Genomic DNA, 57,671 nt, shown 5'->3' on the forward strand with positions numbered 1-57,671 from the left:
CAGAGAAGGATGCTATAGCCGGTATCCTTAGCGACGTGACCTACCCGTGGGACGTTCCCCTTATGGTCTCCAAGGGCTTCGCATCAATTAGCTATTTGTATGGCGCTGCGGAAGCCATGCGAGCGACTGGCAAGCCAGCCTATCTGTACTACTTCGGCGATCATGACCCTAGTGGTTTGATAATCACGAAAAGCATAGAGAAAAATCTACGCGAACTTGCTCCGGATGTTGAGCTTCATTTTGAGCGCGTGGCCGTGACTCCTGAGCAGATCAAAGAATACGATCTGCCAACGCGACCGACAAAACGAACTAGCAAGGCAGGGAGAGACTTCGAGGGCGATAGTGTCGAGGTCGATGCTATTGATCCTGGCACGCTACGTGATTTGTGTCGCAAGTGCATCACGCAACATGTCGACGCGACGGCTTATCGCCAACTTAAAGCGGTCGAAGCTGCGGAGCGTGCAACGCTTGCCAGCATGATCGAGGACATGGGAGGCGATTTGGCGTGAAGGATTCACGGTCCCGTATTGGCGATCACCTGAAGGATGATTTCCTCATGCTGTCAAAAGCTGCGGTCAATCAAGTCGGTCAAGCTGCGCAAACACTCGCCGGGCTATACCTTGCCGTCGACGATAAGAAAGGGCAGACATTTGCGAGACGGTCGATCATCGCGGAAAAGTCGTGTCGACCAGCACGAAGCCTTGATCGTGATTTGGAAAAGCTGGAGCGGCACAAGTGGCTCATCAATCTCGGTCGTAAAAAGTTCAATCCAGGTATCCCCAAGGTTAGACGCACAAACACCCTGGAACTCACAGAACAGGCCTACAGCCGCCGTAAGCCATTCCTACGGCTTCCGAGATGGGCCTGCGAATTCTGTCCAACGTGGGGCGAGCGTGTTGTGTTCGCGGCCATTGTGACTCGGCACTTAATGATTCTGGATCTCGGCATCGAGGCGAATCATGGTCGTGAGGGCTATTCGGTCAAAAAGTTGTCCGAAGATACCGGCCTCACCGAGAAGTCGGTTATTGAAGCCAAACGCAGGTTGATCGAAAGCGGCCTCATCGAGATAGATCGCAGCGATACTTTCCGCAACGAACTGGGACAAGTTCACCGCTACAGAGATGAAATCTATGTCGCCGTCGAGAAGCTTCTGCCAATCGAGACACCGGACTGTAAAAGTGGCAACCCAGTTAAGGGTACAGATACCCTTACCGGACTGGAAAAGTGGCAATCGCCCCCCTGTAAAAGTGGCGACCCACCCACTGTAAAAGTGGCAACGACCCCCTGTAAAAGTGGCAATCGCAATGATCAAGAACATTTAATAAGAACTTCTATAAGCATTAAAGAAAACAACACCCTCGCTGCGCAAGTGCGGTGTGTTGTTTTAGACAAGGATTTGGAGATACAGGAAACGAAGAAACCAAAGGCTAGACCGACATACTCGGAGATCGTTGAACGCCATAAACGATATCAAGAACAATTTGCACAACTCTTAGCTGAGGAAGAAGCACAGCCGATTCTCCCAAGAGCCGAGATCGTCGACACACAGATTGCCGAATTCAACGGCGCTAAGGCTCTGCTCATCGAACTGCTCAAGGATGGTCCCAAAGCCGAGCAAGAAGTCATGGAAGCATGTGCCGAAGCTGAGATACGTTTCGATTCTCTGAGTGCAGCCAGCAAAGCATTGGCAATCAAGACACTCAAGGTTCCTGGTCGTGATGGTGCTTGGCTCTGGGAACTGCCATCAACTCAAACAGGAAAGGCGATAGCGATATGAACACCACCACCCGCCAACGAACTTTGCCGTTCGATGAAGCCTACGACCGTGCAAGAGAAACCCGCGAGCAGCGTATCGAGCGGCTACTAGGCAAAGCTCCAAAGCAACTGACCACGGCGGCCAAGCTGTTCGATGAGCGTGCTTTCGTCGAGGCAACAGCGATAGCACGCAAGGGGGTACACCGTGGCGAGTAGTCCCTTAGTACGTTGTTCTGCTGCTGGTTGCCGTACGCTGATTAGATCGGGCGAGGGTGGACGTTGTGACCTACATCGGAAGCAACAGCGACGGGAAGCAGACCAGCGACGCACCAAAGATATTTTCTACTGCGGCAGACCGTGGCGACGGCTAAGAGAAACATTCTTGCAGTCGAATCCGCTTTGTGTTGATTGCCAAGCGAAGGGACGCATCACAGCAGCGGAGGAGGTTCACCACGTAGAGGCACGCAGGGACGCACCGGAACGCCAGTACGACGTTGAAAACCTTCAAGCCTTGTGCAAGTCGTGCCACAGCAGACGCACGGCACGCGGCGAATAAGGGGGGGGTCCTAAGATGCTTCAAAGTTGAAAGCGGATAGCCGATTATCCCAGTCCGTGCAGCTTTCTGTGTACCCCGTTGAAAAGGAATTTTGACTATGACCGAAAACACACCCCCCGATCACTTAAAACCGGCCACACAAGCATGGTGGCAATCCGTCGTCGATGAGTTCGACGGCTTGGAAGATCACCACCTGCGATTGCTGACGCTTGCTGGCGAGGCGTGGGACCGTGGCCAACAAGCCCGGCAAGCGATCCAAGAAAAGGGGCTGACGTTCGACGACCGCTTCGGCGCTCCGCACGCCAGACCGGAAATCGCCATCGAACGAGATTCGCGGATTGCGTTCGCTCGACTGGTTCGTGAGTTGAGCCTTGATGTTGCCGAGCCAGCGAACAATCAAGTGCGACCACCCAAAATTATCGGAAATGCAAATAGAAAAGGGGCCTGAGATATGCCACGGAAAAACCTACTCGTGAAACGTCGAAAGCAAAGTGGATACACCGTCCATCACCTGAAATTCTTGGAGATGGGTTTTGACTTCGGTTGGGGGCAAGGTTTCAGCCCTGAAGCCGGGCGCGATCGTTCGGGAACACGGCAGGACGCGCCGGAAGTTCGTGAAGCGTGGGAGATATTCAGGGAGCAAATTCTACTCGATTGGATACGCAAGGAACCACGACCCGGTGGGGATGGTGGCCCATTCACTAGACCGTGGGCGTGGTGGAAATTCGACGCGCCGGAACGACGGCAGCGAAAAAATGGAGTGCATCCGTTTGATAATCCCGAGCGGCAAGCCCACTGCCTTAAGTTCGATCAAGAACATCCTGGTTCCATGCGGGATGCTTGTAGCTTGTACTTTGGTTTGCCCGGCCAGCTCATTATTCGTGATGATTTCGACGCGATCTACGAAAGCCAACGCGACTACCTCGTCCGGCTCAATTTGTTGACCGATCACGAACGCGAGCTACTGGAGGCGGAAAAGTGAACAGATTCAAACAATGCAGCAAGTGCGGCGGCAAGCTAGGCACCCGCACAAGTCGAGATTTGCTAGCCGATGGCACGCGGCGCGAAGTCTATCGGGAGTGTAAGGCGTGCGGACAGCGGGATACGGTCGTTATCAAACAAGAAATTATTTTTGTGAGTTGTTCTGGTCAGAACAACAGCCGTTAGGTGAACACTTGCACACAAGGTAGAATTGACCCATGCAAACAAAACAATCCCTCATCGACGAACTGGAAAGCCTTGCCGCAACCCCTCGGGGTATCGGCTTGGAAGTGTATTTGCCAAACGTGTCGGATGATGGAATTTGGAAACTCGGTCGATGGGCCGAAAAATCTAACGACTCGGCACAGGCGCTATCGGAGTGGTTGCACCACGTCGCCGTCGAGGAAATTTACCGACGCAGCGAATCATCGCCTATTGAGGCGAAGACTCCGCGCATTCCAGTGGACTGGAACAATGACCAATTAGCGGATGCGCTGATTGCGAGCTATGCGATGATGCGTGCAAACCGACTACGTGACCTAGATGATTTCTTCCGTGAACTGACCATCACGATATCCGTGTTGGCATCCGACCGGCTAAGAAACGCAATGGATAAAAATAATGATTGAAGCAATAAGCCCCCAAGCCTTGCGGGGAAAAGCTAAGGCAGTGCTTGCGGAAGCTGAAAGTCTCAACGATTTGGTGGCAAGCCAGAATCGAGAGATGACCCCAGCCGAGCAGGCACGATTCGACCAACTACTTGCGGAAGCCGACGACTGCGGCACGCAAGCGGCACACTATGCAGAAACTCAAGCCCGTGGGGAGCAAGCGGCACAAGCTGCCATGCGTGCGGGTGTTTACAATCACAGCCCATTCGGTGGTGCATCCATCGAAGATATTTACGGACGAAAGAAAATGGAAGTCAATGTTATCGCGCCCAAATTGAGCGCATTCACGGGACCGGAAGCCCAAAAGAACGCCTACGAAAGCGGATTGTGGCTACGGAATTTCATCACGGGTGGCATCCATGCCGCGCAAACTGAAGGGACTCCCGGTGCTGGCGGCTATACGGTTCCGACCGAACTGGCGCGGGCGATTATCAACGTGCGTGAAAACCACGGCGTCAGTCGCAAGTTGGCGAAGGTCTACCCGATGACCAGCGACAAACTGGACGTGCCACGGCTCTTGACCGGCACGACCACCACCTACCCCGGCGAAGCTGCGGCGATCACAGCCAGTGACCCGACCTGGGGGCAAGTGTCGTTCTCTGCCAAGAAACGCGCGAATCTGGTCAAGGTCTCCAACGAACTGATGAACGATAACGTCGTGATGATGGCTGACTTTGTTGCCGAGACTATCGGCAAGGATCAGGCATCGACTGAGGATGGCGAGTTCATCTTGGGCGATTCCACTTCCGCCTATGGCGGCGAAACTGGTCTGCTGTCGGCTCTCGGCGCGGCTGGCATTTTCACCTGCGGAACGGGTGTTGATACGTGGGCTGAAATTGCGATGAGTGACTTCACCGCGACGATGGCGAAACTGCCGTCGAAGTTCACGGGGCCGCTATCGTGGTTGTGCAGTCGCGAGTTTTATTACAGCACGATGTTGCGACTGTTGGCGGCGGCTGGCGGCAATAACATCATGGTATTGGAAAGCGGCGCAACTGTGCCGTCGTTCCTTGGTTCGCCGGTTTACTTTAGTAGCAAAATGCCGACATCCTCGGCGGCTTCGACGGTTGCGGCTTTGTTCGGTTCGTTCGGTGAAGCCACGGCAATCGGTGACCGGCAAATGGTGCAAGTGCAAACCTCGCAAGATCGTTTCTTCGATGAAGATTGCACCGGCATCCGTGGAATCAGTCGCTACGACATCAACTGCTACGACCTGGGCGATGGCTCTGCCGCTGGTGGTGTTGTCGGTCTCAAGACGGCGGCTTAGTAAGTTTTGAAGGTTGCACGAGTGTAGAAACGGCGCACGTGCAAAACAGCCGACACCCAGCCGGTTGCCCGCCGGTTGGGTGTTTTACTTTCTAGGTGTCACATGACCAAAGCAGAAATCGAACATCTCGCCAAACAGCGATACGGCTACCCATGCCAAGTGACTCAATTCACGACCAAAATGGATGGCATCGGTACGCCGTGGCACATGCTGGAGCTACTGCTGGCGGCTGGTGGTCGAAAGATTGTCGGTTGCCGTCGTGAGTTGTCCGAACTTGTGCCGTTAATAGATCGTGGTCCCGCGATGGAAGCGTTCAATGGCAAGTAGCATCGACCCTACCCCGGCACAGATTCGCGAGACCTGCGAAGTGATACAGCAAACGTGGTCCGCTGAAGTGCGGCGCAGTCGGCTGGGCTGGTATTCACAAGCCGAAATCGTGCGGATTCCGGTCGTGTCAGATTGTGGCGAACTTGGCGAGTTGGTCGACGGGATGATTGAAATGGACCCGCAAGTGTAGGTGCTATTCTTGGCGTTTCTCGCCATTCCGCACCACAGCCCGAAATTCGCGTTCTGAGGCGTTTTGGGTATCTGGACGGGCGAACAGTCACCTCGGTGCGTTCGAGCGACTCCTGGGGCAACGTCGTGGGCGATGTCCTCTTACCGACGACCTGCGAGGCATCGAACCTCGATCTAATAAATCGACCGTCTCAAGAGTATCCAAAGTATCCAAAACCGACGACCCGGTATCCAAAACCGTTGACCCTGAGGCACAATCTCTCGGATACTTTCCTGGATATTTGTGGATAGATTTGGTGCGATTTGAGCTAGCAAAAGCATCCACTCGATTTTAGAATATGCCTTAAATTGCAGCGTACAAGCGATGCAAAGACTTACAAAATCTCGCTCATAACCTCGAGGTCGTCGGTTCGAATCCGGCCCCCGCCACTTTCTCTAAGTCTTGCTGAAACCTCACGTTAGGTTACCTGTCATCGGTTGGCAGTGCGGCTCATTTGCAGCGCAAAAGGGGTATGCTAAAGGGGTAACACCCGGCACGTACCCTGTTTGGCTTTTAATGAGCAGGATTACGCACGTGCCACGTCTCTTTCACAGACCCCCTAAGTACCGTCTCCATAAAAGCACTAATCAAGCCGTTGTTTCCTTGAACGGCAAGGTGCAACAGCTAGGTCCCTATGGATCTGAGCAAAGTCACAGACGCTATCGCCAAGTCCTAGATGAGTGGCAGGCGATCCGTCATCAACAGCAGCAGCAACCAAAGCCTGCTTTATCGCCTCACGAGCTGATTGCTGCCACCATCACTCCGGAATCACTCCGACAAAAATGGAAACAGGGGCTACCCGTTTCTGTCTACGAGCTCATCTTGGTCTATCTAAGACATGCCAAAGAATACTATCGCAAAAATGGGATAATCACTCGTGAAGCCGAATTGATTGAAGAAGTCCTTTTGCCTCTCGGCACCAAGCATGGTCGTGACTCAGTCGACAAGTTTGGACCGGTGGACCTCGACAACTTTCGCGACGATTTAATCAGTGACTTTGATTGGTCGCGTAAACATATCAATAAGCAAATTGTTCGTCTGATTGCCATGTTCAAATGGGGCGCAAAGAAAGAGATTTGTGCCGCGGGGGTCCATTCGCAACTCGCAACGCTAGGAGGGTTGAAAAAAGGCAGAACTCCAGCACGTGAGACACTGGGTGTCTCTTATGTTCAAGATGAAATTGTGGATCGCACACTTCCTTATCTTCCTGAAATCGTGGCAGATATGGTGAGATTGCAAAGGCTAACCGGGGCACGACCGGGAGAGGTCTGCTCGCTACGTCCGGGAGACATTGATCGGTCTGATGACGTCTGGCATTACTGGCCCCATGGGCACAAAACTGAGCATTTGGAAAAGGATCGTATCGTGATGATTGGACCACAGGCCCAGCAAGTCCTTGTTCCTTATTTGACACGTGATACGCAGAGCTACTGTTTTTCTCCCGCCGAGTCGATGGAAAAGCTCCGCCATCAGCGGGAAGCTCAGCGAAAAACTCCCACAACGCATGGCAACCGCCGCGGCACAAATCGTTTGAGCGATCCCAAGAAAACTCCGGCAAGCAGATATACGACCGACAGTTACCGACGTGCCATTCAAAGAGCCTGCAAAAAGGCTCGTGTTAGCATGTGGCACCCAAACCAGCTTCGACATACAGCCGCCACAGAAATTCGGAAGCGATTCGGACTCGAAGCAGCACAAGTCATCTGCGGTCATCAGACGGCTAACGTTACTCAAGTGTACGCGGAGCGAGATTTAAAGTTAGCAAGGCAAGTTGCGAGTGAAATCGGTTAGCATTAGCTAGGATCAGCTACGACTGTTACTCAGCAGGCTTTCGATAGCATCGTTTACGCGAGCGTGTTCTGCTGATGCAGCTGATCCGACGCGAAACTTTAAAAGCGCTCCTGTGGTTGTATACAGGATTCCCCCAATCAGCTCCGTTTTAAGCACTTGGCCCCGAACTCCCTTTGTTGCCCACCGATAGACGGTCGAATAGTGGACCTTTTTGCCGTTTCGTTTTGGCAGAAAATTTGGAACTTCTTTTAGCGAGATGTACTCATCGGTTGGTATGGAAAAATCAAAACTCATAGAACACGCCTGCTAAAGTTTCGACCGGATCCAGGGAAAAATTGGATAACGGCAATCGTTGCCTCAAATCAGTGAAAATGAACAATACCAGTGGGTGAGGCTGCCAGGTATAAACACATACCCAAAGTTTAGACTTCCCCCGCCTGCAAATGTGGGCGGCGAATGCAGTAAAGTTGCAGCATTTGTGCAACTATGAGAATGGCTTTCTCGGCCGAGAGAGAGGTCAATTTTCGGCGGACGATTTACTTGCACTTGTACTGCAAGTGTTATTATTTGCGTATACGTCGAACCAGTATCTCATAGGAGCAGCGCGATATATTCAGCTCTCAAGCGCTACACATAATCTTTCGAGTGACTCACCAAGCCTCTGACCAACATAAAATGATGCTTGTTTGTCCAATTCTATTAGATCCACGGTGCTGGGCTGAAGTCTGCCGGCAAGCTTCAGGGACCTTTTGACCCTGAGCCAACATAACCTCTGCCTCACGCAGCTTCGAGATGATCTTTTCCGCCGTAACTTCTGTCCGCGTGGCATCAATTACCCTCCTTAAATTGTCGCTCAACACCTGGATTCTCGCTCCAAACGTGGACACGGGTGAAGGGGGCACGTAAGGGCCAGGTCAAGTACGGTCAGAAACTACTTTTTGCCTCTAATAACCTTGTTACGCTGAAGCATTGTCTTCTGTGAAGATTTTCGGCTCTATTAACAAGAGAATGGCGATTTCGTTTTCAAAAACACCAGATCTATCTGAAGCATGAAAACTTCGGTTGGAGTGAAAGAATTTGTCAAACTTACTGAAACTGGTCTTTGATTTCTCGAAATATTTTGAGTTCAATTTCGGCTTCCCATGGCGATGGTTGCCCATAATATCGCATTGCGCTTGATCCCTCATAACCACCCTCAGCGAGTACTCTTCGAGAAGGAATGTACGCCATGACGTCATTCGTGTAGCCAAAAGTCCAATACTCATCTCCCAAATCACGCCGAACCCTTAACGCATAATCAACGACAACTTCACCACCAATCATAATCCAAGTGAGTTGGTCGCCGAATTGGCACGTCTGAATCGGAAAAGGATAGTCAGGGGCCAACTGGCCACGATCGGACCATTGCTCTAGCAAGGCCCTGGCCCAGTTAATATCGTACTGGTCACTCGATTCCAATTTGCGCAGCAGTTCTGTCCGAGAAGGCAAATTCGCAAACTTTATAGGTATTTCGCGATAGCATGACTCAAGGTCTCCTTTTACATCTATCATGGGGGAAATCAATACTTCATCGACCGCCTGTGCCAATTGCTTACCATATTCTTTCGCAAGTGCGACAGTCTTTCGCGGCAATGGGTTTTGGTCGGCGCCACAGCCGGCAGCAAACAAGGCCACTGTACCTTTATGGCGCGCCTCGAGTTCGATTTGAGCGAATCCCGGATAGTCACCTGACCATTCGTTAAATCTCAATACAGTGGCATGGCAAGCATAGCCGAAGAATACGGCTTTCAGTCCTTCATCCGACTGTACCCTCAAGACTGGCACCCTGTGGTCAAAAGGTCCTTTGAGATTATTACTGTCTCGAAGTTTGGAAACATTCTCCTCCACGTTCTCACGGCGATTCACAGCAAAGTTGGCTGATCCAACCCCAAAGCTTACATCGACTGGTTCGAGATCGAAAAAAGCCTGATTAATCACGCTATTGACTCGTCCGATCAACCATTTCGTATATTCGTCAACTTGACGTATTTCAATCTCAGAAAGGTCAAACATCGCGCGCAGATTCTTACCCACAATCGGTCCAGTGTGGGTGTGCGATGAAAAAACACAGATATTGGCTAGGTCGAAGTCGTGTCGTTGACAGGCTTGGGAGCGTATTGTGAGGGAAGTTTGCCGATCTATTCCGACCAAGTCTAGCGTAACGATAACGAATAAGTTGCCGTTCGAATCTTTCAGAACCAACGCTTTCGCCCAAAGGTCGGTGAGTTTTCCATTCGAAATGCCGGTTCGGCTACCATAACCAGACATTCGCATGGGCTCGATTGGCGTGATGTTTGCGGTCGCAACCCCGGCTGCCCAACCATCAGCCCCTGCAATACTCGAGCCAAGCATGAATATCGAAACAGTAAAACACAAAACTGAACGAATCATTGCTCTGCCAATGGAGAATTGAGCGAAGGCGACTTCACCATTTTATGAAAGAATAATTCTTAGTCCAGATTTGCGAGGCTTGTTCAATGCGATGTGTCGCAAGGAGAGACCTAGACTTGATATTGTCTCATCAGAAATCAAGACGATTAGTGTATCCTAAGAACCAGCGAATGCTTACGCATGATATCAATCATCGATTTCTGATACAGATACATATGATGCTAAACCACGGAAGTAACAGAGACTCCGGTGCAAGCGTTTCCGTCTAGGCTCGGTTCGGAGCCAAAATTTCAGTATCTGGAAGCATTTTGCCTCTGCCGTCCGCTTCTCAAACATCATTCAAGTGCTGTTGGCTATCCCTGTTAACACAAGATCCTGATATACAATTACCCGAAAATCCAAGATTTTTTGCCCAAGTGTTGCACGAGAACCATGGGGGAGCTAACATGTGTAGACACCTGTGGACACTAGGGTTTTGTGGGAAATCTTAGGAAGCCATAAGCTTCGAGTTTATCAGTCCAACTCTACTTTCAGGATCAAAAACTCTCTCTCAAAGAAACTTTTATGCATCAAGGTAACCGTTTATCAGTTGCTTGTTGAACTTTTTAAGGAAAAGAGTACCTCGGATATGAAATACATTCTCGCTATGTATGTCGCCCTTGTTGCGTGTTCGAATTTATTTGCGGCCACGGCTCAAATTCAACCTGATCAGCGGAGTTGGCTGGCGCCGACGATTTCGACAACGGAAGTTGAAGCAGTCACCCTCACTTGGGGTAGCACCGAATTGATTGTTAATGGTGGCTTTGAAAGTGAACCGTGGAGTGGTAGTTCGGCCACTAGCACCACGTTTGCACGGACCGGGTTGCAAAGTCTCATCTCAGCTGGCGGCGCTGGACCGACGGTAGCTCAGGACACGGTCGTGAGCGAAGAAGGAGCGATTTACAACGCGAGTGTTTGGGCTGGAGAAGATGGCGATAATATTTCGCGAATTATCTGGTCTGTCGGAGGTGAAGTACACACGGTGACCAACGTGGGTGATAGCGTCAATGAGCCCTTTGAAATCCGTGGTTTTGAGGAATACACCACATCGTTTACGATCCCTGTTGGTTTTTCCGAACTTCCAACCGATTCCCAAAAAATTAGAACGAACCTCGACCGTCAAGGAGGTGGCGACCAAGTCTACTGGGATGATGTCTCGATCCGACCTGACAGCCTGTTTGTCTATCGAAGCACCAGTCCGTTTACCAATACAAGTGCCGCGACACTTATCGCTACCTTGGATGGCGAAACTGCGACAGGGTTTACAGATACAGGCCTCAGCGGCGGCGGTGTTTTTTATTATGCCGTTTCGGCAACCAACCTAGCCTGGGAAGTCACTTCCCTCGAAGGAATTGCGCTAGATTCATCGGGCCTCGCTGGCGACTTTGATCTCGATGGTGACGTCGATGGCCGTGACTTTCTCTTGTGGCAACGTAATCCAACCATTGGCAATCTGGCCGACTGGCAAACCAACTACGGAGTAACGCCAATCTCAGCTGTTAATGCAATACCTGAGCCCTCATCTGTAATCCTGCTTGCTATGGCTGCTATTGCGGTCGCCGCTAAAACCGCAAGGAAATAAAATGCCCGTCATGAAATCGCTCATTAGAAACGTAGAGGCTAGGCTTCTAGAGCAGAAATTGAATTTAATACGATTATAAATGTATAGCTCATTCCAAGGAGAGAAGGTGTGTGGCCCAACTTTGTGCAAACACATCAGCGCTGTTTGCACATTCCTGATCGCTGGCTTGTTATGGAGTGGTGATGCGAGGAGTTCTTCCGATGAGTTCTCTTGGCGAGCGGGAGTCTCCAAAAGGGTTATTACTCCCGAAACTACTGTTTGGCTCGCTGGATATGGGGAAAAACGCGTACCAACAGGGCAACTTCATGATTTGTGGATGAAGGCTTTAGCACTTGAAGACAAAGATGGCAAGCGTGTTGTATTAATCACGAGCGATTTCCAAGGTGTTCCGAAAAGTATGAGCGACGTTGTATTTCAACGTCTGCAAGCGGAACTAGGCTTGGCTCGCGATCAGGTGATGCTCACCTTCTCACACAATCACTGTGGCCCTCGCTTAGGAGATGATTTAGTTGACTACTACCCTTACGAGCCGAAACAGGAAGAGTTGATTGCCGCATATACTGTAGAAATGCAGAATGAGTGTGTGGCATTGGTCAGGGAGGCTATAGCAAACCTTGCTCCGGCAGAACTTGAACAAGGTTGCGGTGTAACGACGTTTGCAGTAAATCGTCGCAACAATTCAGAAGAAACCATACCTCAGCTTATCGCCGAAGGCAGGCCACTTGCCGGTCCCGTTGACCACGATGTTCCTGTACTAACCATCACAAGGGATGATGGTCAGATTGCTGCAATTCTCTTTGGCTACGCCTGCCACCCTACAACGCTTCGTTTTACGAAGTGGTGTGGTGACTATCCGGGGTTCGCTCAACTTGAGCTAGAAAGAAGACACCCAGAAACGGTCGCAATGTTTGTGAACACATGTGGAGGTGATCAGAATCCTCTTCCACGTCGTGAGGTCGAATTGTGCGAACGATATGGGCAGATGTTGGCAAACGCTGTTGACGAGGTTCTCGCACTGCAACGAACACCTGTAGCAGCCGAGGTTGTCACAAGTTTCAGATATGTCGAACTCGCGTATCAAAAAGTTGTCAACAGGACGGATCTCACTGAAGCAACTGCTAGCAATCACACGATCAAGAGACGTTGGGCAGGTCGTATGCTGCAAAAACTAAACAAAGGAGAAGCGTTTCCCTCAACCTATCCTTATCCCATTCATGCATGGCGTTTGGGTCACGAGATGTTAGTGATTGGTATGGGAGCAGAGACAGTTGTTGACTACGCACTCCGATTTAAGAAAACCTACGGCAAAGGAACATGGGTCTGCGGTTACGCAGATGATATGGTGTCTTACATTCCCTCTCATCGCGTATGGTTGGAAGGTGGATACGAAGGAGGCATGAGCCTATTTGAGTATGGTCGGCCTGCTTTTAGTTGGGCAGAAGACGTTGAAGATAGAATTGTTGCAACTGTGCAACGAGAAGTAGAACAAGTCGGTTGGCGCCCGAAGCAATGATCTGCTCCCCTAGGCTTAAATCAGGAAAACTTTCATTCAATAGATGTATACCTTCTACAAAGGACGAGTTCTTTGCAATCGAAAAGTCGACTTCTGCTTGCTGCATTGAAAACCGTAATCTTTGCGCTAGGGGGTAGTGGGTGCGGCATTTTGGCGGGTGAAGCAACTGAACTGCTAAAAGAGAGTTATAACGCTGCCCTGCCGAGAATAACGCCTACCGAACCCAAGGATGCTCTTAAGACATTCCGGCTTCGCCCTGGTTTTCGTATCGAACTCATTGCCTGTGAACCATTGATACGGGATCCGGTGGCAATGGACTTCGATGCCTCTGGTCGCATCTACGTATGTGAAATGCCTGAGTACAATCAATATGCCAACCCGCATTTCCAAGAGAAAGGTGCCGTCAAACTCTTAACTGACAACGACCATGACGGCATTTACGAAACTAGTACAACTTTTCTGAAGGGAATCGACTCGCCTGCTGCGATAGCTTGTTACGACGGCGGTGTTTACATTGGGTCGGTTCCCAATATTCTCTACTGTAAAGACATCAATGGTGACGGAATTGCAGACATTCGTCGAACCGTTTTTACTGGCTTCGGCCGTGACGAGGCAGGCGAAGCGATGATGAACTCTATTCGCTGGGGATTAGACAATCGTTTTCACATGTCAACAAGCAATGCTGGTGGGAATGTAAAGAAACACGATGAAGTGAAAACATCGACTGTCTCAGTTCGAGGGCAAGGTTTCGTGTTTGACCCTGCACACGAAACATTTGAATTGACCAGTGGTGACGGACAGCACGGCATGAGCATGAACGATTGGGGAGACAAGTTTACATGTACCAATAGTGCGCCTGCTCGCATTATTATGTATGACGGTCGTTATTTGGAACGCAACCCTTTTCTGTCTGCTCCAGCAGCGGGGGTTAGCATAGCACCGGATGATAAATATACCAAAATCTTTCGCGTTAGCCGCATTGAGCCGTGGCGCGCAGTTCGAACGACCTTACGCTCAAAGGGATTGGTCGCGGGATCTGACGAAGGCGGACAGCCTTCGGGGTACTTTACGGGCGCTACAGGTGCCACCATTTTACGAAGCGGAACTTGGGCTGATGAATACAAAGACAATCTGTTGGTCGGTGAGGTGGCTGGCAACTTGATTTACCGAGCTTCAGTTGAATTTAGCGGCTTAGAGGCCGTGGCAAATCGAGCTGATAGAGATGCTGAGTTTCTCGCTTCGACTGACAATTGGTTTCGACCGGTTCAAATGGCCAATGGACCTGATGGCAATCTATATGTACTGGATATGTACCGGGAATTGATTGAGGGTGCGGCCTTTATCCCTCCTCAAATTCTGAAGCATCTTGATGTAGCAAGTGGTATCGACCGTGGAAGAATTTATCGAATATCGCCGGCAAAAAGTAGTCATAGGCCCTTCACAAATTTGTCAAACAAGACGTCAGCTGAACTTGTAAAGTTTCTTGATCATCCCAATGGATGGCACCGCGATACAGCGTCACGTTTACTATACGAGCGACAAGACGAATCTGCCGTTGAACCATTGCGAGAACTCTCACATAACGCAACGACTGATCAAGGGCACGTTCATGCATTGTCCTCGCTCGCTGGTATTGGTTCACTAACACCGGAAGATATTCTACCCCACCTACGCCACGAGAATGAGCGTGTCCGTGCCCACGCAATCCGTCTCTCAGAGCCGTTCCTTGAGGAGTCGACTGAACTCCGCCAAGCTGTATTTAAGATGGCACATGACAAGCAATTGAGAGTACGCTATCAGCTTGGCTTTTCAGTTGGCGCATGTACACAGCATGACATTTCTCCAATACTATCTCACCTTATTCAACGAGATGGAAATAACAAATGGATCAGGTTGGCTGTTCTCAGCTCTGCATCGAGTTGTGGCAATAAATTATTCGAAGAATTGGTGGCGTCCGAATCATTTGCAGATTCTACATCTGGTCGGACGTTTATCCTGGAACTCTCAACGCAGTTGGCTAAGCGAGCTCACCCACAAGATATTGCTACTTTAAGGTCATCAGCCAAACGCCTGATGACTGCGGATAAGCCTCTGGCCGCAGCAATTGTGCGTACGACAATAGGAACAGATTCTGCGGCAGGATTCTCCAAAACAGAGGATCAACGATTGGAAAGTTTCGTCGAAAAGATGATTGAAAATGCTAAGCGAGAGGCTGCTGAAGAAAACCCAGTTGAGCATTTACGAATCGAAGCCATCAACACTTTGGCACTTTCCTCTTTAGATAGCGTCGTCGAGTTACTGTCAGAATTGCTTAGCTTCAAGCAGCCACAATCTATACAATTTGCAGCACTAGAAGTTCTTTCGCAATTTGATGACGACGAGGTTCCTTCAACAATACTCGACCTTTGGAGTTCAATGGGACCTAGCTTGAGAAGTCGGGCTATTGAGGTGCTTCTATCACGAAACGATTGGATACCAATCTTCCTTGACGCGATTTCTAGCAAAACAATTCCGAGAGGTGATGTCGACCCGGCTCGTATCAAATTACTTATAGATCAGACTACAGGTAGCCTGCATGATCGAGTGATGGAGTTATTTGGTGCAGCGGGCTTGCCTAGTCGAGCAGAGATAGTGGAGCAGTATCGTCCCATCTTAGAAGAACACGGAGATGTCTTTGCAGGTAAACTCGTATTCAAGAACGTTTGTTCTAGCTGTCATCGATTGGAAGGGATTGGTGCGGAAGTCGGCGCAGACCTGTCAGCAATACAAGATCGTGGTTCTGAGGCGTTGCTGCTGAATATTCTAGATCCCAACCGCGAGGTCAAGCCACAGTATTTGAATTATGTCGCGATCACATCACTGGGAAAATCTATCGCAGGAATGATAGTCGAAGAAACGGCCAATAACGTGACCATTCTTAGTCCCGATGGCAACAGAAGCCAGATCATGCGAATAGATTTAGAAACTCTTGAGAGTACGGGAATGTCATATATGCCCGAGGGCCTTGAGCGTCAGATCAATCATAAGGCTATGGCAGACTTGCTCGCTTATCTCAAGTCGCAGAAATAGCATCCAGTATCTTTTATATCTTGCCTATATATTTATACGCAGTAGATACTACCCAGACAGGCGTAGAAGACCATGGCCCCATTTTGGCACTCGTTGATCTTTTCAATTGTATGCTTGATTCTAGGCTCAATCGCCAACGCTCAGGACGAGCCTCCGAGGAAGTGGCACTCTCTGTTCAACGGTGTAAATCTTAATGGCTGGCATGGTAGGCATCATTTCGACCCATCCAAGTTCGCTGCGATGAGTCCATTGGCCAAAGCTGCGATGAGAAAAGTTGATTTGGCAAATTTGAACGAACATTGGCGCGTCGAGAATGGTGAAATTGTCAATGACGGGCAGGGAGCATTCCTAACAACCGACATAGATTACGGTGATATCGAGCTTGAGTTGGAGTACAAGATTATAGCTCGAGGAGACAGTGGTGTTTACTTGCGCGGCACACCACAGGTACAGATATGGGACAGTACCGAAGCTGGAGGATATTGGAAACTGGGGTCTGATAAAGGATCAGGCGGACTCTGGAATAATTCCACTGGCGCAATTGGGAAAGATCCCTTAGAGCTGGCTGATCGTCCCCTAGGTGAGTGGAACAAATTGCGTATCTTGCAGATCGGCGCACGAACGTCGGTCTGGCTCAATGAGAAAAATGTGGTGGATCATGCGGTCATGGAGAATTTCTGGAACCGAAAGATTCCATTATTTCCACGTGGACCTATACAACTGCAGACCCATGGTAACGAAGTGCGATGGCGGAATATCGCATTACGTGAAATCTCATCTGATGAAGCTGGTGAAAATCTCTCGTCCAGATATAAAAATGAGTTTGAATCGATTTTCAACGGAAAAAACTTAGATGGATGGAGTGGAGCGGTCGAGGAGTTTGAGGTACACGACGAATCTATGGTCGCAAAAACAGGTCATACGGGAATTCTATTCACCAACAATACTTACACCGATTTTGTTGTGCGATTGTTTTTTAAACTTACGTCTGGCGGGAATAGCGGCTTGGCAATTCGTTATCCAGGAATCGGAGTTCCTTCTTCAGATGGTATGTGCGAAGTACAGATACTTGATTCGGAACATCCCATGTACGCTGACCTCGATGACAGACAGCACCACGGATCCGTCTATGGGTTGGTGCCTGCGGCGCGTGGATACTTGCGGCCCGTCGGCGAATGGAATTTTCAAGAAGTCACCGTCAATGGTACATCCATAATTGTAGAGCTTAACGGCACGGTCATTTTAGACGCTGATCTAAGTGAAGTTACTAATAGCATGAACAACAAAGAGCACCCTGGCAAAAATTTAACCTTAGGGCACTTCGGGATCGCAGGTCACAACGATCCTATCGAATTTAGAAGGATCATGATTAAGCGACTCGAATAGTCAGCTCGTGGCATGCTGAATTCCAGCGACACGAACAAGACAGATGTGTTATCAGACGCCGTTCATCGATCGAATAGGCCACATTTGCTCAATCGTCAGATTATTGCGATTGCCCCGGAGGCATTATAGCGACAATCAAACGAAGTGAGTATATAGAGAATTACGCTGGCACTACTATCGAATTTAAGCCGCAAACCTTCTAGCCATGAATTCTAAAACTGAAATGTCACAAATTGAAATGGGTGGTATGTGATTCTCTATTCGAATAAAAAATTGATCACCCACAAGTCCTTATTGCTAGCAGTTGGCATCTTTTTTGTGACCGCGCCTCACTGTAATGCACTGGAACAAGACCTTCCGACGAAAATGTCGGAAGATGTTAGAGAACAAGCGATCGGCGTTCTTAAGCAAGTATTTCGCAGTGGAACAAGCGCGGATAAGACTCAAGCAGCGATTTATCTTTTACTGCTCGACTACCCACTGGATGTTTCTGAAAACTCCCGTCGAGAACTAGCCAAGCCCACAGAAAACTACTCTTCTCAGATTGATTTGTGGCATTTGATGGCACTTAGTGCTGAACAAGAGCAACAGAAAGAGAAATGGATCGAGAAGATTCGCGACGTATTTCTTAATGAACAGGCCTCTGATCGCCTGCAAGCAGCACAGGCATTAGGCATGCTCGGCTATGTGACCAGACCTGAAGACCACGATCTTATCATTCGAGTTACAAACTCAAAAAATCGCACGTTGGCCGTCTATTCTCAATGGATTCTCGCCAACTCAAATCCTGAAAAAGAAATCACTCCTTTAGCTGACTTTCTTAAATCGAACCAAGAGGAAGTGCGACTAAGGGCAGTTCAAGCTCTTTTGTTGTTTGACGGAGATCTTCAATCAATTAGAGGTCAGCTTACTGAATCACTTCAAAACGAACGCCCTACTTCCCGAGTGCGTTCTTATCTACTTGCGTTAGCAACAATTCATTCCAATGATGAAGACAGAGCCTTCTTTAATGATCAGTTGCTCGACATCTTGTCCGAAGGAACAGATCAAGAAAAATTGCCCGCATGTATCGCCCTGTCGCGAATCGGAACAGATGAGGATTTGCCACAGCTCGTGGGTCTCCTTGAGGGCACAAATCCATCTCTTAGAATGGCGGCATCTTTTGCCATTTTACGTATTGATCGCCGACAACCGCATGGATTGGGCACATTCGACTGGACAGTGATCGTAATATATGGCTTAGGAATGCTGGTTGTGGGATGGTTCTACGGGAGTCGGACTTCTACTTCCGAGGAATACCTGCTAGGTGGTCGGAATATGAACCCCATAAGCGTAGGCCTCTCCTTGTTCGCGACTCTACTGAGCACACTCTCTTTTCTTTCCATACCTGGAGAACTTATTCAATACGGTCCTGCTTTGCTGCTGGGTGCGGTAGCTCCCCTGCCGTTCGTGATTATCATTGTTGGTTGGTTCATAATTCCACAGATCATGAAGATTCAAGCGTTTAGTGCTTATGAAATACTTGAAACCCGATTCGGACTGAGCATACGACTGCTAGGGTCATCTCTGTTTCTGACGCTCCGACTTTTCTGGATGGCAGCGATTCTTTACGCAACAACTAATACTGTTCTGATCCCTATTCTTGGCCTAGATAAATCTTCATCACTCCAGGTGTGTGCGATTCTTGGTCTAATCACGATAGTTTATACTACGATGGGTGGACTTCAGGCTGTTGTTATGACAGATGTAATACAATCGTGCATTCTCTTTGGAGGCGCTATAGCAGTACTTGTAGTGGTCTCAACAACTTTAGGAGGAATCAGCGGTTGGTGGCCGACGGAATGGCCAAGAAATTGGCCGGAACCTAGCTGGGGGCTGGACACGAGTCTCCGCACCTCGTTTGTTACTGCATCTGTCGCTACATTTACGTGGTGGATATGCACATGTGGCTCTGATCAAATGGCTATCCAACGATATCTGGCCACGAGAGATGCGGCTTCAGCTCGCTCTGTGCTTTTTGCGTCAACAATATCAACCGTACTAATCTATCTGGTTCTGGGATTGCTAGGGCTTGCGCTTCTCGCATTCTTTCGGACCCACCCACATTTCATACCAGATGGCAAGTCTATGGTTGCGGATGCAGATCAATTGTTGCCTCGCTTCATCGTCACACAATTGCCAGCCGGGATCAGCGGACTAGTAATCGTTGGGCTTTTGGCGGCAGCAATGTCGAGTCTTTCATCCGGAATCAATTCTTCTTGTTCCGTGATTACAGTTGACTTTCTCGATCGCTTTAGAAAGCGAGATGACAAGGAATCAGACACGGATCACATGCGGCTTGCCAAGTACGTATCAGTTGTTCTTGGGGTTATGGTGGTGTCCATGAGCTCTCTTGTCGGTGCAGTGGAAGGAAACTTAATGGATATCTGTTTTAAGTTTGTAAATCTATTGGCTGCACCACTGTTTGGATTATTCTTCATGGCAATGTTTGTCCCCCGAGCCACTACGCGGGGCACCCTAGTCGGAACAGTTGCAGGAATTATCGTCGTCTCTGCTATAACTTTTGATGCGTCACAATTGATCACTTGGGTACCAAGAATCAGTCACCTCTGGGCAATGCCGGTCGGCTTGTTAGTGCAAGTAGGAATAGGTTACATGGCAAGCCTTAGCGAAAATTCAATATTCAGGCTAAGTAAACCTGATTGCTAACCAGCATCAAGTTAATTGCCAACGCTTAGTTTGAGACCAAAGAATATGAAAAGATATCCAAGTGCCATATTGGCAACATGTGTATTACCGTGGCGATCCGACTACACCCTTGATGAACTATTGTTCCGTAAGCAAATACGCTTGCTACGTGACCATCTAACTAATCGACTCTATATATTTGGAACTGCTGGTGAAGGCTATGCAGTATCTGATGATCTATTTGAGCAGATCGCTTATATCTTTCGATCAGAGATGGAAGGTCCTGAAAATAATCCTATGGTGGGTCTGATCTCTTTGTCTCTGCGGACAATTCAAAAACGGATCGAATATTGCATATCGCTAGGGATTAAGGATTTCCAACTATCGTTTCCGTGCTGGGGCAGCTTAACCGACCATGAGGTAGACGTATTCTTTCTTGAGACATGTGGGCGTTTTCCTGAGTGTCGATTTCTGCATTACAATCTACCGCGATCACGACGCATTTTGACCGGATTAGACTACTCAAGAATCGCCGCGGCTTACCCGAACCTTGTCGCGGTTAAATATGGAGGCTCTGACGAAGAGGCATGCCTCGACATGCTGAGAAGTGCTCCGGAATTGCAACTCTTTGTTGGCGAGTCTGCATTTTCAAGTATTCGGGACCAATACGAATGTGGACTTCTTATTAGTTTGGCGGCAATAAATTTCCAAATGGCGATAAAGCTCTTTCAGGCTCGTGGCAATGAACTGAGTCGCATGCGAAAGGATATTGATGTGATACTCGAAGCAATATTGCGTGCTGTACGCGATCAAGGTCATATGGACGGGGTGTACGATAAACTTCTGATCCGGTCACATCTACCGGAGTTCCCTCTGCGCCTACTTCCCCCTTATACATCGGTCAGCGAACGTTCTGTGAAAGTGTTTCAAGACAGCCTGCCACAAAATTGGCGTGTTCTCCAAATGCCAGACCTGTGAACGCCCGAGTTGGATGTATGTGATTTCACTATAGCGGGACTTTGTCATGCTCGGGTTCTCCTCACTTCGAAATAACGCCCTAGATTCAGCCTAAGAATCAACAGATTCTCCTTCGAAATTTGAAAATTGCCGTCATAACTATTGCTCCGGCCGACATCCATGGCTAACATGTGTAGACACCTGTGAACACGTCTGGGGCTTAACAAATGCTGGCTCGAGGCCGTGAGGCTCCTAGCTGCCTTGGATCGTCGGTAAAAGGAATTGAAGAGGTATTTCAAGTTGCTGGATTTGTGCTGATTGCACGAAAGCAGGTCTCCAGTGATTTTCGCAATTTTCTTGGGAAAAAGGGGTTCGGCTAATGAAATACATCATTTCTTTGTGCATTGCTTTAGCAGTGGTGTCCACCACGCGTGCAGCCACACTACAAATCCAACCGGACCAGCGAAGCTGGCTCTCACCGACAACGACTAATAGCGAAGTTGAATCAATTACGCTTTCTTGGGGGAGTACCGAATTGGTCGTAAATGGCGGTTTTGAAACTGATAACTGGGCAGGTGCGCTGAATAGCACAACAACGGCCTTTAAAGTCAGTGGCCTGCAGTCGCTACTTGGACAGGGAGTTGGAAATGTTCAGCAAGACGTCGACGTAACCGGAGACGTTGGCGCCACTTACAATTTCAGTGGATGGGGTGCTGAAGGTGGGGGTAACATCTCACGTTTTATCGTCACAGCACAGGCTGCGGTTAACGATGTTCAGGTTAAGAATCTGACTAACGATATTGCAGTTGATGGGTTTGTTAACTACACCCACTCGTTTGTGCTCGGCCCTGGAAGCACAAAAATACGAGTTAATCTCAACAGGCAAAGTGGAACTGGTACTGTTTATTGGGATGACATTTCAGTTCGTCCTGACAGTCTTTACGTTTATCGTAGCAGCAGCCCTTTTACAAACACCAGTGCTGCAACCCTTATTGCAACTTTGGATGGCGATTCTGCAACGGGATATACCGACAGTGGAATCGTCGGTGGTGGAGTATTCTATTACGCGGTTTCAGCGACAAACGCCGGAGTTAATATCACCTCGTTTGAAGGTACAGCGATTGCTGTCCCAGAGCCTGCGAGTTTGATCTTAATGGCATGCTTGGGCGTTTGCTTTGCTCAATTTGGGCAAAGAAGACTGATATAGAATTTGTTGTTCGCTGAAGCATCTGCCATGCACTTGGGCAGAGTGTATGGCAGTTTGCTTCTTACAATCAGTGACATCAATACGGTAATTGAATAAGATTAGGCTTTCTGTAACTGCCACAGTTAATCTTTAAGGAATACTTGAGCTACGATCACTTCTTGTTTTATTGCGATAGAAATTGCGATTGCGCACACCACACTTAGGCGCCATTCAAATGAACTATGCTGATCGCCGCCGATTCCAAACCTGCATCCCTCTGGACAACGCAACGGGTTTCACACTCGTTGAATTGCTGGTAGTGATTGCAATTATTGGCGTTCTTGTCGGGCTTTTGCTTCCTGCCGTACAGTCAGCTCGTGAGTCGGCTCGGCGAATGAGCTGTATCAACAATCTCAAACAGCAGGGTGTCGCCTTGCACAACTATCACAGTGCTAACAAAGAGTTCCCCTATGGCGGTAGCTATGATACCGGAAGGCTGCCTGGTAGTACTGGAGATGGTGCACTGAACTGGCGAGTTTCCTTGGCGCAATACCTGGAACAAGGCTCCATCTATGAGGATATGATCGGCAGGATCTCTCCACTTGAGTTCACCAATGCAGCAGGTGCTACGGAACCCTGGAGAGCGTCTTACGCAAATGCCTTGGGACATACGACGATAGTCAGTGCATTTCAATGTCCCAGTGATCCTATCTCCAATCAAATATTACCTTTTGGCAGAGTAGGCTGGTCTCTTATTCCGTCAGTGCTTCGTGCGACAAGTACTTCTAATTACTTCGGAAGTGCTGGTCCTGCAAGCGTTGGAACAGGAGGCGGAGGGCCAGACGGAGGTTGCGGACTTTGTGGAAATAATTTGAGTTGCCATTGCATTGGAACGAACTCATGGATGGGAAGTCAGCCCGACAGTTGCGTAGGCGTATTCTGTATGCGGCGGCCAGGAATTTCAGCGGCGGACATCACTGACGGCACTTCGAACACACTCGCTATTGGAGAGCAAATTCTCGATGTCAAAAGCAACGGAAGTGAGCTAGCGTTCGGTCTATTTAAATCATGGATGGAACCATATTCATTGGGAACGACCATCTGGGGTATCAATGCTGATCGAGATGTCGCAATCTTTGCTTACTATCAACAAGGATATTCAAGTTATCATCCAGGGGGAGCAACATTCCTACTCGCAGACGGCTCGGTTCATTTTATAAGTGAGGCAATTGATCTCTGGGCGTTTGGGCGTCTTGGATATCGCAATGATGGTGAAGTTGCTGCGGTCGAAAATTGACGAGGAACTGAGATTTATTTAGTTTTTTATTCTTGTCGATTGAATTTACAAGCTGAATCGCAGCTTAAAAAATAAATACTGGTGATCTCATGACTCCTTATTCCGAATCGAGACACAAACACTTTAATCTTTCTTTGAAGATTGATTTTCAAAAGCACATTTCGTTAAATCATTTTTTAGCTAGGCTATGCATGCATTATCAATTTGCTGCTAGTGCTTTCCTGCTATTCTTGTTTGTCGCTGAACCCCTAGAACTTGCAGCACAAGCACCTCCTGGATATATCGATGCTTCGACATTTGGATATAATCCATCCGATGCCACAGCGGCTTTACAGGCTGCCATTAATTCTGGTTCTAATGTGTACGTGCCCAATATGGGCACTGATTGGATTGTCCGACCGATCCAGCTGACCAATTCTAATCAGGAGATTCTTTTTGGCACCGGCGTTAATGTCGTGGCCAAGCCCGGCGAGTTCATGGGTACGGGCGATAGCTTGTTTAGTGCCTCTGCGGTAAGCAACGTCAAGATGACCGGCTATGGAGCCACGCTTCGCATGTTAAAAGATGACTATCTCCAGGCGCCCTACCCCGACGGCGAATGGCGGATGGGAATTGCGTTACGAAGCGTGAGCGGGTTCGAAATAACAGGTTTAAGAATTGAGGACACGGGAGGCGATGGAGTTTACATCGGGGCTAATTCCGCGACGCAGTTTTCCTCTGATGTACTAATCAAAGATGTAGTCCTTCGCAATAATCTTCGACAAGGCATCAGCGTTATTAGTGCCAAAAATCTTTTAATAGATAATGCGGTAATTCTCAACACGAATGGCAAATACCCAGCCTCGGGTATAGATTTCGAACCAAATTTTGCAACACAAACGATTGAAAATTCCACCATTCGAAATAGTATTATTCAATCTAACGAAAATTGGGGAATACTTTTTGCCACAGGAAACACTACTATACCTCTCTCCGTTGCTATCGAAAATGTTACTATTTATGGCAACGGTCGCGACGGCATTAAATTTACTGAGATCGAACCTGGCGTAACAATCAAAAATACACTTGTCGTTGGTAGCGAACAATATGGCTTGCGGGGCGCCCCTACTACTGGCCAGCTTCTTCAAGACGAGGCTTTAGGAGTAGCTCCTCCCCGCAACTCGATTGATTACAGCGTGCTCTCAAACAACAATTTTGGTAGCAGAACGGGATGGACTGAGTTGGGACCAGGAACGCAAACTGGTATCACGCCAATCTTTCACTCGCTTGATCCCGACGATCCGCATTTTATGTACTTGACCCCGAGCAACAATGCCTCGATTCGTACAGGTGCTCAAAACGGTGGACACATCGGTGCTAGGCCGGTGTTTGATCCCAGCACTCCTCCATACGATCCAACTCCCACGGCTCAAATTCAACCTGATCAGCGGAGTTGGCTGGCGCCGACGATTTCGACAACGGAAGTTGAAGCAGTCACCCTCACTTGGGGTAGCACCGAATTGATTGTTAATGGTGGCTTTGAAAATAGTCCATGGGGTGGTAGTTCCAACACCAGTACCACTATTTCTCACAGTGGGTCTCGGAGTCTCATCTCAGCTGGCGGCGCTGGACCGACGGTAGCTCAGGACACGGTCGTGAGCGAAGAAGGAGCGATTTACAACGCGAGTGTTTGGGCTGGAGAAGATGGCGATAATATTTCGCGAATTATCTGGTCTGTCGGAGGTGAAGTACACACGGTGACCAACGTGGGTGATAGCGTCAATGAGCCCTTTGAAATCCGTGGTTTTGAGGAATACACCACATCGTTTACGATCCCTGTTGGTTTTTCCGAACTTCCAACCGATTCCCAAAAAATTAGAACGAACCTCGACCGTCAAGGAGGTGGCGACCAAGTCTACTGGGATGATGTCTCGATCCGACCTGACAGCCTGTTTGTCTATCGAAGCACCAGTCCGTTTACCAATACAAGTGCCGCGACACTTATCGCTACCTTGGATGGCGAAACTGCGACAGGGTTTACAGATACAGGCCTCAGCGGCGGCGGTGTTTTTTATTATGCCGTTTCGGCAACCAACCTAGCCTGGGAAGTCACTTCCCTCGAAGGAATTGCGCTAGATTCATCGGGCCTCGCTGGCGACTTTGATCTCGATGGTGACGTCGATGGCCGTGACTTTCTCTTGTGGCAACGTAATCCAACCATTGGCAATCTGGCCGACTGGCAAACCAACTACGGAGTAACGCCAATCTCAGCTGTTAATGCAATACCTGAGCCCTCATCTGTAATCCTGCTTGCTATGGCTGCTATTGCGGTCGCCGCTAAAACCGCAAGGAAATAAAATGCCCGTCATGAAATCGCTCATTAGAAACGTAATTCAAAAATGAAACCGGCCTGCAATTCTATTAATCAGTACCTGACACATGCTTTGCTTGGCCTTGTCGTATTGTCCGAAGGTTGTAGTGACCAATCGTTCAACACTACATTGGTCTCAGGACGCGTGACCTACAACGGTGAAGCCTTGGTTGGCGGTGGCATCTCTTTTTTCCCAGTCGACAGGGGGAATGGCCGGCCTGCTAGAACTAAGATAAATGAAGATGGAACTTTTGAAGTAAAAACCTTAACCGATACGCCAGGACTTGTTCCAGGGACATATAGGGTTTCTGTCGCATTAATGAAAGCTCCTCTTTTTGGCGCAACGCCGGAACAGCTAGCTGCTGCGAAGGCCAATCCGATGGAACTGCCAAAGCATTTCTCTAATCCAGAAACCTCAGGACTTGAATTCACGGTGAACTCTAACAAAAAGCGACAGATATACAACATAGATTTAGTTGATTAGCACCAGTTCTAAAGTCTATGCCCATATTTTGTTCCCGAGGGTGCTAAAAAGTAGATCCTTTTTGGCAGAGGCGTGAATTTTGTCAGAACCAATGGTCGAAAGATTACTGTGCGGTGGGCTTCAAATTAGCACTCAATTGTGTATAATTGGTGCTGTAAACACATGTCAACAGCGTGGCGGCCTTCGGTTGCATTGAAAAGTGCAACGTGGAGGATGGAGGAATACTTTTGAAGACATTAATTGCCGGGGATGTTTATTCGTTGCTTCGTAGACGCGTGGCAAGCGGAAAGCTCACTAGTGGTACTCGAATTTCAGAACTCGCTTTGTCCAAGGAACTTGGAGTAAGTCGTGGACCAGTGCGCGAGGCCGTTATGAGGCTTACTGGCGAAGGCTTATTGGAACACGTAAATAGCGCGGGGACATTTGTAAAAGAGATGACTCGTAAAGACATTCAGGAAATCTATCAACTTAGAATTTGGATTGAAGGCGAAGCAGCTGCAGAGGCAGCCGGACAAATCACAGAGCGAGAGATAGCGGAGCTGCAAAAGTGTTGTGAAGAGCTTCAGGTATTCGATACTTCGCCGGTAACCTCGGAGAGTATTAGTCGTATCGTAGTCGCGGACTTCTCGTTTCACGCAGCCCTCATGAAGGCAAGTAGAAACCTGCGTGCTGTAAAGTTGCTCGCCGACCAACATCTGCTAAGCAGCCTGATTGGTAGGGCAGAAGGATCTTGGGAGGCAACTTCACTGAAGCTCGTATGCGAAGAACACTTTGCAATCTCGCTGGCGGTACAAAACAAGGACACGGCGTTAGCTCGACAACTCATGCGAAATCATTTGTCTGCTGGTTTAGACAACGCTCTTGATATATGCGATCGTAAGGTCGCTGCATCGACTGCGCTTGAAAATTTTGGCGTCGAGCCTGAAGTACTTACAAAGACACTCCGCAACCTGGAAGATCAACAGTTACGCGACCAAAAATAATGCTGGATTCCAGGATGTCAGATAACAACGCTTGACTTTAATGATCAAGCCGCAGAGTTTCCGCTCGAGTTTGTCGGAATAGTTCAAGGAAAGAAATTGATGTTGGAAAGTTGTCTACCAGAAGCACATTCTGCATCTCAAAGTGGACTGGTTTATCGTTGTTCCCATAATGAAAACATGGCTGTCGCAACAGGCCCCAGATCCGTCCTTCTAAACAACGGCGACTTGCTCTGTACATTCATGGTGCAAAGCGAACTAGGCGTTAATGACTTTAAGCCTATGATCTGCAGGTCTACGGATGAAGGTCGTACATGGAATGATCATGAACTGATTTGGCCGGAACTAGGAAGCGAGTGGTCGATTTTTGGGTCGATTAGTCGCGACAATCAAGGAGTCGTCTTTTTCTATGGCTCTCGCACCCCTATCGATAAGCCCGGCGAATTGTTTTGGCAATCTTCGAACAATGGAATCAAGCAAAACGAACTAATTTGGTCACGAAGCTTCGACGATGGAATAACTTGGGCAATACCACAACTGATCCCTCTCCCTATTCCAGGCAGTGCTGAGGCTCCTGGACCCATGTGTATCACCCGATCTGGACGCTGGGTCTGCTGTTATGCACCTTATAATACTTTTGACCAGAATCTAAGCGTCGATCGTAATCAAGTAATAGTGCTGACTAGTGATGACCAAGGAAATACATGGTCGCACACAAGCATGATGCGTTTTAATCACGTTAATAGTGGTGGTGCAGAGGCCTGGGTAATCCAGTTGAGCGACGGTCGGTTACTCGGCACCTGTTGGCACATCAATCATGATCCAGATGGTGAAGACCTGCCCAATGCCTATTCTATTTCCCACGATGAAGGCTCGACTTGGACGGAGACGCATTCAACCTCTATTTTCGGGCAGGCCACTGCGTTGGTGTCGCTTCCCGAGGGCAAAGCGATTTTCGTTTATAACGACCGAAAATTACGGCCAGCTGGAGTTAGAATTGCTGAGATTCAGCCAACGGAAAAATCCATAGCTGCCTCCGCTAAGAAGCTTGCTTGGTCTGCACCCCAACCTTCCCAAAATGGATTTGGCACTGACTTCGAGTCTTGGACGGACTTCTCATTCGGCGAACCCTCGGCGACTTTGTTAAACGATGGCACACTTCTCGTGTGCTTCTGGTGTATACATGCCGAAGGCCGCGATATTCAATACGTTCGCCTTGCCTGGTAGTCATCTATTGAACGGAGTTCTAGTCGACCTTAGAAGCTTGCTTATTTATCTGAATTATTAGGGGAGCCCGAATGGCCATTCATAAGGAAGCTGCCTGGAAATGGTCGTTAAGAGCCGTGGTGAGTATCACCACTTGTTTTGCACTTCAGTTTGCTTCAGCGGACGAATATTTTCCCATCGTCTCAAAGCAACAAGCACTTGTGGACATTGTAATTCCTGCCAATTCTCCAAGTGAAGTACAAATGGCTGCTGAGAGATTTCAGTGGTATGTTCAAGCCATCTCTCAAGCCTACATCCCGATTGTCAACGAGGGCCAGTCACCTCAAAGTTCGGAATCTGCATGCCACATCTTTATCGGCAACACTCGTCAATCGGCGAAGTATTTAGATGAATTGAAACAGCGCAAAGCGGACCCAGAATCGTCACTTGTCGTTACAGATGGCGCGGGTAATGTGCATATTGTGGGCGTTGACCCGATAGGGACGCTTCACGCGGTCTATTTTCTGCTAGAGGATTTCGGCTGTCGTTGGTACTTTCCGGCCGATTGGGGCACGGTCATCCCTAATAGCGAATCTCTAGCCATCAAAGCTCAACACAAGTTTCGCAGTCCAGATTTCAAATTGCGAAGTGGTTTGTTTCATACAACAACGCGAATCGATGAAGATCCGACGTGGGCCGCTTGGGAATGGGGGCGAGGCAATCATTTAGGAGGGTGGAGTTCGTGGGGTTCCGGCCATAGCTATCGTCATTTAATACCGCCAGAATATTTCGCAAAACACCCTGACTGGTTTGCGCTCGTAGACGGCAAACGGATTCCGGATCAGTTGTGCTTGACACATCCTGAAGGCCGTGCATTCGCACTGGATGTTGTGAAAAAGGCGATGGGGAGTAATCCTCCAAATTTGGTGTGCATTAGCCCCAACGACACGAAAGCAAATAAATTCTGCCAATGTGACAACTGCGCAGTATTTGTGCGTCAACTACCAGATGGAACTGGAAAGGACTTCTCTGAAGGAGAAGACCGAATTATCGCCTATGCGAATTACTTTGCGGATGCTTTGAGAGACGATTTCCCTAATACTCTGTTCACTTATTATGCAGACTATCATTCCTATGTTTTCCCAAACCTTCAGAAACCAGCATCAAATAGCGCTCCGTCTATTGTCCATTGGCGTGGTGACCAATTTCATGGACAAAGTGATAATACAATTGTTGGAAAAACACTCTCCAACTGGGGACAATTTCATTGTCCGATAATTATGCATACCTATTGGGGAAGCCATACTTCTTGGGGTTTCTGGCCCGTTGTACACACCCTCGAAAACGACATTCGCTATTACCATAGCAAAGGTGTGGTGGGCGTCTACTCTGAGACGCATGAGAACTGGGGAACTGAGCATCTCAATTTCATAGTGTTTCCCCGACTGTTGTGGAACAAAGATATAGATGTTGATGAATTGGTAGACGAATTTTGCCACAAGTTTTATGGACCGGCTGCGAACCCGATGAGACGCTATTACGCTCTCATGGAAGAAGCCGCCGAAAAAGGGCCTCAGCAACTAAGATATCGTCAATGGCTGATACCTGTATTCACTCCTGAAGTTCTCACAAAAATGCGTCAATGTTTTATTGAAGCACACTCATTAATTGAGGGACATGCGGAAGTATATCGCCAGCGATTAGATTTTGTGTATGCAGGATTTCAGATAGCAGATAATTATTATTCCGCGGAACACCTCATGCGAGCAAATTCAAAGCAAAAGAACTCTGCGAGTCGCGACGAGATACTCCAATTACTGCGACGAAGCATCGCTGTTCTAGACGACCCCCGCTTCCATGACCTACAGACTCCGGGTAGGTCGCATTTGCTTGAATCTAGCTTACCAGAAGTAGATCTGCCGGCCCAGTTACGCACCTTGCTATCACAGCATGAACAAGGCACCGGTTTCAGTGTTGAAGATTCTGTCTACTTTGAGGATTACTATCTCGGAGGACGAACCTTTATCGATGCAAAGCACAAAGAAGGCTTTAAGGATGGCCTATACGGCTTAGTATTGGATGCGGATTCGAAGGGCACATTGATCTATCAATTTGATACCAAGAACGCAGGTTTTGAGAACGTCCATGGCTACGTGGTCGTAAGCAATTCTATTTTAGAGGTGCCTATCTCTGTTGAAATTAGCACCAAGATCGATGGCCCATGGGTTTCTGTATTAGAAAGCGCAGCAACAAAGTCTTCACAAGAAGATCCATCTGACCAACGAAAATTTGATTTTGATCTAACTGCTAAACTAGTAAGCCATAGTAGATTCTTCTTGCGCATTCAACTCGACAACCAGACAGAGACAGATAGACATGTATTGCATCAATTACATCTTGATGCAAATGTTCGTGAATAGAGGAATACTTTTCATGAGTAGAATCAAGGCCATTTCTTATTGCGTTGTGACATTGTTCTTCACGCTGTTTGCGTTGGACATATCAGCAGCTCGCGAAACCGATCGTAAGGTGCGTCCAATTGAATTCGAGACTCGAGTTGAAACTGTTCTCGAACATGATGATGGCAAGTTTTTATGGTTTCTCCCACGCGTCGCGGCAATTCCGAAACAAGGCCGGGGCGATCCTGCCGTGATCATGACAATGCAAAAGCATTTGAAGGTTAGCGATCACTACTCCGACATCAGCTTCATGCGAACGGACGATCTCGGTGCGAGTTGGACTGGGCCCGAAGCCAGGCTTGAGTTTGCATTGAAAGAAGATGAGACAGGTGTGACCAACTGTGTATTGGATGTCACACCAGGCTGGCACGCGTCAACTGGCAAACTTTTGGCAATGGGTTCACAGGAAAGATACAACCAAGATGGCACAAGACCGAACGATCGAGAAAGACAGAACCAGCCCGCTTATGCTATCTACGACTCAAACACCCGTCATTGGACTGGCTGGAAGGAACTCACCTTGCCGGCGGATCCTATCTTTGATCGCGCCCACAGTGGGGCTGCTCAATGGTTAGTCGAGCCTGATGGAACGATTCTGTGGCCTATGTATCCTGGCGATGGAAAATTCTCCGTAATTGTAGTGCGATGTTCATTTGATGGCCGAGAGCTTAAGTATATCGAGCACGGGAATTTGCTCAAACTAGATGTTGAGCGAGGACTTCACGAGCCTTCACTAGTGAGATTTCAGAACAAGTATTATCAAACGATTCGCAATGATTTAAAAGCCTATGTGACAACCAGTGAAGATGGTTTGCATTATAAGGAAATTGTGCCCTGGGTTTTCGACGATGGACAGGAATTAGGTTGTGAGAATACGCAACAACATTGGGTTGCACACAGTGGCGGCCTATTTCTAGTTTATACACGAAAGGCTGATAATAATCAGCATATTTACCGACATCGCGCGCCATTATTCATCTCTCAAGTCGACCCTGTCAGGTTAAGAGTCATACGCGATACTGAAAAAGTTCTTATACCCGAACGAGGTGCCACATTAGGCAATTTTGGCGCTGCGCCGATTAATAAAAACGAGTCTTGGGTTACTGTCGCTGAAGGTATCTGGAATGACGATGCAAGGGACCGTGGCGCCAAGGGCGCAGTATTTGTTGCGAAAATAATTTGGTCTGAACCTAATCAATTAGTAGAAGAGTGAGTGCTTCTGAGACGTCTATATCACCCGGCACGATTCCGTTTTCTGGATAGAGCTAGCAGACACACGGGGATATTGTGCAAATGATCACAACTGAGTCCTGTTAATCAGTAGAGAGTGTGCTACATAATGGAGCCGTCTGCGCGATTATCCCCGTATCGCAATAGTTGTTGTTTCTAAATATGAGTTTCTCTTTTTTTATTCCAGATTCGTTCCGCCTATCCTGATGCTCACTCACCAACTTGTGTTATAGAGTGAGCTATCAAAAGAGAAGTCACATGTCAAAAACTTATCATCAGCAACCGCCCCTGGCTCGCCGTCGTTTCTTGTGGATGGCCTCTTCTGCAGTGGCGGGTCTTACATGGACTGCTTCTAGCTATGGGCGTATTATCGGTTCCAATGACAGAATTAGAGTAGGTTTCATCGGCGCTGGGGGTATGGCTACCAATCACATGAAGGCCTATCTCAATCTAAAAGTTAAGAACAACCTTCAAGCTGTAGCCGTGGCAGATTGCTGGGAGAAAAGAGCGGGAGTTGGCGCGGAACTCACCGGGTCATTTGTATTACGGGATTACCGTCAGATGCTTGATCGTCCTGATATCGATTATGTTACCATTGCCACTCCCGAACATCAGCATGCTCAGATGACTCTTGACGCACTTGATTCGGGCAAGGCAGTTTATTGTGAAAAGCCCTTGACCCATACGATATCTGAGACGATAGCAGTTTTGGACAAGCAGAAAGAAACTCAGCTACCAATTCAGGTCGGAATTCAGGGAATGTCTGATGATAGTTATGTTTCCGCAGGTCAAGCAATTAGGGATGGCGTCATTGGAAAGGTCGTTCATGCCCAGACTGAATATGTTAGACGTTATGGAGCACAGGGGTTGTTTGTCGATCCAAGTGTGACAGACGCCATGCCAAAGCCTGAAGACCTGGACTGGAAATCTTGGTTGGGTACCGCTCCACCGGTAAAATGGAATCCCCATCATTACTTTGAATGGCGATGTTACTCAGCATACTCAGGTGGGATCGCTACAGACTTATTAGTGCATCGCCTAGCACGTATCATGAAAGCATGTGATTTGTTATACCCAAGGCGAGTTGTTGGTATGGGAGGTATTTGGCATTGGAGGGATCATCGAGACTTACCTGACAACTTCGAAATGATTTGCGAGTATCCTCGCGGCATGACTGTCTATGTCCTGGGCACTCAAAGTAATCGCGTTGCAAATGAACACTTAATACGCGGATATCGAGGTACTCTCTATTTCACGCCTGAGGGGTGGACCGCCAAGGACAAGGATGACAAAGAGTTAGCTATGTACAAAAAATCAGGTGCTGAAGACGTCAGTTTACATCATACAAACCTTCATAACCATCTTCGTAATGGAGAGGAGCTTAATTGCCCTGCTGAGTTTGCTGCTGCTGCTGGTGCCGCGGCTATCATGGCAAATGAATCATGGCGTTTAGGCCAGATGATAAGCTGGGATGATAGGACGCGAAATACGGTTCCATCTCATTCAGTCGCGCATAATCCATACGCTGAAAAAGCTGAATAACCTCAGACTCATATCCTACAAATGCAGGAATGCTAAAGCCTGTTCACTCGTCCATGAATTGGTCCACTGAGTCCTATGTAGCACAACTATTCACTCCTAGTTACACAGCTTGCCTCAAGCTCGAGAAATCTCTGCTTCAGGGCAAGCAATCCCTGACGAAGCAATACTACATCTGCACCGTGAAAGAAGAGGCGACCACCCATTTTGTATAAGCTACGATAATGCTCGTCGCTAAACACAGGCATTCCCCAATGCTTTCCAGCTGCTCTCGCAGCCTCACTGATTCGTATGGTGGCTTCCTTCACCATAGAGTGACTAAATTCCCCAGGAATGCCTGCAAGCACAGTAAAGTCAGCCGGTCCAAGCATCAGTGCATCTACGCCATCTACCGCAGCAATTTCATGGGACTGATCTATAGAATTTTGATCCTCCAACTGGATAATAATAAAAGTTTCTTTGTTCGCATGTTGTAAATACTCTTTAATGCTGTAGGCCCCGTAAGATGAGTCCGGACCGGACCCATCAAAACCCCTAGACCCCATTGGCGCAAATTTAGCCCAGCGAACTACTTCAGCGGCCTCCTCCGCATCGCAACAGCGAGGGTACATGATGCCTTGCGCTCCTGCTTCAAGTAGCCGCCCCAACCGCATAAATTCCCCCTTTGCCGGACGAGCAATAATATCTGAGTTTCCTACCCGAGATGCACGAATCAAATGAGAAGCTGATTCTAGCGAACGCCTGTGGTGCTCAAGGTCCATCCACAAACCGTCGAAGCCCATTCTGCTTGCCATCTCGTAAATACTAGGCTCATTTAGATGGAGCTGAGTAATGAAGACAGGCTGGTTGATGGCTAATTTGGCCTTAATCGTACTTGATCTCATTTTGCGATTTTCCCATAAACTGATGTTGTTAGTCGCATAGTCTTGCAGAAGTCCACGATATTGAGACAGTAATGAACAGCATTTCCTTTTGTACAACCGTGCGTATAAGGATGCGAAATGTTAATGGATTTTGTAGACGAGCGATTGGTGAAGTCGCTGGCGATTATAGGAGACTTCGAAGTAATTGAATACGCTCAGTATCGCGAATTCAATATCTGCGTTTGAGTGACCAGAAGAAGCGATCTGCCAAGCATTATCATTAGCAGCTACAAGAGCGCATCTTGCAGTAATCCAGGCCGAGCGTTCTCAATGTCCCCTTATAATCAAATATGGTAAACTGTCAGTAACGATTCTGTGGATGAGCAACTCGCGATTTGTCAGGCAGGAGGTCCCGATCGCCTGAAGTGGCACTCTAATCACCAGCGGTATTGCCAACGAGTCTAGCAACTGCCTGCACACGAACTTGCAGCTGAAGAGGCCAATGTTGAATTCCATTTTCTTGTGATCGGCTGGGGTCAGTAGCCTCATGAACTGGATCAGGATCCAAGAATTGAAATCCAATAAATTAAGCCGAGGATAGCAAAGCAGATTGCAACGCACGCTACAAATCCCCAAATGTCCTCTTTGCCTGGCTTTTGAAATTCAAACGAACTACCCGGGAACAGTTTGGTCTTTTCAATTTTGTCTAGGGTAGCATATGAATGCTCAAGAGCTTGCTCGTCTTCCTGTGGTGTAGATTGAACAGGCGTTTTCATTTTGGCGTAGTAACGATCAAGAGCCGTCTTACTGTTTGTGCGAGTTACCAAACTCACACCAATCATTACTAGGAATGGAAGGAATAGACGAAGAGGTATTCTTAGAGTTGCAAGCAGGGCGTCATCGGTTTTTCGCAACTTCATACCGAAGAGGTGGAACAAGTAGTAATCAATTTGAAAAGAGCCTTGACCTACGAAAGATCCCTCATCTCGAGTTACAACGATTGACTTACTCTCTTTTGGTACGGCGAAGTTTTTGACTACACGAGTAAGGGTTTCGCCTTTTGGAAGGATGCCTTCATTCCAAAAAACAGGCTTACCTCCTGTTGTAAATTGATCAATAAATTCATCGCCAAGGTTCAGACTTGTAGGTTTGATGCCTTTTCCATCATTGCTAATCGCCCAGAGTCTTATGGCAGCCTCTCGCTTAGCAACATCAGCTGCAGAGGCCCTACGAACATAAGTTGTTGATACCTTATCAGTCGCGAAAGCAAATTCAGGGTTGGTTCTGAGCGAGGGCCAAAGACCCGGCAACAAAGTGGGTAGGATGAAAAAGAATGACAACGAAAAAGACACAGTTACCCATGCAGCCATGGTAGTGGCACGCCGCCAATACATTCCTAACCAGAAAGGTGCTGCGAATAGTATCGCAATCTCCAAGGCCAACTTGTATTGTGCGAACACATCAAACCAGATCAGCGATACTACCGAAGCTCCCAGAATGACGAGAAAGCTTGAAAGACGTCCGAGAGCTACATACTTCTTTTCAGTAGCCGAGGAGTCGATAAATGCTGCATATACATTTCTTACCAGCAACGCAGATGTTACGAGCATATAGCATGAAGCGGACGACATCAAAGCGGCCAACAAACAAGCGAACATCAACCCTACCAATCCCAAGGAAATACCGGCGATAGAAATGCCACCAAGAATTTCACGAGAAGCAATTCCCCACGCACGATCTGGATCATCGTTGATTTGCAAATTGTCTGCAAACAATGCGACAACGATGAGCCCTGAAATTGCCCACCCTATGGAACAAAATCGCTTCAAGAAATTACCCGTCACTAGGCCAATTCTGGCTGAGTTCTCGGATTTGGCGGAACCACCACCGACAGTGATAAAGTGCGGTTGCACGACGATTCCCAGCAATGCCAAAAGGGAAAAGAAGATGACAAAATGAAGTGGGAATTCACCTGAACGCGGACCGCCAAACAGCTGAAAGTAGCTCTCTCCTAGTCGGTGATGCAAGATAGACAGCCCATCGCTCAGCCCAAGTTGATCCACCTCCTGATTGGTTTGAGACGCATACTGGCTTCCGAATCTCTCTACAAGTTTTGATAATCCAGTTGGAATCAACAGGATTGACAGCAAGATAATGCACAGGCCCTGCACTAAGTCCGTCCAATAGGCTGCGGCAAGACCGCCCACAACGCCATAAGCGACTACTACACCAGCAATCAGTGGAACCAAGACGTATTTTAGATCGCTTGGATCATCTGACCCAATCCAGCTCACTAAGGACAGAACGGTCTCGTCGCCAATTAATGGCTCGGCAACCTTTGAAATTGCTGAAAACATGGTTGAAAGATAGAAAATATAAAAAACAAAACCATATACTGTGTAAGCAGCCCCTAGGGCCGGGCTTTCGTACCGTTCCACAAACCAGTCGCCCAATGTCAAGTGACGCATTCGTCTATACCAAGTACCGAATATCCAATAGAATGGGGTGACATACAACCAAACAAAAGTACTCCAGATACCACTTAAACCACTCGTCCAAGTAGTTCGCCCTACATTGATCGGATCTTGTGCGCCTGTACCGGCTCCAAAAGCGGCAAACGTTTGAAGCAGCTTCCCGAATCCACGCCCACCAAGAAAGAAATCTTCTTGGTTTTTAGTTTTAAACGCACAGGCTATTCCGATGGCCACCATAACTACGAAGTAGCCGATCAAAACTATTATGTCGGCCGTGTTCATGAAAGTACTCGCTGTATAGACAAACGACGTGATCAGGTTACTTTGAACAGCTCTTCAATGCGCACGGGATTATTGGATTCAATCGATAGATAGCCGGCTATCCCAATAAGTGACGAGTAGACTCCCGCCAAAACACCGGCCCGGTGTCCTAGGGGGTCTTTGCTTGTTTGGTCAAAAATTTGTTCCTTAAGGGCAGCATCAGCCCCCCCGTGCTCACCTTCCACTATCGCCAGAGGGATCTGCTCGGAGTGGTGGGGGCTATGAGTAATCAAGCGAAGTTCTGCTTTGCTCTCAGGTTTCCACGGTTGTTGATTGTAGGACCGCATTTCGATTCTGCCTTTGCTGCCATTAATTGCGACAATCTGACCCTCAACAGGTGATGTGGCATTAAGCGAGTAATTCAGCAAAACTCCATTCTTATAACGACACTGAAGACTCATCGTATCGTAGATATCAACGTCAGGCCGATAAACACATGCATCTCGCAGATAGCCATCGACATCCTCATTTTCTACGTACAACTTCATATCTCTGGGTGAAGTTGCAATATCCCAGTAAAATTGGCATTTATCATGATGGTCACATTTTCGGCAGTGAGTACTGCTAAAGGGGCCTTCGCGACCGTATTCATTGAGGTTTCCAAATGCAGTAACAACTTCTGGCTGTGAATTAACCCACCAATTGACCTGATCAAATTGGTGGCTTGATTTATGACAAAGAAGTGTTCCTGAATTCTTCTTTAGAGCATGCCAGCGTCGGAAATAGTCCGCGCCGTGCCTCAGATCTAGAAGCTCTGCGTAATCCACTGAGTAAAGTTCGCCAATAACGCCAGACAGGAGCAACTCTTTAATTTTGGTTGCTTCTACGAAGTAGCGCGCATTGAACGCTACAGTGACATTCCGACCTGTTAGTTTCTGGGAATCGTATAGCATTTGGCAATGCTTTGCCGTCGTCGCTACAGGCTTTTCGCAAATAACATCGCACCCGTGTTCCATGGCCGCTATCGCAAGAGGTACGTGCGTCGCATCAATAGAGGTCACCAGGATGGTATTAGGAGAAGTTTCATGAAGCAGCCTTTTGAAATCTGTGTAAATGGGAGGCTTGGAAGCAAACTGAGATTGCGCGTAGGAAGCTCTCTTGCCATTGAGATCACACAACCCCACGAACTCAACCTGTGAGCTGTATTCCTTCTCAACAGGTGGTCCCCACATACTAAGTAACCTGTTACCAGTACCTACGACCCCTATCCGAATTCGGCGAGAATCGCCTGTAGCCCCTTTTGCGACATCTTCAATCGAAGCAAACGCCGAAGTCACTCCACCGATAACTAAGGCATCTTGAAGAAATTCTCTTCGCGAGCAATTCAATTCAGTGCTTTTCAAAGGATTATCTAACATTGCTATAAAATACTACCATTTGGTCCGTACAATCTGGCATTGCACGGATCAATACTAGTGCTGCCAAGAGGGAAACAATATCTTCCCGAGAAGCTTGACATAATGTAACAATATATCATAATCACACGCAATAGACCATTACGGTGAACCATGCCGAGAAGTTCTGCAGAAGGAAACAAGCGTCGCCACGTTCTGGCAGAAATACTGAGAGCCCACGAAAACGTTTCTACGGCTGAATTAGCAGTTCGCTTCGCAGTGAGCGAAATGACTATCCGTCGTGACCTGAAAAAGTTGCAGGAAGAAGGGATCGCCCTGCCGTTTTACGGGGGAGCGCTGGCCGCTCAAAGGATCACGTTTGAGTTTGAGTTTGACGAAACTCGTCGCATGAACATGGCCCTGAAAAAGAGCATCGCTCTTGCTGCGGCCTCGGAAGTGAAGGAAGGCCAGACAATTTTTATGGATACTGGCACGACAACTCTTGAGCTGGCGAAAGTGCTCGCACAATCCTCTCTTCAGATGACCGTGATCACTGCCAGTCTCGTTATCGCGAGTGAACTTTGGGCGAGAGGAAATATTCGACTTCAGTTGCTCGGTGGACAAGTGAGAGGGGGAAATCCTGATTTAGCCGGCCCGCTGACAGAAATCATGCTGGAAAGATTATCTGCTGATGTGGCATTCCTGGGAAGCGACGGAATCCACCCTACGCGAGGGAGTTTTGCAAGCGACATGGAAACAGCACGTATTGCTGAACGAATGGCTGCGTGCTCTAACGAGGTTGTTGTCATTTGCGACAGTTCCAAAATAGGGCGTGCAGGAGCAGTTCGTTATTTGAAAATCGACGAGATTGATCAGTTGATCACCGACAATAATGCAGATCGATCAGTCGTGAGTCAACTCGCAAATAGAAAAGTCAAAGTCAGAAGAGTTTGATTCAGCGAAGCTTTTGTTTTTGATATATGTAATCTTAAGATAAGGATAATCAATCTTAAATGGACGGACGTGAAATTAGACTGCAACGACTCGTGGGCGGAGGTCGTTCCGTAGTAATTGCTATTGACCACGGCCTTTTTGACGGTCCAATTCCTGGCCTTCAGGAGTTGACGACGATTGACAGGAAGATTAATCCAATAGTCGACGCAGTTTTGGTCGCACCCGGCATGCTGCGTCGATGCAGTAGTCTGTTCGCTCATCCGAAACGTCCTCTGGCAATCGTACGACTGAATTGGAATACCGTATACTGCTTTAAGTTTGGCTATCGCGACGCTAAGAGCGTGTCTATTGCAATCCCGGAAGACGCGCTTCGCGAAGGGATGGATATTGCGCTAGTCTCGTTGACTCTAAAAACAGGCTCCGAAGAGCGCGACGCAGCAAACGTAGAAGTTTTCTCAAAATTATCTAATGCATGCCATAGCCTTGGTATCCCTGTGATTGGGGAGTATTTTCCAACCGGGCACGCAGAGATGACTCCGGAACAATTGCATCTCGATGTCTTAACAGGAAGCCGAATTGTAGCAGAGCTGGGAGCCGACGCGATAAAGACTTTTAATACCTGTCGCTTTAAAGAAGTGATTGCATGTTCTCCAGTTCCTGTTTTCGGGTTGGGTGCTGAAAAATTACCTACACAGAAAGATGCATTGGACTTGGCCGATATTGAGGTACGGTCAGGTGCTAGAGGGGTAGTGTTTGGTCGCAATGCGATTCAAGTTCCTAATCCACTTGCCTTTCAGGCTGCCCTATGTGAAGTAGTTAAAGATTCTATAAAGGTCCAAGATGTCGTCAGCAAATATGATCTCGTCTAGTGCTTATTTGTCCGAATGGGCATCAGTTGATCTGCAGCGCACCCCCTCCGTACCCTTTGTCCCTCCGGGGCCTAAGTCACAAGAACTACACGCAAGATGTACCAAGTACTTCAAGGGGCTTAGTTCTCAGGTCAAGTTATTCCCTGTTGCATTTGAATCAGGCAAAGGTTGTGAACTGACCGATGTCGATGGCAATAAGTACTTGGATTTTTCTTCGGGCATTTATGTAACAACACTCGGTCACTGTCACCCTAAGATCACCGAAGCCATTGGACGCGCGCTATCTACATTGATGAATTGCCATGATTTCACAACGGAAATCAAGACTCGATTAGTTGAAAAGCTAGCCGACGTGTTGCCAGGAGATCTCAATGGATTTCAATTCTACGACTCTGGCACAACAGCCGTAGAAGCAGGGCAAAGACTCCTTCGTGCGGCCACTGGTAAGCACGAAATGATTTCCTGTTTCTATGATTATCATGGAAAAACCTATGGCGGAGTTTCGTTAGGACACATTCGCTCTCCTGTCTATGGTCCTGTTCGGGCGCCCGGCATGCATATGGTCCCTAGGCCGGATGTATATCGCCCATTGTGGACAACAGAAGATGGCTCGATAGATACAGATAAATATATCGAATTCTACGATGAATACATTGACAAGGCAACTGTAAACGCGGTTGCTGGTTTTGTTCTAGAACCGATTCAAGGCTGGGGTGGTACGATCATTCCACCAGATGATTTCTTTCCAAAACTTCGAAAGTTCTGTGACGAACGACGGATTTTATTGATGGCGGACGAAGTGCTCACCAGTTGGGGGCGTACCGGAAAATGGTTATGCATGGAGAATTGGGGTGTTCTACCCGACATTGTTTCTATTGGCAAAGGGTTTGGAAACGGATTTCCAGTGACTTGCGTGGCGGTTCGTGAGCCATACAAAGAGTCATTTGAGGCGATCTCTGCATCCAGCAGCTACGGCGGCAATCCGATGGCCTGTGCGGCGGCATTGGCAAGCACGGAAGTCATAGAAGAAGAGAACTTGCTCGCTCGGGCGACTTATCTAGGTGAACTTGCATTGTCAAGGATGGAGAAAATGAAACACGAACACCCAATTGTGGGTGACGTGAGAGCTAAGGGCTGCTTGATGGGCATCGAATTGGTAATAGATAAAGACTCTAAAGAGCCCTTCCATGAAGCTGGCGCGATCGTCTACCAAAAAGCCTTCCGGAAGGGTCTGGCCTGGATTCCTGCGGGCCACATTCTACGCATGAGTCCACCGATTGTAATGGATGATGCAGCATTACTTAAAGGTCTGGACATCATCGATGAAGCCATTGGTGAGACTGAACGAGAACTGGGATTCAATTAGGAGTAAGCAATAGCGTGGGATCAACTTTTTCATACAACGAATTTGATTACGAGCTTTCTCAAAACTTAGATTTTCGAGACAAGGAAGTTTGTCGACGAGTTAGACAAATTAAACGAGAAGAAATCACACATTCGCCATCCGAAATGCTCAAAATCCGAGTGATTGAGCATGAATTGGCTTTTCATTTCAGTTACGTCATGAGCATTGTGTCTGGCATTAAAAGGGCGTTAGACGAAGGACGAAAGCAGTATATCCTCATTCTACCGGCGCCCAATCCTAACTACGCATTTGTGGCGAAGATGCTGAACGACTTGAATATCCCCTGCCATCATGTTCATACATTCAATATGGATGAATATGCAGATGAGGAGGGAAATACCGCTCCCAAAGATTGGAAGGGTGGCTTTCAGTATTGGATGTACCACGATCTGTTCGATCAAATACGTCCTGAACTACGAATGCCAGAAAGCCAAATTCATTTCCCAAGTACTTCCAACGTTAACAACTACAGTAAAATGCTAGAGGATTTGGGGGGAGCTGATGTCTGCTATGGAGGAATAGGGTGGTCGGGACATATCGCTTTTTTCGAACCACATTTGGGTCGTGAATTTATTGGTGACATTGAGGGCTATCTTGAGCAAGGAACTCGTATCGTCGATCTGCATCCAATCACTGTCTGCCAAAACTCACTTTATGCAGATGCCGGAAGTGCCGGTGACTGGTCGTGGGTTCCACCTAAGGCTGTCACGATTGGACCACGCGAATTAAAGAACTCTAAGCTTGTGAGTTTTTGGAACGGCTTTGGAGCGGGAGAGTCGATTTGGCAAAGATTTATCACGCGACTGGCTGCTTTTGGCCCCGTGACTCCACTTGTGCCTGCAAGCATTCTGCAGATTATTACTAGTGAGCTTATTCTCTCTGGTTCCGTCGCAGCGGACTGCACTTCGCTATCTAGTGAAAGGCGTATCGAGATCGCATTTTGAATTTTGTTGGCTCCGGATATATTTTATGGCTACCAGACATTTAAGCCGAAGCGATCTCGAAGGAAAGCTCATTGATTGCCATTCCCACGTCGGTGTAGGTATTGGTGGATTTCTCCGAGATGAGTATCCCTATGCGCAAACTGCCGAAAGCCTCTACTATCGCCAACTAGCAGGCAGAGTAGACGTAAACGTTATTTTTCCATTCTTACCGGACCTTAGTTTTGATCTTTCAAAGCTTAGAAATGGGCAGAAAGTGCTTGCTAGCAAACCACTTTCTTGGCCACCGTACTCGGTCGAGAATCGCATGTTAATGCGAGAAGTGTTTGACTATTGCCCTGAGCTGTCTAGGAGATTTTTGCCTTTCGTATCTGTTGACCCAGCACGACACATTGTTGAACAACTCGAATCACTCGAAGAGCTTGATAAGAACTACCCTATTTACGGCATAAAAGTTCATCCAGTTGGTTGTCTGTCACATGCAGCCGCATTGTTGCATGAAGGACAACTACTACTAGACTTTGCGGAGAAGCGAAACATACCCTTTTTGTTTCATGCGACAACACTGCCCAACGATGAGTATTCTCAAGCTTCCGACCTCTTAAAAATCGCCGAGAATAGACCCAAATTGCGGTTTTGTTTAGCCCACTGTCTAGTTTTTAACCGTGAGATGCTGCTCGCAGCAGACGCGGCAGCCAATGTTTGGGTAGACACCGCGGCAATCAAGATTCAAGTCGATCTGGCTGTCCAGTGCGTCGCCGATGGTATGATCACCGCAGCTTCACTATTGGAGGCCGATTACTCAGATTATTGCAAGGTTATGACTGTGATCTGCGAGAACTTTCCTAACACAATTATTTGGGGAACAGACTCGCCTGCCTACACCTATTTTTGCACTCGACACCAAGGAGATGGGATACTTCAAGAATATGCATTGAAAGGCCGCTACGAAGACGAAGTCACTGCCCTCAATGCTTTAACTTCCACATTGCGTAGAATAGTTTCCAATAAGAATACCCTTGATTATCTTTTTGGTAGCACATCTTGATAGGAGGGTGTTTTTATGTATTTAGGCCTTGATTTGGGAACGTCGAATGTGAAGGTTCTTGTCGTCGACGAACTAGGGCGTGTTGCCGCACGTTCGAGTGTATCGGTCAATCGAATAGAAACAGGTGATGGTGGCGTTGAACAAGATATTGAAGAGATATGGCAAGCCACATGCACAGCGATTCGCCAATCAGTTTCCGCTATAGATATTGAGCAAATCTGTGCAGTGGGAGTTTCAAGCCAAGGCGCGGCATTACAACTTTTGGACAACAATAATCAGCCGTTGGGAAAAGTAGTAAGCTGGCTAGATAGTCGAGGCCTACCATTTGATAATGCACTTACAAAAGAGCTCGGCGGCAATTATTTTATCAAGCATACAGGACATGGGACTAGCGGTCTGACTATCGGCCAGCTTTTACGAATCCAGCACCTCTTTCCTGGTACATTGACGCGAGATAGACAAGTCGCTTTCGTCGGTGACATTGTCGTAGGCCGGCTTTGTGGTAGACGTGCCCACCATGCCACGTCTCTTGCTATTGCCCTGCTTTACAATAGCTGGCTCGGAAAGGCCGATCCGGATCTGCTAACGCGACTTGGAATAACTGAGCAGCAACTGCCTGACCTGCTGTCTATTAAGACTCCTTCCGGCGAGATAACGTCAGATGCAGCCAAACTAACAAACCTGCCAGTGGGTATTCCCGTATCGGCGGCAGTTCACGACCAATATTCAGCTTCTCTGGGAGCAGGTTGTGTTAATGCTGGTTCCACATGTATCGGGACAGGAACCGCTTGGGTAATCCTTGCGAATACTTCTTTGCTACAAGTTCCTGTCACCGAAAATGCATTTGTTTGCCAGCATCTTGTTGAAGGACTTTTTGGACAGCTACTTTCGTTGGGAACGGGTGGCTCGGCCCTAAATTGGGTGATGGGATTAGCCCGCACAGGCATTTTCTCAAGAGAAAATGTCGACCAATTGGTGCAAGAAATTAAGGCGGGTAGCGATGGGCTCGTATTTTGGCCGCGCTATCCTCATCTAGCTTCGGAGCAAAAACCGATGGAGTCCCAACTTTCAGGCATTAAACCATGCCATTCTTTCCAGCACCTACTCCGGGCTGTTTTGGAAGGGTTAGTCTGTGAATTGAATCGGCATTTGCAACTCCTAGAAGATTCCAACGTATCAGTCGGCGACATATGTCTGTGTGGAGAGGGCGCGGCAAGTAACATTACGCCGCAAATCATCGCTGATATTTCAGGGCGGCCAGTTAGATGTATTAATGAGCCATTTGTAAGTGCCCTCGGTGCAACATCAGTGGCCAGATATCTGGCAAACCCAGTCGGACGAGATCTGCGGGACGTAGTTCTAAGTAACATTCCGTCTGCTCGCACTATTGAACCTATGAGTAAGCACAAAGTTTATCAGGACTTGTTCGCCAAATATATGCAGCCATTTTCTGCAAACTAGCATAGAGCTTATGAATCCAACGCATTTGCATCATGTCTGGGAATATAGAGATATCGATCTGCAATTTTGGCAGGATCATCTTGAAGAATGGGTACCTCGAACCATCTTTGATTCGCACACACACATTCACGAGCCTGAACATCGCCTGCATCCGATGACCGACGAAATGCGCAGACAGTATTGGGTTAACGAAGTTTTCGAGCCTATTGGGGCTCAAGCTGCCCAGCGTTGCTACCAAACTGTCTTTCCTAAGAGAGATTTCTCTTGCTTGGCGTTTGGCATGCCGAGTCTTGATTTTGACATCAATTCTGGCAACAAACGTCTTTCGGCCGAAGTGACCGAAAGAGGCTGGAAATGCCTGGCACTAGTTCGGCCTCAATGGTCCACAAACAAACTGCAAGAAGAACTTGATCGTCCAGGCGTTGTTGGAGTCAAGCCGTATTATGCACTGATTGAACACACCCCCAATAGTCGCGATGAATATCTCGAGGCCAGCATTTTTGATTTCTTGCCTCACCATCAATTGGAGATACTTGATTCACGCCGATCATGGGTAACACTTCATGTTCCCAAGGCGACTCGGCTGGGCGATTCGCAGAATATCGCTGAGATCAGAGCAATCCGTGAACGTTATCCTGGCATCCAATTAGTATTAGCTCATCTAGGAAGAAGCTACACCCTTCCGCATGCCGAAGAGTCGCTTCCTTTGCTTTCTGATGACCCAGGAATTTATTTCGATGTTTCTGCTGTCTTGAATCCTGAAGTGTTGCGATTTGCTCTAGATGTTATAGGTCCAGAACGAATTCTCTATGGGACTGACAATCCAATTTTTTATATGCGAGGGAGACGTAAATGGCACGGAAGATCTTATCAAAATCACACCAACTATCCCTTCCACTTTAATCAACAGCGAGAGTCTCCTGAAATTGAAAAGAGATACACACTCTTTATGTATGAGGCACTTAAAGCGTTGAAGCAGGCGTGTGAAGAAACTTCCCTAGAGCGGCAGCAAATCGAGCAGATTTTTAGTGGCAATGCCAAATCGCTTCTCAGGCAGATAATCAAACACTCCACGAGTTGATATTCACGAAGCCTTGCGTTCTACGAATAGACGTATGTTTTCTGCTTCAAAAAATGTCCGGGTAAGTATTCCTTCGCTTGTCTCTTAGATCGAGAATCCACTTGTTAAAATCATATCGTATAAATCGCTTGTTTCACCCACGATCACATAGATGCTTTAACGTAGCAATTGATCACGGATTCTTCAACCAGCCAGGCTTCCTGCAGGGGATTGAGGATATTCGTTCTGTAGTTAAAGCACTTGTTGAGGCAGGGCCTGATGCGATCCAACTTACCGTTGGCCAAGCCAAACACCTTCAATCTATACCGGGCCGCCAGAAACCCTCGCTAGTGCTGCGTGCCGACATTGCGAATATCTATGGGCACGATCTTCCCACCTCCCGTTACAGTGCAATGTTAGCCAATGCGGCGATACAAGCAGTGCAGCTTGATGCGACATGTATTTGTGTAAATCTGTTCCTCATTCCTGGGGCACCAGATGTAAACCACCAATGTATATCAAACATCCTACAACTTAAGCGAGAGTGCGATTCTTTGGCACTGCCTTTGATGATAGAGCCCCTAGTCTTTCGACCTAATTCGGAAAAGGGAGGATATATGGTTGATGGCGATGAAATCAAGATAATGCATCTCGTCCGACAAGCTGTTGAGCTAGGAGCAGACATTATCAAGGCAGATCCCACAGATGATGTAAAGGTCTTTCATCGAATCGTGAAGATAGCAGGAGACGTGCCCGTGCTTGTGCGAGGCGGAGGAAAAGTATCGGATAGTGAAATCTTGGAAAGAACATGGCACCTGCTGCAGCAAGGTGCATCCGGTATTGTTTACGGGCGGAACGTGATCCAGCACAAGAGTCCTTCGGGGATTACGAAGTCCCTGATGGCGATCCTGCACGAAGACGCAACACTTGAGCAAGCAAAGCAAATTCTCCTCGACTATTCTTCGAGAGAGCGATACGTAATCTGAATCTCGCACCGGTCATGAATTTATTTCCGTTTTCGTGAAAAGCAATCATATTCCTACCTTTTGAAACCAATACTGAGTTCAGTTACATGAAGATCCTAAATCAGAGCAACATAACATTCCATATACATCCTTCCAAGGACGAAGCCGGACGTGCCGCAGCTAAGGCAGGCGCAGAAGTAATCCGACAGGCGATTGCAGAACATGGCAAGGCCTTCATAATCGTTGCGACAGGCGCTTCACAATTTGAAATGCTTTCAAATTTGGTACGGGAAGATGACATTGACTGGTATTGTGTAACGGCCTTCCACCTGGACGAGTATGTAGGGCTGCCTATTTCTCATCCTGCTTCCTTTCGCCGCTATCTTTGGGATCGCTTCATCAAACAATTGCCAGCGCCACTCCGCATGTTTCATTTTTTGAATGGTGATGCTGCCGACCTGCAGACCGAATGCAATCGCGTTGGGAAATTGATTCAAGACTACACTATTGATGTCGCATTCGTCGGAATAGGTGAGAATGGACATTTAGCGTTCAACGACCCACCAGCAGACTTTTGTACAGATAAGGCATACATAGTTGTCGAACTTGATCACAAGTGTCGCTTGCAACAGTTCAATGAGGGTTGGTTTCCAGATTTGGAGAGTGTCCCTTCTGAGGCCATCACAATGACAGTGCCGCAAATCATGAAAAGCACGTCTATCATATGTACCGTACTTGACGAGCGCAAGGCAGAAGCCGTTAACAATTGTTTTTCAAATGAAGTAAGTCCAGCCCGACCTGCTTCTGTTCTACAGCGACATAAAGGAACGAAAATCTATCTAGATGAGAATGCAGCGTCACTTCTAAATATGGAGTATTAAATTAGTGAAGCCTCAATCTGAGTCAAGTGCTGGCCGTTGACTCATCATTCTTTCAGCGTAAGAGACCGGTGAAGAGCCACGGTGATCCTATAGCACCCTGTAGTTGGTGAGATTTTCTGCCGTGAGTAAAAGTAAATTTCAATGCAAGAGTGGTACATTGAGACGATCTCAATCTGTGAGAATCGATCTGGAAAAGAATAAGGTCTGCAGCACTCTGGAGTTAACATCATGAAGGCGAGCGTTCCAAAAAGGCGGGTGGTTCTATCGCTACTAGCGCACCCCGACGATGCCGAAATTCTCTGCGGAGGAACGCTACTTCGTTTGCGAGATCTGGGTTGGGATGTACACATTGCCTCCGCCACTCCAGGTGACTGCGGTTCGGCGACTTTATTGCCAGACCAGATTGCCTCAATTCGACGCAGCGAAGGGCAAGCGGCGGCCCGTTTGTTAGGTGGTACATTCCATTGCCTAGAGGAACGCGATGTCAATGTTGTATATGACAAAGGCACGAATCGAAAGGCAATCGACTTGTTTCGTCGTATTGCACCTGTATTGGTTTTTACCCACCCTCGATTTGATTACATGCTGGATCATGAGCAAGTCCATCAACTTTCGCGAAGTGCTGCTTTCAGCTATTCGATTCTCAATGCATCGACGTTGCCTTTGCATGCTGACTCCGTGATTCCCTGGCTCTACTACTGTGATGCGCTAGAGGGACGTGACCCCTATTCAGGCCACTTAATAGAACCATCTGCTTCAATTGACATTACCAATGTCATGGAACGTAAAATCGAGATGCTCGCCTGCCATGCCTCTCAACGCGAATGGCTACGTGCCCACCATGGCATCGATGAGTACCTTGAACACATGAAACGCCATAATGCCATGCGAGGTCGGGCTATCAACTCTCAATTCGCCGAGGCATTCACCCAACATCGCGGACATCCTTTCCCCACAACGGACATCCTTCACGAGCTTCTAGGAGGCAATAGAAATGCCACGACCAATCAGTAAGGTGGCCGCAGAATGGTGGGATTACACCACACTCGACCCCGAAATACTAAGTGACGCCGCTCGTCTGTCTGTCGAAGATCTTCTCGCTCTCTCGCGAGAAGGTTTTACTATCAAAGTGTATGATACGTTAGAGGAGTTCTATTGCGCTGAGGCTCTTGAATACATCAAAGTCTGGCAACAGAGCACTTCTGACAATCCGGTAGGGATATGCGGACCCATCGGGCCAACGGAACAGCTTCCGCTAGTAGCCAACATAGTCAATGCCCTCGACATCAAACTTCGTAATGCACATTTTTGGGGAATGGATGAATGGGTTGAAGATGGCAAGGCAGTTTCGACTGAACATCCCTTATCATTTGCTAGGGCCGATATGGAATTGTGTTTTAACCGAATTCGACCGGCGTTAGCGATGCCCGTTGAGAATATTCACTTTCCAACGAATCTAGAGGCGTATTCCAAAAGTTATGATCAAGTGCGTTGTGCGCTGATGCAAGGTGGGCAAGGAGAAGTTAAGCACTGGGCATTTAACGATCCTCCAAAGCGCGAAGGCAAGTATAAAGATCAACCGCCCTCACCAGAAGAGTATCGCCAGCTTACTACCCGGATTACCGATCTCCACCCGATGACTGTCATCCAAAATGCACGGACTTCGGGAGGGGGATATGTACCTCAAGTTCCGATTCGCGCTGCGACGGTAGGCCCGGTCGAAACTTGGAAGGCCGACTGCGTATCGATTTGGCATCCAGGACATCATGACAATCCTTTCGGCATTCGTCTTTCGGCACTGATGATTAGCAAGCAGATTCCTGACTCCTCGGTACCCATGTCGTTACTCGCGGATCATCCCAATGTTTGCTTCAGTTACTATCGCGGTGGAGTCGGAACGGTCGCAACAGAAATGCATTAACGCTTTGAAGACAATTCCAAAAATACATGGTTGGTGTTTTGGACTCCCATGAGAACTAAGTCACTCGACAACAAGATTGCTAATATTCTCGCGAATACTTCGTCTCCCGACTTCATTTTGGCTGACGCAAAAGACGCTGATATGGCTTTTGGCATTGCTGCGCCAGGCAGAAATGATGCGGAGAATCGCTGGCGGACGTTGCAAGAATATCGAGAGATCATCCGGCAGAACGTCGAGCAAGGCTTGATCGACATTATGCTGATGAGCGTTAGTTCCCATGAAGTTCTTACTTCTAATCGAAAGATTTTTGAAGAAAGTTCCGTCACACCGGCCATTCGTGCTAATGATACAACTGATATATGGCTTGCACGTGGCGGAATCTATGCCAATCAACCTTCTTGTCCATTTGCGTCGGCGTTGCTCGGTCGCAGAAGAGACGAGGATTTTCCGTTGCCTGAAGAGAGAGACGCTGATCTAGGGCTTTACTCGATAACGTTCAACAATGACTCAATTCTCGATGCTCAGTCCCTCGCCGCATACCAAGTATTTCGTCAGAAGGCCGAGAAACTAGGCTTCCGCCATTTTCTGGAAGTCTTTGACCCAAACTGCCCGGTGCATCCAGTCGCTGACGTTGGTGCGTTCGTGAATGACCAAATCGTACGCACGCTGGCAGGTGTGGCGGAACGTTCACGACCGTTGTTCTTAAAAATGGTTTACCATGGCCCTGCGTCCTTGGCAGAACTCGTCTCGTATGACTCGTCCCTTGTCGTGGGAATACTAGGGGGATCAGCTGGCACGACCTACGATGCTTTCCTTCAACTTTGGGAAGCCAAGAAATATGGCGCACGCGCGGCACTTTATGGTCGCATGATCAATAACGCTGAACACCAACTTTCTTTTATCCAGCATTTACGATACCTGGCCGATGGACAAATCACTGATCCAGCTGAGGCCGTTCGATCATATCACGGCCAACTCCAGCGTCTTGGCATTCCACCTCGTCGCATTCTCTCAGACGATCTTATAGTCACCAATCGTGTTCTTGATTACTCAGCGACTCGGCGACTCACACCTGCAGCATCCGAAAAATCAAGCTTACAGCGCTCGACGCCAGAAGTGGTGGTGGCCGGACATATTTGTCTGGATGTGACGCCTAGGTTTCCGCAAGTGAATACTAAACCATCAATTGCCCCAGGAAAACTTTATGAAGTTGGTCAGGTCGACTATGCTGCCGGCGGATGCGTTGCAAATACGGGACTAGCATTACTTAATCTCGGAATCCCCACTTCGTTGATGGGTAAAGTGGGAAACGATCTTTTCGGAATGCAATTGCTGAAAGAGCTTGAAGAAACCGACGCGATTTCAGCCAGGGGAATGATCATCACTTCTGATCAACCTACAAGCTATTCGATCGTGATTGGCCCGCCTGCGGTAGATCGTAGTTTTCTTCACTATCCTGCGGCGAACAGCACATTCATTGAAGACGATATTGAGCTATCAAGAATCAACGGCGCCAAGGTATTTCACTTTGGCTATCCGCCACTTATGGAAAAGTTCTGGAATGATGGTGGAGATGGTTTGGCCAAGCTTTTCCGCTGCATCAGAAAGGGTGGAACAATGACCTCGCTGGACATGGCAATGCCTGATCCGTCCACCGCAGCTGGTCAAGTCGATTGGTCAGCATGGCTTGAGAAGGTCCTACCTTACGTTGATCTGTTTTCTCCGAGCATAGACGAAATAAACTACATGCTCAACCCAACCTCTTTTGATAAGCAAGGGAGTGAATTTGGCCATTTGGAAACACAGAGAATTAATCTAGATCAGCTCAGAAACACTGCAGATCGATTGATCTCCATGGGTGCCACCATCGTCGTCTTAAAACTTGGCGCCTTAGGTCTTTATCTGAAATCTTCTGCTATACCACCTCAGATCACTCAGGCTTTCTACAAAGGAAGAGAAAATATTGACCAATGGTTGGAACGCGAGCTCTACACATCTTGTTTTGAAGTGCAGGTAGCATCTACTAATGGAGCTGGGGACCGAACAATTGCAGGTTTCTTGGCCGCGTTGGTGCGCGGCGCCGACCCGCCTCAAGCGTTGGAGAATGCGGTGGCCGTAGGCGCGGCTAGCGTCGAGTGTCTGGATCCAGGCCAAAAAATGGTCTCCCTGGATGCAATCAGGGAGCGAATCGCCGGCGGTTGGAGACGCAACCCAGTAGAGAACTGCATTAAGTTGCAATTCACTCTTGGGAAATATGGATGCTGGCGAGGCAATTTAGATCAAGCATCAACTACCGGCCATAAGTAACAATGTGGCGAAAGATGATATCGTAGGGAAAGTAGCAACAAGAATCAAAGGCTTCATATGAGACCTTCCCCAGGTTTTGTGGATCTTCAAGTCAATGGACATGCCGGCGTTGATTTTAATGGAGATCATTTAGACGTTCGTGAGGTTGAACTTGCCTGTGACAAAATGCGTAAAGGCGGAGTCGCGGGAATCCTCGCTACAGTGATTACCGATGATATCTCATTAATGTGTCACCGAATCAAGAATATTGTGCAGGTCTGTAATACAGAACAATCGATCAAGAATATGATATGGGGTATCCACATTGAAGGACCTTTCCTCAATCCTAATCCTGGTTTTATTGGCGCTCACCCGAAAAATGCAGTACGTCCCGCAGACTTAACTTTGATGAGTCTCTTACTTAGAGCTGGCGGGGACTTAGTAAGAATTGTGACCCTGGCACCCGAACAGGACCCAGATTGCAAAGTTACTCGCGAGCTCGTTTCACGTAGGATTATCGTTTCCGCTGGTCATACGGATGCAAGCATCGACCAGCTGCGTATAGGAATTGAGGCAGGCCTATCAATGTTCACTCACTTGGGCAACGGCTGCCCACTCCAAATGCATCGGCACGACAATATCATACAAAGAGTACTTAGCCTAACTGATCAGCTATGGATCGGATTTATCGCTGACTGCGTGCATATTCCTGCGCCCGCTTTAAGAAACTATCTGCGTCTAGCAGGTGAAAATGCGTTTGTCGTGACCGATGCAATTCAAGCCGCTGGACTCGGACCTGGAAGTTATAAATTGGCAGGACAAACTGTAAATGTTGATGAAGATCTATCGACATGGTCGTCCGATAGGAGCCACTTAATCGGATCGGCCTCTACGATGTCTAATGCCGTAGCGAATTTGCACGACAAACTAGGCCTCAATGAAGATGAAATCCACAGAATGACTTCCACGAATCCACGCCGCATCCTGCTATTACCAGACGATTGCTAGAACAATCACCGTGTTCTTTAGCACATTAATTACGCGACTTGTTCCCCATGATGAGTAATACAGATTTCATTATCCGAAGCCCTCTCGTCCTTAAAAATTTTTGTGATTTCAACTGCTTATTGCGATACGTTATGAGAGATTTGGTTCAGGCTTGAATCCTGCCCTGCACGCAATAGCTCAACTAAGTACTGCTGCCTAGCTTGGAGTCTGTGCGGTGTTGGAGAGAGTAATATGGCTAGCTCGGCAACAAGAAAATGGCAACGACATTGAATAACATCATTGATTCTAGGAGCGAAGCAACTTGTCGCATACTAAATCGCCAAGGCAACAAGGAGCAGTGCGACTATAGCAACCTCTGCGTATGCATGCGATTGCCTGTCTTACTTAGATTGTAAACAAACATTGTCTATGAGAGGTGCTGAAAGCATGAGGTTGGCAACAATTGACTGGCTCATTTTAGTAGGCTTTTTTCTATTAACCTTGGGAATTGGGTTTGCCGTTGCCAGGCAAGCAAGCAAAAATTCTAGCGAGTATTTTTTGTCTGGTAGAAATATGCCGTGGTGGCTGCTCGGCTTCTCAATGGTGGCCACCACCTTCTCAACGGACACGCCAAATCTTGTCACTGACTTGGTCCGCGAGAAAGGTGTCGCGGGTAACTGGGCCTGGTGGTCATTCTTAATTACCGGCGTTGTAACGGTATTCTTCTATGCACAGCTTTGGCGACGCACAGAAATTCTGACTGACCTTGAATTGTACGAAATTCGATACAGCGGCAAGGCAGCACGATTCCTACGTGGATTTCGTGCATTATATCTGGGTATCTTTCTAAATATTATAATTATGGCGTCGGTCTCCGTAGCGGCAATCAAAATAGGCGAGACCATGCTGGGATGGAATCGCTATCAATCTCTAGGGATCGCGATGGGAGTCACTGTTGCCTTCAGTTCAATGGGAGGTTTTAGGGGCGTAGTTCTGACCGATTTCGTTCTATTTCTGTTCTCTATGTCAGGTTCGATAGCGGCGGCATATTTTTCATTAAATCATGAAAAGGTCGGCGGCCTCGAATCTCTATTGGATAGTCCTATTCTTGCGGGAAAGCTTGATATGCTTCCAGGAATCACGCCTGATTCACCATCAGAATGGTCATCGCTACTTAGTCTTCTACTAATTCCACTCTTGGTGCAATGGTGGAGTACCTGGTACCCAGGGGCTGAACCTGGTGGTGGTGGATTTTTGGCTCAGCGTATGTTGGCCGCAAAAAGCGAGAATCACGCAGTTGGTGCAATATTCTTTTTTCAAATTGCTCACTATGCGATAAGGCCTTGGCCTTGGATAATCGTTGCCCTTTGTTCTCTGATTGTCTTCCCAACAGTGGAAGACATTCAGGCAGCATTTCCCAATGCGAAAAATGTTGCGAATGACAGTGGCTACTCTGCCATGTTAACGTTTCTCCCACCAGGCTGGTTTGGATTAGTTCTCACTTCTTTAGCTGCGGCTTACATGAGTACTATATCGACGCACCTCAATTGGGGAGCATCTTACGTTGTAAACGATTTTTGGAAGCAGTACATCGAACCCACAGCAAGTGAAAGGAAGCTAGTTTGGGTTGGCCGCTTGTCTACTATCGGCATGATGCTAATAGCTGCTTTGGTAGCATTTAAGATTGAGAAGGCAAGCGACGCCTTTAATCTCTTGGTCGCCTTAGGCGCTGGGACCGGTGGAGTTCTCATGGCGCGATGGTATTGGTGGAGGGTCAACGCTGCATGTGAAATAGTCTCTGCCGTTGCGGCGGCTGTGGTCTGCCTGACCTTTCAGCTTGCTTGGTGGGATACCAGCATATCCGATTACCTAGGAATCTGGTCGATTCCTCTTCAGGTAGCTCTGGTGACATCAGCATGGCTCATTGCGATGTATCTAACAAAACCAACTGAGTTTTCGGTGTTAAAAAAGTTTGTTGAGCATTCGAATCCTGGAGGACCAGGTTGGCGATATGTTTTCGATGAAGCGGCCCGGCGCATGGAGAAAATTTCCGTCACCAAAGGTGGAACTGATTTTTTCTCGTGTATTCTAATCACCATTCTCTCTTGCTTCCTTATCTATGGACTTCTATTTTCGACGGGAAGTTGTCTTTACGGAAACAGAATTCTCAGCGTTGCCTGGGCAATAATCGCTTTAATATCAGGAGTGGGAGTCAAGCTTATATGGCCAAACATTACCAAGAGCCTCAATGAATAATGCGATAGCTTATGACTTCCAACAGTCGCGGGAGCCGGAGAGTATTTGCTTAACAAAGCCCCCACTATACAAGCAACCTAAGTAAAGTCGGAAGTCTTAAAGGGAGTATTTAGTTCGAGATGTGGTGCGGTAAATCATTGACCTGCCCCCAAGAATGGAACCAATTCTTAAGTTAGTGTTGGACCTGTTCCAACGCCAGCCTGCTTCGTTCGCTGAGGCGTAGCCGAAGCGAACGAAGCAGGCTCGATCGCCTCGGGTGCGGGTGGGCGGTAGCCGAGCGAGCTGTGTGGCCGCACGGTGTTGTACACGTGTCGCCAGCGCTCGATCAGCACCTTCGCTTCCAACAGTGTGTCGAAGACTTCGCGGTTCAACAGTTCGTCACGCAGCTTGCCGTTGAAGCTTTCGATGTAACCATTCTCCCAAGGACTGCCTGGCTCGATAAAGAGCGTCTTCACGCCGACGCGAGAGAGCCACTCTCGAACCTTCGTCGCGGTGAACTCCGAACCGTTGTCACTGCGGAGGTAGGCCGGCACCCCACGACGCACAAACAGGTCGCTCAGTCGCTCCAGCACGTCCTCGCTCTTGAGGCTTCTCGCCACTGACCTGCCCCCTTCACCCGAGACCACACCTGAAGCGAGAATTTGGTGGTGGTTGTAAGCGAAGGAGGATCATCGATGGCACGAGGAAACAAGTTCACAGCGGAGCAGATCATCACGAAGCTGCGTGAGGCAGAGGTCCTATTGGCTCAGGGTCAGAAGGTCCCTGAACTTTGCCGGCGGTTAGGAATTTCCGATAAGACCTATTACCGTTGGAAGAAGGAGTACGGTGGTCTGCGGATGGACCAGGCGAAGCGTCTGAAGGATTTGGAGAAAGAGAACGCTCGTCTGAAGCGTCTGTTGGCGGACGCGGAGCTGGATAAAGCGATTCTGCGGGAGGCCGCCTCGGGAAACTTCTGAGCCCGGCGAAGCGGCGACGCGCGGTGGCGTATGTGCGTGATGCACTGGGCCGCCAGTGCGTGACCGAGCGTCGGGCATGTCGCGTGTTAGGGCAGGTTCGAAGTACGCAACGACGCTGTCGCTATGCGGCGAGCGACGAGCCGCGTCTTATGAAGCGGATTGTGGAGTTGGCCACCGAGTATGGGCGATACGGCTATCGCCGGGTGACGGCCTTATTGCGTGAGGAAGGATGGCGAGTGAACCACAAGCGGGTCGAGCGGCTGTGGCGTCAAGAGGGGCTGAAAGTCCCTCAGAAACAGCCCAAGCGGAAGCGTCTGTGGCTGGCTGATGGATCGTGCATCAGGCTTCGGCCGGCCTACCAGAATCACGTCTGGAGCTACGACTTCGTGGCGGATCGGACGAGCGATGGCCGAGCCATTCGGATGCTGACCCTGATCGACGAGCACACCCGTGAGTGCCTGGCGATCGACGTGGCGAGAAGCCTCAAGAGCGAGGACGTGCTGGAGCGACTGAGCGACCTGTTTGTGCGTCGTGGGGTGCCGGCCTACCTCCGCAGTGACAACGGTTCGGAGTTCACCGCGACGAAGGTTCGAGAGTGGCTCTCTCGCGTCGGCGTGAAGACGCTCTTTATCGAGCCAGGCAGTCCTTGGGAGAATGGTTACATCGAAAGCTTCAACGGCAAGCTGCGTGACGAACTGTTGAACCGCGAAGTCTTCGACA

The 57,671-nt window shown here is 48.2% G+C and carries 46 protein-coding genes and 1 pseudogene (2 of these 47 running past the window's edge); 41 read left to right on the forward strand and 6 right to left on the reverse strand.

The window, feature by feature from the left end:
* The 11 genes from SH678x_RS12025 to SH678x_RS12075 all read left to right on the forward strand — a co-directional run.
* Positions 1-509 carry the 3' portion of a hypothetical protein gene (locus SH678x_RS12025; protein WP_496918690.1) on the forward strand. 412 nt of this gene lie to the left of the window's left edge, so only the last 509 of its 921 coding nucleotides appear in the window; its start codon lies beyond the left edge, outside the window; it ends in the stop codon at positions 507-509.
* Positions 510-712: 203 nt separating this feature from the next.
* Positions 713-1,777, forward strand: a complete 1,065-nt coding sequence (locus SH678x_RS12030) for a hypothetical protein (protein ID WP_496918691.1) — start codon at positions 713-715, stop codon at positions 1,775-1,777.
* Positions 1,774-1,971, forward strand: a complete 198-nt coding sequence (locus tag SH678x_RS12035) for a hypothetical protein (protein WP_496918692.1) — start codon at positions 1,774-1,776, stop codon at positions 1,969-1,971. The genes SH678x_RS12030 and SH678x_RS12035 overlap by 4 nt, the downstream gene beginning before the upstream one ends.
* Positions 1,961-2,311: an HNH endonuclease gene (locus SH678x_RS12040; RefSeq protein WP_496918693.1), complete on the forward strand. Its 351-nt coding sequence runs from the start codon at positions 1,961-1,963 to the stop codon at positions 2,309-2,311. The genes SH678x_RS12035 and SH678x_RS12040 overlap by 11 nt, the downstream gene beginning before the upstream one ends.
* 97 nt (positions 2,312-2,408) lie before the next feature.
* Positions 2,409-2,759 (forward strand): hypothetical protein, encoded by a 351-nt coding sequence (locus SH678x_RS12045; protein WP_496918694.1) that lies wholly within the window; start codon positions 2,409-2,411, stop codon positions 2,757-2,759.
* A 24-nt stretch (positions 2,760-2,783) separates the two neighbouring features.
* A complete protein-coding gene (locus tag SH678x_RS12050) occupies positions 2,784-3,293 on the forward strand; it encodes a hypothetical protein (RefSeq protein WP_496918695.1) in 510 nt (169 codons plus the stop codon).
* 217 nt (positions 3,294-3,510) lie between these two features.
* Complete coding sequence (locus tag SH678x_RS12055) at positions 3,511-3,921, forward strand: hypothetical protein (RefSeq protein WP_496918696.1); 411 nt, start codon at positions 3,511-3,513, stop codon at positions 3,919-3,921.
* The gene (locus SH678x_RS12060) at positions 3,914-5,227 is read left to right on the forward strand and encodes a phage major capsid protein (protein WP_496918697.1); all 1,314 of its coding nucleotides are present in this window, start codon (positions 3,914-3,916) and stop codon (positions 5,225-5,227) included. Before SH678x_RS12055 ends, SH678x_RS12060 begins: the two co-directional genes overlap by 8 nt.
* 102 nt (positions 5,228-5,329) lie before the next feature.
* A complete protein-coding gene (locus tag SH678x_RS12065) occupies positions 5,330-5,554 on the forward strand; it encodes a hypothetical protein (RefSeq protein ID WP_496918698.1) in 225 nt (74 codons plus the stop codon).
* Entirely contained in the window at positions 5,544-5,744 is a 201-nt protein-coding gene (locus tag SH678x_RS12070; protein ID WP_496918699.1) for a hypothetical protein, read from the forward strand. The genes SH678x_RS12065 and SH678x_RS12070 overlap by 11 nt, the downstream gene beginning before the upstream one ends.
* Positions 5,745-6,317: 573 nt before the next feature.
* Positions 6,318-7,574: a tyrosine-type recombinase/integrase gene (locus SH678x_RS12075; protein ID WP_496918700.1), complete on the forward strand. Its 1,257-nt coding sequence runs from the start codon at positions 6,318-6,320 to the stop codon at positions 7,572-7,574.
* A 12-nt stretch (positions 7,575-7,586) separates the two neighbouring features.
* Here SH678x_RS12075 and SH678x_RS12080 read toward each other — a convergent pair whose 3' ends face one another.
* Both SH678x_RS12080 and SH678x_RS12085 read right to left on the reverse strand, forming a co-directional pair.
* Positions 7,587-7,868 carry a DUF1580 domain-containing protein gene (locus SH678x_RS12080; protein WP_496918701.1) on the reverse strand — a complete coding sequence of 94 codons (282 nt, stop codon included), beginning with the start codon at positions 7,866-7,868 and terminating at the stop codon, positions 7,587-7,589.
* Between the two features lie 792 nt (positions 7,869-8,660).
* Positions 8,661-10,004 (reverse strand): neutral/alkaline non-lysosomal ceramidase N-terminal domain-containing protein, encoded by a 1,344-nt coding sequence (locus tag SH678x_RS12085; RefSeq protein ID WP_496918702.1) that lies wholly within the window; start codon positions 10,002-10,004, stop codon positions 8,661-8,663.
* 475 nt (positions 10,005-10,479) lie between these two features.
* Between SH678x_RS12085 and SH678x_RS12090 the strand changes: the two genes are divergently transcribed.
* From SH678x_RS12090 to SH678x_RS12160, 15 genes are all read left to right on the forward strand, one after another.
* A complete protein-coding gene (locus SH678x_RS12090) occupies positions 10,480-11,625 on the forward strand; it encodes a carbohydrate binding domain-containing protein (protein WP_496918703.1) in 1,146 nt (381 codons plus the stop codon).
* Positions 11,626-11,704: 79 nt separating this feature from the next.
* A complete protein-coding gene (locus tag SH678x_RS12095) occupies positions 11,705-13,138 on the forward strand; it encodes a neutral/alkaline non-lysosomal ceramidase N-terminal domain-containing protein (protein ID WP_496918704.1) in 1,434 nt (477 codons plus the stop codon).
* Positions 13,139-13,210: 72 nt separating this feature from the next.
* Entirely contained in the window at positions 13,211-16,207 is a 2,997-nt protein-coding gene (locus SH678x_RS12100; RefSeq protein ID WP_496918705.1) for a PVC-type heme-binding CxxCH protein, read from the forward strand.
* Positions 16,208-16,279: 72 nt separating this feature from the next.
* Positions 16,280-17,593, forward strand: a complete 1,314-nt coding sequence (locus SH678x_RS12105; RefSeq protein ID WP_496918706.1) for a 3-keto-disaccharide hydrolase — start codon at positions 16,280-16,282, stop codon at positions 17,591-17,593.
* A gap of 249 nt (positions 17,594-17,842) precedes the next feature.
* Positions 17,843-20,302 (forward strand): sodium:solute symporter family transporter, encoded by a 2,460-nt coding sequence (locus tag SH678x_RS12110; protein WP_496918707.1) that lies wholly within the window; start codon positions 17,843-17,845, stop codon positions 20,300-20,302.
* A gap of 45 nt (positions 20,303-20,347) precedes the next feature.
* Complete coding sequence (locus SH678x_RS12115; protein WP_496918708.1) at positions 20,348-21,259, forward strand: beta/alpha barrel domain-containing protein; 912 nt, start codon at positions 20,348-20,350, stop codon at positions 21,257-21,259.
* A gap of 358 nt (positions 21,260-21,617) precedes the next feature.
* Positions 21,618-22,445 (forward strand): hypothetical protein, encoded by an 828-nt coding sequence (locus SH678x_RS12120; protein ID WP_496918709.1) that lies wholly within the window; start codon positions 21,618-21,620, stop codon positions 22,443-22,445.
* A gap of 214 nt (positions 22,446-22,659) precedes the next feature.
* Positions 22,660-23,721 (forward strand): DUF1559 family PulG-like putative transporter, encoded by a 1,062-nt coding sequence (locus SH678x_RS12125; protein WP_496918710.1) that lies wholly within the window; start codon positions 22,660-22,662, stop codon positions 23,719-23,721.
* Between the two features lie 89 nt (positions 23,722-23,810).
* Complete coding sequence (locus SH678x_RS12130; RefSeq protein WP_496918711.1) at positions 23,811-26,057, forward strand: right-handed parallel beta-helix repeat-containing protein; 2,247 nt, start codon at positions 23,811-23,813, stop codon at positions 26,055-26,057.
* Between the two features lie 42 nt (positions 26,058-26,099).
* Positions 26,100-26,555: a carboxypeptidase-like regulatory domain-containing protein gene (locus SH678x_RS12135; protein WP_496918712.1), complete on the forward strand. Its 456-nt coding sequence runs from the start codon at positions 26,100-26,102 to the stop codon at positions 26,553-26,555.
* Positions 26,556-26,782: 227 nt separating this feature from the next.
* Positions 26,783-27,538, forward strand: a complete 756-nt coding sequence (locus SH678x_RS12140; RefSeq protein ID WP_496918713.1) for a GntR family transcriptional regulator — start codon at positions 26,783-26,785, stop codon at positions 27,536-27,538.
* 99 nt (positions 27,539-27,637) lie between these two features.
* The gene (locus SH678x_RS12145; protein WP_496918714.1) at positions 27,638-28,762 is read left to right on the forward strand and encodes a sialidase family protein; all 1,125 of its coding nucleotides are present in this window, start codon (positions 27,638-27,640) and stop codon (positions 28,760-28,762) included.
* 71 nt (positions 28,763-28,833) lie between these two features.
* Positions 28,834-31,161, forward strand: coding sequence for a DUF4838 domain-containing protein (locus SH678x_RS12150; protein WP_496918715.1), 2,328 nt, complete (start codon positions 28,834-28,836; stop codon positions 31,159-31,161).
* A gap of 13 nt (positions 31,162-31,174) precedes the next feature.
* Positions 31,175-32,413: a sialidase family protein gene (locus SH678x_RS12155; RefSeq protein ID WP_496918716.1), complete on the forward strand. Its 1,239-nt coding sequence runs from the start codon at positions 31,175-31,177 to the stop codon at positions 32,411-32,413.
* A 275-nt stretch (positions 32,414-32,688) separates the two neighbouring features.
* Positions 32,689-33,972, forward strand: coding sequence for a Gfo/Idh/MocA family protein (locus SH678x_RS12160; RefSeq protein ID WP_496918717.1), 1,284 nt, complete (start codon positions 32,689-32,691; stop codon positions 33,970-33,972).
* An 86-nt stretch (positions 33,973-34,058) separates the two neighbouring features.
* Here SH678x_RS12160 and SH678x_RS12165 read toward each other — a convergent pair whose 3' ends face one another.
* The 3 genes from SH678x_RS12165 to SH678x_RS12175 all read right to left on the reverse strand — a co-directional run bounded on the left by SH678x_RS12165 (position 34,059) and on the right by SH678x_RS12175 (position 38,985).
* Entirely contained in the window at positions 34,059-34,853 is a 795-nt protein-coding gene (locus tag SH678x_RS12165) for an HpcH/HpaI aldolase family protein (protein ID WP_496918718.1), read from the reverse strand.
* 536 nt (positions 34,854-35,389) lie between these two features.
* Complete coding sequence (locus SH678x_RS12170) at positions 35,390-37,588, reverse strand: sodium:solute symporter family protein (RefSeq protein WP_496918719.1); 2,199 nt, start codon at positions 37,586-37,588, stop codon at positions 35,390-35,392.
* 32 nt (positions 37,589-37,620) lie between these two features.
* On the reverse strand, positions 37,621-38,985 hold the full coding sequence (locus SH678x_RS12175; protein WP_496918720.1) for a Gfo/Idh/MocA family oxidoreductase: 1,365 nt from the start codon (positions 38,983-38,985) through the stop codon (positions 37,621-37,623).
* 150 nt (positions 38,986-39,135) lie between these two features.
* Here SH678x_RS12175 and SH678x_RS12180 point away from each other — a divergent pair, with 150 nt between their 5' ends.
* From SH678x_RS12180 to SH678x_RS12245, 14 genes are all read left to right on the forward strand, one after another.
* Positions 39,136-39,915 (forward strand): DeoR/GlpR family DNA-binding transcription regulator, encoded by a 780-nt coding sequence (locus tag SH678x_RS12180; protein WP_496918721.1) that lies wholly within the window; start codon positions 39,136-39,138, stop codon positions 39,913-39,915.
* 59 nt (positions 39,916-39,974) lie between these two features.
* Positions 39,975-40,784 carry a class I fructose-bisphosphate aldolase gene (locus SH678x_RS12185; protein WP_496918722.1) on the forward strand — a complete coding sequence of 270 codons (810 nt, stop codon included), beginning with the start codon at positions 39,975-39,977 and terminating at the stop codon, positions 40,782-40,784.
* Positions 40,756-42,150, forward strand: coding sequence for an aspartate aminotransferase family protein (locus tag SH678x_RS12190; protein ID WP_496918723.1), 1,395 nt, complete (start codon positions 40,756-40,758; stop codon positions 42,148-42,150). Before SH678x_RS12185 ends, SH678x_RS12190 begins: the two co-directional genes overlap by 29 nt.
* Positions 42,151-42,164: 14 nt before the next feature.
* The gene (locus SH678x_RS12195; RefSeq protein WP_496918724.1) at positions 42,165-43,133 is read left to right on the forward strand and encodes a sugar phosphate isomerase family; all 969 of its coding nucleotides are present in this window, start codon (positions 42,165-42,167) and stop codon (positions 43,131-43,133) included.
* A gap of 25 nt (positions 43,134-43,158) precedes the next feature.
* On the forward strand, positions 43,159-44,178 hold the full coding sequence (locus SH678x_RS12200) for an amidohydrolase family protein (protein ID WP_496918725.1): 1,020 nt from the start codon (positions 43,159-43,161) through the stop codon (positions 44,176-44,178).
* A gap of 15 nt (positions 44,179-44,193) precedes the next feature.
* Positions 44,194-45,639 (forward strand): xylulokinase, encoded by a 1,446-nt coding sequence (locus tag SH678x_RS12205; protein WP_496918726.1) that lies wholly within the window; start codon positions 44,194-44,196, stop codon positions 45,637-45,639.
* Between the two features lie 10 nt (positions 45,640-45,649).
* A complete protein-coding gene (locus SH678x_RS12210; protein WP_496918727.1) occupies positions 45,650-46,720 on the forward strand; it encodes an amidohydrolase family protein in 1,071 nt (356 codons plus the stop codon).
* Positions 46,721-46,821: 101 nt separating this feature from the next.
* Positions 46,822-47,685 (forward strand): class I fructose-bisphosphate aldolase, encoded by an 864-nt coding sequence (locus tag SH678x_RS12215; protein WP_496918728.1) that lies wholly within the window; start codon positions 46,822-46,824, stop codon positions 47,683-47,685.
* 86 nt (positions 47,686-47,771) lie between these two features.
* Positions 47,772-48,545: a glucosamine-6-phosphate deaminase gene (locus SH678x_RS12220; protein ID WP_496918729.1), complete on the forward strand. Its 774-nt coding sequence runs from the start codon at positions 47,772-47,774 to the stop codon at positions 48,543-48,545.
* Positions 48,546-48,773: 228 nt separating this feature from the next.
* Positions 48,774-49,559, forward strand: a complete 786-nt coding sequence (locus SH678x_RS12225; protein WP_496918730.1) for a PIG-L deacetylase family protein — start codon at positions 48,774-48,776, stop codon at positions 49,557-49,559.
* A complete protein-coding gene (locus SH678x_RS12230) occupies positions 49,540-50,466 on the forward strand; it encodes a sugar phosphate isomerase family (protein WP_496918731.1) in 927 nt (308 codons plus the stop codon). Before SH678x_RS12225 ends, SH678x_RS12230 begins: the two co-directional genes overlap by 20 nt.
* A gap of 48 nt (positions 50,467-50,514) precedes the next feature.
* Positions 50,515-52,773, forward strand: a complete 2,259-nt coding sequence (locus tag SH678x_RS12235; RefSeq protein WP_496918732.1) for a carbohydrate kinase family protein — start codon at positions 50,515-50,517, stop codon at positions 52,771-52,773.
* 57 nt (positions 52,774-52,830) lie between these two features.
* Positions 52,831-53,760 carry an N-acetylglucosamine-6-phosphate deacetylase gene (locus SH678x_RS12240; protein ID WP_496918733.1) on the forward strand — a complete coding sequence of 310 codons (930 nt, stop codon included), beginning with the start codon at positions 52,831-52,833 and terminating at the stop codon, positions 53,758-53,760.
* A 408-nt stretch (positions 53,761-54,168) separates the two neighbouring features.
* Positions 54,169-55,995, forward strand: a complete 1,827-nt coding sequence (locus SH678x_RS12245; protein ID WP_496918734.1) for a sodium:solute symporter family protein — start codon at positions 54,169-54,171, stop codon at positions 55,993-55,995.
* Positions 55,996-56,162: 167 nt separating this feature from the next.
* Here the strand turns inward: SH678x_RS12245 and SH678x_RS12250 are convergent.
* Positions 56,163-56,594 (reverse strand): annotated as a pseudogene (locus SH678x_RS12250) (integrase core domain-containing protein); the annotation flags it as partial.
* A 75-nt stretch (positions 56,595-56,669) separates the two neighbouring features.
* On the opposite strand from SH678x_RS12250, the gene SH678x_RS12255 reads away from it, so the two are divergent.
* A protein-coding gene (locus tag SH678x_RS12255; RefSeq protein ID WP_496918735.1) for an IS3 family transposase occupies positions 56,670-57,671 on the forward strand; the annotation gives its coding sequence in 2 pieces (ribosomal slippage) (positions 56,670-56,937 and positions 56,937-57,671; 1,185 coding nt in all); it runs 182 nt beyond the window's last position.

It is taken from the genome of Bythopirellula superficialaquae (genome assembly GCF_059632245.1).

Excerpts from the sequence above, each read along its gene's own strand:
- SH678x_RS12210 (WP_496918727.1), top strand. The coding sequence starts at position 45,650 with ATGAATCCAACGCATTTGCATCATGTCTGGGAATATAGAGATATCGAT.
- SH678x_RS12070 (WP_496918699.1), top strand. The coding sequence starts at position 5,544 with ATGGCAAGTAGCATCGACCCTACCCCGGCACAGATTCGCGAGACCTGC.
- SH678x_RS12125 (WP_496918710.1), top strand. The coding sequence starts at position 22,660 with ATGAACTATGCTGATCGCCGCCGATTCCAAACCTGCATCCCTCTGGAC.
- SH678x_RS12240 (WP_496918733.1), top strand. The coding sequence starts at position 52,831 with ATGAGACCTTCCCCAGGTTTTGTGGATCTTCAAGTCAATGGACATGCC.
- SH678x_RS12080 (WP_496918701.1), bottom strand. The coding sequence starts at position 7,868 with ATGAGTTTTGATTTTTCCATACCAACCGATGAGTACATCTCGCTAAAA.
- SH678x_RS12060 (WP_496918697.1), top strand. The coding sequence starts at position 3,914 with ATGATTGAAGCAATAAGCCCCCAAGCCTTGCGGGGAAAAGCTAAGGCA.
- SH678x_RS12230 (WP_496918731.1), top strand. The coding sequence starts at position 49,540 with ATGCCACGACCAATCAGTAAGGTGGCCGCAGAATGGTGGGATTACACC.
- SH678x_RS12190 (WP_496918723.1), top strand. The coding sequence starts at position 40,756 with ATGTCGTCAGCAAATATGATCTCGTCTAGTGCTTATTTGTCCGAATGG.
- SH678x_RS12205 (WP_496918726.1), top strand. The coding sequence starts at position 44,194 with ATGTATTTAGGCCTTGATTTGGGAACGTCGAATGTGAAGGTTCTTGTC.
- SH678x_RS12235 (WP_496918732.1), top strand. The coding sequence starts at position 50,515 with ATGAGAACTAAGTCACTCGACAACAAGATTGCTAATATTCTCGCGAAT.
- SH678x_RS12180 (WP_496918721.1), top strand. The coding sequence starts at position 39,136 with ATGCCGAGAAGTTCTGCAGAAGGAAACAAGCGTCGCCACGTTCTGGCA.
- SH678x_RS12165 (WP_496918718.1), bottom strand. The coding sequence starts at position 34,853 with ATGAGATCAAGTACGATTAAGGCCAAATTAGCCATCAACCAGCCTGTC.
- SH678x_RS12170 (WP_496918719.1), bottom strand. The coding sequence starts at position 37,588 with ATGAACACGGCCGACATAATAGTTTTGATCGGCTACTTCGTAGTTATG.
- SH678x_RS12065 (WP_496918698.1), top strand. The coding sequence starts at position 5,330 with ATGACCAAAGCAGAAATCGAACATCTCGCCAAACAGCGATACGGCTAC.
- SH678x_RS12150 (WP_496918715.1), top strand. The coding sequence starts at position 28,834 with ATGGCCATTCATAAGGAAGCTGCCTGGAAATGGTCGTTAAGAGCCGTG.
- SH678x_RS12095 (WP_496918704.1), top strand. The coding sequence starts at position 11,705 with ATGTATAGCTCATTCCAAGGAGAGAAGGTGTGTGGCCCAACTTTGTGC.
- SH678x_RS12220 (WP_496918729.1), top strand. The coding sequence starts at position 47,772 with ATGAAGATCCTAAATCAGAGCAACATAACATTCCATATACATCCTTCC.
- SH678x_RS12225 (WP_496918730.1), top strand. The coding sequence starts at position 48,774 with ATGAAGGCGAGCGTTCCAAAAAGGCGGGTGGTTCTATCGCTACTAGCG.
- SH678x_RS12120 (WP_496918709.1), top strand. The coding sequence starts at position 21,618 with ATGAAATACATCATTTCTTTGTGCATTGCTTTAGCAGTGGTGTCCACC.
- SH678x_RS12155 (WP_496918716.1), top strand. The coding sequence starts at position 31,175 with ATGAGTAGAATCAAGGCCATTTCTTATTGCGTTGTGACATTGTTCTTC.
- SH678x_RS12045 (WP_496918694.1), top strand. The coding sequence starts at position 2,409 with ATGACCGAAAACACACCCCCCGATCACTTAAAACCGGCCACACAAGCA.
- SH678x_RS12115 (WP_496918708.1), top strand. The coding sequence starts at position 20,348 with ATGAAAAGATATCCAAGTGCCATATTGGCAACATGTGTATTACCGTGG.
- SH678x_RS12160 (WP_496918717.1), top strand. The coding sequence starts at position 32,689 with ATGTCAAAAACTTATCATCAGCAACCGCCCCTGGCTCGCCGTCGTTTC.
- SH678x_RS12035 (WP_496918692.1), top strand. The coding sequence starts at position 1,774 with ATGAACACCACCACCCGCCAACGAACTTTGCCGTTCGATGAAGCCTAC.
- SH678x_RS12130 (WP_496918711.1), top strand. The coding sequence starts at position 23,811 with ATGACTCCTTATTCCGAATCGAGACACAAACACTTTAATCTTTCTTTG.
- SH678x_RS12175 (WP_496918720.1), bottom strand. The coding sequence starts at position 38,985 with ATGTTAGATAATCCTTTGAAAAGCACTGAATTGAATTGCTCGCGAAGA.
- SH678x_RS12185 (WP_496918722.1), top strand. The coding sequence starts at position 39,975 with ATGGACGGACGTGAAATTAGACTGCAACGACTCGTGGGCGGAGGTCGT.
- SH678x_RS12055 (WP_496918696.1), top strand. The coding sequence starts at position 3,511 with ATGCAAACAAAACAATCCCTCATCGACGAACTGGAAAGCCTTGCCGCA.
- SH678x_RS12135 (WP_496918712.1), top strand. The coding sequence starts at position 26,100 with ATGAAACCGGCCTGCAATTCTATTAATCAGTACCTGACACATGCTTTG.
- SH678x_RS12105 (WP_496918706.1), top strand. The coding sequence starts at position 16,280 with ATGGCCCCATTTTGGCACTCGTTGATCTTTTCAATTGTATGCTTGATT.
- SH678x_RS12145 (WP_496918714.1), top strand. The coding sequence starts at position 27,638 with ATGTTGGAAAGTTGTCTACCAGAAGCACATTCTGCATCTCAAAGTGGA.
- SH678x_RS12200 (WP_496918725.1), top strand. The coding sequence starts at position 43,159 with ATGGCTACCAGACATTTAAGCCGAAGCGATCTCGAAGGAAAGCTCATT.
- SH678x_RS12085 (WP_496918702.1), bottom strand. The coding sequence starts at position 10,004 with ATGATTCGTTCAGTTTTGTGTTTTACTGTTTCGATATTCATGCTTGGC.
- SH678x_RS12245 (WP_496918734.1), top strand. The coding sequence starts at position 54,169 with ATGAGAGGTGCTGAAAGCATGAGGTTGGCAACAATTGACTGGCTCATT.